Origin of the sequence: Streptosporangium longisporum (assembly GCF_039534895.1) — a bacterium.
In the GTDB taxonomy this organism is placed as follows: Bacteria; Actinomycetota; Actinomycetes; order Streptosporangiales; family Streptosporangiaceae; genus Streptosporangium; species Streptosporangium longisporum.
This window is the reverse complement of sequence record NZ_BAAAWD010000015.1, coordinates 858,704-908,341: the sequence shown is the minus strand read 5'-3', so window position 1 is coordinate 908,341 and position 49,638 is coordinate 858,704. Positions and strand designations below refer to the sequence as shown.

General features: G+C 72.2%; 28 protein-coding genes and 1 pseudogene (1 of these 29 running past the window's edge). 13 read left to right on the top strand and 16 right to left on the bottom strand.

Annotated features, from left to right (window positions below; genetic code table 11):
* Positions 1–8,504 precede the first annotated feature (8,504 nt).
* Positions 8,505–8,630, top strand: coding sequence for a hypothetical protein (locus tag ABD832_RS30230; protein ID WP_344901741.1), 126 nt, complete (start codon positions 8,505–8,507; stop codon positions 8,628–8,630).
* Between the two features lie 1,533 nt (positions 8,631–10,163).
* Here ABD832_RS30230 and ABD832_RS30225 read toward each other — a convergent pair.
* Entirely contained in the window at positions 10,164–10,322 is a 159-nt protein-coding gene (locus ABD832_RS30225; protein ID WP_344901738.1) for a hypothetical protein, read from the bottom strand.
* 1,791 nt (positions 10,323–12,113) lie between these two features.
* Here ABD832_RS30225 and ABD832_RS30220 point away from each other — a divergent pair.
* Both ABD832_RS30220 and ABD832_RS42355 read left to right on the top strand, forming a co-directional pair.
* The gene (locus ABD832_RS30220; protein ID WP_344901735.1) at positions 12,114–12,362 is read left to right on the top strand and encodes a hypothetical protein; all 249 of its coding nucleotides are present in this window, start codon (positions 12,114–12,116) and stop codon (positions 12,360–12,362) included.
* Positions 12,310–12,465 (top strand): annotated as a pseudogene (locus ABD832_RS42355) (BBE domain-containing protein); the annotation flags it as partial. The gene ABD832_RS30220 and the pseudogene ABD832_RS42355, both read left to right, overlap by 53 nt.
* 224 nt (positions 12,466–12,689) lie before the next feature.
* On the opposite strand, the gene ABD832_RS30215 reads toward ABD832_RS42355, so the two are convergent.
* Positions 12,690–13,184: a nitroreductase/quinone reductase family protein gene (locus ABD832_RS30215; RefSeq protein WP_344901732.1), complete on the bottom strand. Its 495-nt coding sequence runs from the start codon at positions 13,182–13,184 to the stop codon at positions 12,690–12,692.
* A 156-nt stretch (positions 13,185–13,340) separates the two neighbouring features.
* A complete protein-coding gene (locus ABD832_RS30210; RefSeq protein ID WP_344897857.1) occupies positions 13,341–14,486 on the bottom strand; it encodes an amidohydrolase family protein in 1,146 nt (381 codons plus the stop codon).
* Positions 14,487–14,651: 165 nt separating this feature from the next.
* Between ABD832_RS30210 and ABD832_RS30205 the strand changes: the two genes are divergently transcribed.
* A complete protein-coding gene (locus tag ABD832_RS30205) occupies positions 14,652–16,742 on the top strand; it encodes a M6 family metalloprotease domain-containing protein (protein ID WP_344897854.1) in 2,091 nt (696 codons plus the stop codon).
* Positions 16,743–16,897: 155 nt separating this feature from the next.
* Positions 16,898–19,462 carry a tetratricopeptide repeat protein gene (locus ABD832_RS30200; RefSeq protein ID WP_344901729.1) on the top strand — a complete coding sequence of 855 codons (2,565 nt, stop codon included), beginning with the start codon at positions 16,898–16,900 and terminating at the stop codon, positions 19,460–19,462.
* 131 nt (positions 19,463–19,593) lie between these two features.
* Here the strand turns inward: ABD832_RS30200 and ABD832_RS30195 are convergent, their stop codons facing one another.
* On the bottom strand, positions 19,594–20,466 hold the full coding sequence (locus ABD832_RS30195; RefSeq protein ID WP_344901726.1) for a hypothetical protein: 873 nt from the start codon (positions 20,464–20,466) through the stop codon (positions 19,594–19,596).
* Between the two features lie 156 nt (positions 20,467–20,622).
* Here ABD832_RS30195 and ABD832_RS30190 point away from each other — a divergent pair, with 156 nt between their 5' ends.
* Entirely contained in the window at positions 20,623–21,420 is a 798-nt protein-coding gene (locus ABD832_RS30190; RefSeq protein ID WP_344901723.1) for a tyrosine-protein phosphatase, read from the top strand.
* Between the two features lie 135 nt (positions 21,421–21,555).
* Here ABD832_RS30190 and ABD832_RS30185 read toward each other — a convergent pair whose 3' ends face one another.
* Positions 21,556–22,638, bottom strand: a complete 1,083-nt coding sequence (locus ABD832_RS30185) for a Gfo/Idh/MocA family oxidoreductase (RefSeq protein ID WP_344901720.1) — start codon at positions 22,636–22,638, stop codon at positions 21,556–21,558.
* A complete protein-coding gene (locus ABD832_RS30180) occupies positions 22,631–23,539 on the bottom strand; it encodes a proteasome assembly chaperone family protein (RefSeq protein WP_344901717.1) in 909 nt (302 codons plus the stop codon). Before ABD832_RS30180 ends, ABD832_RS30185 begins: the two co-directional genes overlap by 8 nt.
* Before the next feature lie 441 nt (positions 23,540–23,980).
* Here ABD832_RS30180 and ABD832_RS30175 point away from each other — a divergent pair, with 441 nt between their 5' ends.
* Positions 23,981–24,910 carry a 4-epi-cubebol synthase gene (locus ABD832_RS30175; RefSeq protein WP_344901715.1) on the top strand — a complete coding sequence of 310 codons (930 nt, stop codon included), beginning with the start codon at positions 23,981–23,983 and terminating at the stop codon, positions 24,908–24,910.
* 92 nt (positions 24,911–25,002) lie between these two features.
* On the opposite strand, the gene ABD832_RS30170 is transcribed toward ABD832_RS30175, so the two are convergent.
* Positions 25,003–27,111 (bottom strand): ATP-binding protein, encoded by a 2,109-nt coding sequence (locus ABD832_RS30170; protein ID WP_344901712.1) that lies wholly within the window; start codon positions 27,109–27,111, stop codon positions 25,003–25,005.
* A 240-nt stretch (positions 27,112–27,351) separates the two neighbouring features.
* On the opposite strand from ABD832_RS30170, the gene ABD832_RS30165 reads away from it, so the two are divergent.
* Complete coding sequence (locus ABD832_RS30165; RefSeq protein WP_344901816.1) at positions 27,352–27,516, top strand: hypothetical protein; 165 nt, start codon at positions 27,352–27,354, stop codon at positions 27,514–27,516.
* Positions 27,517–27,638: 122 nt separating this feature from the next.
* Here the strand turns inward: ABD832_RS30165 and ABD832_RS30160 are convergent, their stop codons facing one another.
* From ABD832_RS30160 to ABD832_RS30145, 4 genes are all read right to left on the bottom strand, one after another.
* Positions 27,639–29,711, bottom strand: coding sequence for a glycosyl hydrolase family 28-related protein (locus ABD832_RS30160; RefSeq protein WP_344901709.1), 2,073 nt, complete (start codon positions 29,709–29,711; stop codon positions 27,639–27,641).
* Between the two features lie 342 nt (positions 29,712–30,053).
* Positions 30,054–31,064, bottom strand: coding sequence for a hypothetical protein (locus tag ABD832_RS30155; RefSeq protein WP_344901706.1), 1,011 nt, complete (start codon positions 31,062–31,064; stop codon positions 30,054–30,056).
* Between the two features lie 306 nt (positions 31,065–31,370).
* The gene (locus ABD832_RS30150) at positions 31,371–32,303 is read right to left on the bottom strand and encodes an ABC transporter permease (protein WP_344901703.1); all 933 of its coding nucleotides are present in this window, start codon (positions 32,301–32,303) and stop codon (positions 31,371–31,373) included.
* Positions 32,300–35,065: an alpha/beta fold hydrolase gene (locus tag ABD832_RS30145; protein ID WP_344901700.1), complete on the bottom strand. Its 2,766-nt coding sequence runs from the start codon at positions 35,063–35,065 to the stop codon at positions 32,300–32,302. Before ABD832_RS30145 ends, ABD832_RS30150 begins: the two co-directional genes overlap by 4 nt.
* A 205-nt stretch (positions 35,066–35,270) precedes the next feature.
* Between ABD832_RS30145 and ABD832_RS30140 the strand changes: the two genes are divergently transcribed.
* Positions 35,271–36,431: a hypothetical protein gene (locus tag ABD832_RS30140; protein ID WP_344901697.1), complete on the top strand. Its 1,161-nt coding sequence runs from the start codon at positions 35,271–35,273 to the stop codon at positions 36,429–36,431.
* Here the strand turns inward: ABD832_RS30140 and ABD832_RS30135 are convergent.
* From ABD832_RS30135 to ABD832_RS30115, 5 genes are all read right to left on the bottom strand, one after another.
* Positions 36,389–37,423 (bottom strand): CopD family protein, encoded by a 1,035-nt coding sequence (locus ABD832_RS30135; protein WP_344901694.1) that lies wholly within the window; start codon positions 37,421–37,423, stop codon positions 36,389–36,391. The genes ABD832_RS30140 and ABD832_RS30135 overlap by 43 nt on opposite strands.
* Entirely contained in the window at positions 37,420–37,995 is a 576-nt protein-coding gene (locus ABD832_RS30130) for a copper resistance CopC family protein (protein ID WP_344901691.1), read from the bottom strand. The genes ABD832_RS30135 and ABD832_RS30130 overlap by 4 nt, the downstream gene beginning before the upstream one ends.
* Before the next feature lie 80 nt (positions 37,996–38,075).
* Complete coding sequence (locus ABD832_RS30125) at positions 38,076–39,491, bottom strand: 2-oxo acid dehydrogenase subunit E2 (RefSeq protein ID WP_344901688.1); 1,416 nt, start codon at positions 39,489–39,491, stop codon at positions 38,076–38,078.
* On the bottom strand, positions 39,488–40,474 hold the full coding sequence (locus tag ABD832_RS30120; protein WP_344901685.1) for an alpha-ketoacid dehydrogenase subunit beta: 987 nt from the start codon (positions 40,472–40,474) through the stop codon (positions 39,488–39,490). Before ABD832_RS30120 ends, ABD832_RS30125 begins: the two co-directional genes overlap by 4 nt.
* On the bottom strand, positions 40,471–41,400 hold the full coding sequence (locus ABD832_RS30115) for a thiamine pyrophosphate-dependent dehydrogenase E1 component subunit alpha (RefSeq protein WP_344901682.1): 930 nt from the start codon (positions 41,398–41,400) through the stop codon (positions 40,471–40,473). The genes ABD832_RS30120 and ABD832_RS30115 overlap by 4 nt, the downstream gene beginning before the upstream one ends.
* 505 nt (positions 41,401–41,905) lie before the next feature.
* Here ABD832_RS30115 and ABD832_RS30110 point away from each other — a divergent pair.
* The 4 genes in view from ABD832_RS30110 to ABD832_RS30095 are tightly spaced (at most 1 nt apart) and all read left to right on the top strand, a layout consistent with a single transcriptional unit that may run on beyond the window.
* A complete protein-coding gene (locus ABD832_RS30110) occupies positions 41,906–47,614 on the top strand; it encodes a non-ribosomal peptide synthetase/MFS transporter (RefSeq protein ID WP_344901679.1) in 5,709 nt (1,902 codons plus the stop codon).
* Complete coding sequence (locus ABD832_RS30105; RefSeq protein ID WP_344901676.1) at positions 47,611–47,859, top strand: acyl carrier protein; 249 nt, start codon at positions 47,611–47,613, stop codon at positions 47,857–47,859. The genes ABD832_RS30110 and ABD832_RS30105 overlap by 4 nt, the downstream gene beginning before the upstream one ends.
* A complete protein-coding gene (locus ABD832_RS30100; protein ID WP_344901673.1) occupies positions 47,856–49,517 on the top strand; it encodes a class I adenylate-forming enzyme family protein in 1,662 nt (553 codons plus the stop codon). The genes ABD832_RS30105 and ABD832_RS30100 overlap by 4 nt, the downstream gene beginning before the upstream one ends.
* Before the next feature lies 1 nt (position 49,518).
* Positions 49,519–49,638: the start of a condensation domain-containing protein gene (locus ABD832_RS30095; protein ID WP_344901671.1), read on the top strand. Its footprint extends 1,491 nt past the window's final position; the window shows 120 of its 1,611 coding nt (coding positions 1–120); the start codon lies at positions 49,519–49,521; the stop codon falls past the right edge of the window.

The window sequence follows — 49,638 nt, the reverse complement described above, 5'->3', positions numbered from 1 at the left end:
GCGGAAGAGTCCGGCGAGTGCCGTCAGGTGTGGACCCGGGGTCCCGCAGGGCACGTCCAGCAGGGACGGGGGAGGGGGGGGGGGTGGGACGGTGAAGGGAAGGGGTGGGGGGTGGGACGAGGGGAGTCGGTAGGGGGGGGGGGGGAGGGGGGGCTGAGTGGTAAATGAGAGGGAGGAGGGGAGGGAGGAAGGAGTAGGGGGCGTTGATGGGGGGCGGCTTGGGGGAGGGGGGGGGGCGGGTAGGAAGTTACTTAAGTGGGTTGGAAGTGGGGGGGGGAGGGAGGGGTGGTGGGGCGAGAGTGGTGGGTGGCGGGGGGGGGGGGCGGGAGAGGGGTGGGAGGGGGGGGGGGTGGGGGGCGGGGGGATGGGGGGGGGGCGGGGTAGTGGGCGGCGTGGGCTGGGGTGGGGAATAAAGGTGGGGGGAGGTGCGCGGGGGGAAGTGGGGGGTGGGGGAGGGGGGCGGGGGGGGGGGGGGGGGGGCGGGGGGGAGTGGGGGGGGGGATGGGGGGAAAGGTAGGGGCGAGAGGCGAGAGGCGGTGGGGGTGGGGGGAAGGGGAGGGTTTAGCGGGGGAGATGGGAGGGGGGGGGAAAAAGAACGCCCCGGAGAGCCGCGCGCGGACAACGCGGAAAGAACCGGACGGGTCGCGCTCGGCCTCTACTCTCCATACTCGCGCGCGCCCGGCGATAATCGCGTCGTATGACGTCCGCCAACTCGGCCTCGGGTACATGGTCCTTCCTCTCGCGGTCCGCGCCGGAGACGGCGCGGGCGCGTAGTGGTCACGAGGCCAGGCGATGCTCGCGGCCAGCAAAGACCTCTGCGGGGCGGGTCATGGCGTTCATCTCGGTGCACGGAATCCTGCGTGCACCTCCCGAGGAAGGACGGCTCCGCCGCAGCACCAGCAGGGCCTGCTGAACCAGGGCCCCTGGGCCCTCGCTGCTGTGCATCTCCAGGCCGCGCGCCACATGGCTGCGGTGAGGTAGCGCGCCCGCAGCTGCTCGTCGAACAGGTTGGGCAGGGACGAGCGTGGGGCGCGCCGCCGTGGCCAGGCGGTGAAGACTGACCGCTCCCGCCGTGGGTCGATCACCGCCGTGCAGGTCGGCATCAGCGCGTGCGCGGCACGAAGCTGACGCAGGACCCTGACGTTGTCCGGCCGCGCATCCAGCTGTCGCCTGGTGCTTGTTCGGGCAGGGTGGGGGGGCGACGATTCTCCACGTCCAGGTCAGATGTGGGGGCCACCCGTCGAGATGCCTGTGACCGGCACCAGGTAGGGGCCGTCCGGTTCCTCCGCCGAGGTGCAGATGAACAATCCAAACAGACCTGTCGGCTGAGAGGGCTGCTGGGACGGCTACCTGTGTGCCGGCCAGAACGTGCGGCTTCGACGGGCTGGCCGACCTGGACGTGGAGATCTTCGCCACACTGCCCGACCAGGCACCAGGCGCAGGCTTGGACGCGTGCCGGCAACGTCAGGCTGGTCAGCTTACGTGCCGCTGCAGCGCTGCTGGCGAACCTGCACGGCGGTGATCCGACTCCACGGCGGGGAGTCGGCACGGTTCCCACTTCACGCCCGTGTCCGGCCGGCTCGCCCCACTCGGTCCTGCCCAACCTGTTCGACTGGGTCGCCCGGCTGTGCGGGCGCGCTAGCCCTAGTCCGAGCAGGGCCGCCGGGCCTGACGATGCACATTCCCCCCCGCAGCGAGCCACCGGGGCCGGGTCAGGCAGAAATGCGCCTGCTGCCGGATGCTGGCGAGCCGGTCCTTGTCACCCGGAGGCACGCGGGAGGATCCTGACGAGATGAACGCCATGCCCGCCCCCGCAGAGGTGCCGTCGAGCATCGCCGGCCTCGGTCGACACCTACCGCGCCCGCGCCGCCGTCCCGGCCGCGCCCGCTGAGAGGCAGGACCATGTACGAGGCCGAGCTGGCGGAACGTCTACGACGCGATCTACGCGGGCGCGGCAAGGACTAACGATGCCGAGCGGCGAACCGTCGGCCGGCGTCCGCGCGCGGCTGCCCGGGTGCTTCGTCCTGCTGGACGTGGCCTGCGGAGGAGGGCCGGGTCCCACCTGGGCACCTCGCCGCTCTTCGGCCACGTCGAGGGGCTGAGCTGTCGGCGACATGCTGGCCGTGTGGCCAGGACGCGATCCCGGGGTGCCCGCCCACGAGGGCGATACATGCGCGACTTCCCCTCGGTTGCACCTTCGACGCGGTCACCCTGCATGTTCAGCTCCATAGCCTAACAGCGGGCGAACGAAGCGGGAGGGGAAGAGACGTGCGCGGCAGTCGGACGATGGCCGGCCCACGTTTGTCCCCGGGGGGCGTCCTGGTGCATGCGGAACCGTGTGGGGTTGTCCCGAGTCGTTTCCTGCCGGCTACGTGGGCCGGGGGACGTGTAGCACCGTGACGGCTCCGCACCCTGGCCCGGTCTCGCGCACGGGTCCAGGGAGGCGGGCGCGGCGTCATGGAGGTCCACTACGTGGTGGCACGACGCACCGCCTATGGCCCGTGCGTGTGGACTTCACCGTCCCACCCACGTGACACGCCTGTCACCCGGACAGTTCGAGACAGGCGTTCTAACACCGGCCTCACACCTGTACAGGGTGGACTTACTAGTGCGTGATGGGCGGTCCCCCCTCGGGGCGGGGTGCTGTCGCCGGGGACGCTCGGTCTTAGACCCTCCGGCCTGCCGCGCAGAGAAGCTCGGAATGTGGTACGGACAGTATCGCTCCCTGACCGGGCAACACGCCGTACGCGCCTCTGCCTGGCGCACGGCCGGGGGGGGGCCTCAGTTTGGGCAACTCCCTCTCGAAACCAGGTCCTGGCCTCTCGGCCTGGGGGACGGGGAAAGCGCAGAGTCGCCCCCGCGTCGTTGTTGCCAGCGGGTGGGCCGGCGGGAGGGGGGGTAACGTCGCCGGTGTACAGGCTAGGCCGGAGTCGCGGGCGCCGCGGTGCGCAGGGTAGTGGGTGACCATCCGGGAGACGGCCGCCCGCCGCGTCTCCGTAGGACATCTCGGCCATTGGTGCGGTCTTTGCGTACGCGGCTCGGAAAAGGCGGGCATGTCGTTCGTGGAACCTTAGGCCGCGTGCCGGCGGTGATCAGGCTGCAGCAGTGCCCGCTCAGCAGAAGTCGACCGTCCGCCGCCGGTCGTGGTCCACGTCCGTCCATGATCGCGGCCGTCCCATGGTCGAACGTCGAGCCAGCCGTGCAGGGCCCATTCAGGCGTGAATCGTGTGGCTCCACTCGACGCCTTGGCGGCATGCAGGGCCGGTTTAAGGGGAGGAGATACACCAGACCAGCATCGACCTGCGTGCTCGTCGCCGACTCGGTGATCGCGCTCCCAGCGCCTTCTCCCAGCCTCCGGGAGCGTCCGGGTGGCGACGGCGACCCGCCGTGGAACCGGCTGGTGCTCCGCTCCGCCCGTTCGATACCGCAGCGCGAGCGGGGTGTTGGAGTCCGCCCACTGGTCTGGCAGGCCGGCGACCAGGGTGAAACGTCTCGTCTCCTCCCCGCTGGCCTGACCATGAACCGTTCTCTCACCACGTGACCGAGCGTCATGCCATGGGGCATCAGGTCCTCAGGTGTCCGCGCCAATGCCGCCGTCGCGGGTGGTCAGCCCCGGTACAGCGCCGTTACCTGGCTCGTGACGATCACCAGGCAAGCGACGGGGTCGCCGGGCAGCACGGGCCCGCACCTGCTCGGCAACCCTGTTCGTTTTGTTCCAGCACGGGATTCATATTAATTCACGCCGGCAGCCGTCACAGGTCCGGTATCGTACGAGAAGTGGCCCGTATGCAGTTCCTCCTACGGGTGCGGGGACTGCTGCCGGATGACCCGGCGGAGCAGGTTTTGCGCATACGCCTCGGCCGGTTCCATCGGCTCGGCCTCGATCTGGAGAAGGCCCCGCGGTAGGTATAGCTGCACGCCCTGGACCGGTCGGTGAGCCGCGAGGCGAAGACGCACGGCAGTGCACGACTTGCCCACAGGCGGCCGGGGGCGCCGGCGGTGTCGCGAGGATGACCCCGGCCCTCGCCGAGGATGCCGCTCGGCCTCCGAGACGACACTTCTCCAGCCGTCGGCTGCTCCCTCGCGCCGCCGGTGAACCTCGGAGAGTCACGGGTAGCTGGGTCGGGCACCACGAACACCGTAAGCCGCCTGGCTGCGCCGGTGGCGGTGGTCAGCGTCGGGACACAGCCGCCGGCTGAGCCCTGGGAGTGTCAGACGTACGCCGCAGTCGGCGGGGCACGTCCAACACGCTCAGGGTGTCCGGTTTTCAAGGTATCTGGGTCCGTACACACCTGCGCAGTGTCCTCGCCCCGGCTCTCGAGGCCCAGCTCCCTGATAGCTCAGGCAGCCGCACGCTTGTGAACTGCTTCAAGCGGGCGTCGGCGCCCGCCGCCCGCACGGTAGTGGGGCCACCATGAGCAGGTAGTGCAGGCCGTTCCCGCAGCGGAGGTGGGTGCGGACCAGGCCGGACATGGTATCAGCCGATGATACTCGCCCGCGCGTCAGGCCTCTCCAGGCAGGAGCTGCGGCGCGGTCCTCGATGGCCGTGAAGCGCCGCTTCCTCGCCCGGTCCGCTCGGCGTCCCCGATACGGTCCTACCACGCGCGCCCAGCCCGGTCCGCGCCACAGCGGACACAGCGGTGTCCAGCCTCTCACCACCTTGGGCAGTGACCAGAAGCGCCGTCGGGTGCTCATGACTGCGTCCATTTGCTGTTCGAGGAGTATCTGGCGTCGATGCTGCGCGGATTCGAGCGGCGAGCTTACCCGTGCCGCGCCCCCATTCATCTCGAGACGCCCTCGGCGGCCTCAGTGGTTCAAAATGCGCCTAGACTGCTATGGTATTTATAAATGCTGCTCTTTCAACAGTGTTGTGGGGCATGTTCCTCCCCAGACGGCGTTGATCATTGCCTGCGGCTCACCGCGAGGTTTCCCGGGCGATGTCCGCCAGCCCACGGAAGAGGCTATCGCTGCGTAGATCGGTCCCGCGGGGGTCGAGCTCATAATTCGCCACTCTCATCGCGCGCACGGGCCCGAGAGACGTACGGTGCACCTGGTTCGTTCAACAGTGACGCTCTCCCCAATCGTCAGCCCGAGCAGAGATGGCGGTGGAAGGACACCTGAGCGCGCGCTGCAGGATCAAATGCTCGGACCTACCATATAGCATACCCATGGCAACGCCAGGAGCAAGTTCAGGTTCTTTTTGTTGTCGGTTTGGGTGACGTTATTAGTTCTCGGGGGGGTTCCTGTCACGGGAACCACCCGTCCCCCCGGTTCCCGGTGTATGTGTGTTGGTCCTCTGCTGGGGCGGGACCAACCCCGTGCCGGCGACGGCAGACACCCGTGTACCTTGCCGAGCCCCGGGCTGGGGTTGCCGGACGGCCGGAGCGCGGTGTGCCCCGCGGGCCGCTCCGGGCACCCCATGAAGTAGTCCCGCAGGCCGGTACGCGGACGGCCCGCGGGGGCCGTCCGGGGTCCCGCGCCGGGACCGGCCCCGGCCGGTCGCGGCGTCGGGACGCCCGTCCCCGGACCCTGCCCCGGGCTCCGTCCCGAACGGTGGCGCGGACGTGCGCTCGGCTCGTGCCGGCCGACGGCCACCGCCGCAAGCGCGGTGAAAACACGGGATCAACGGGAAGCCACCGGCATGTGGGCACGGTGACGAGGCCGGAGCACCGGGGAAGACCGGCGCGACCCTTGTGACCGGTGACCGCATGTAATAGAAAGATCTGTTCCCGGCTCGTTGGAAAGGTATCCGAGGCCGTTGACGAACCCCCTGTCCTCGAGTTACCGGGGGACCGAGCCCGGCAATGGGATTCCCGAACTTCCCTGTGAGGCGCTGGTGCCGTCGACGACCATTGTGGATTCTCGCGCGAGGTGCTCCGCCCAGGAGGGTGGTCGTCACCGCTATGGGGGTCCGTTCTCGCCTTATTCGGGGTGGGCTGGGAAACCACGTGGTCCAATCTGATTCGGGCACCAGCGCATTCGCGAGGATTTCCGGAATGGACGTCTCCGTCTTCCCGTCAGAATCGGCGCGCCAGGATCGTGGATTTCGACCCCGAGTAGTGGCTGCCGGCCCTCCCTGGTGGCGGCGCACTGAAAGACCAGCGGCTCGGCCTGGCCCTGGTGCCGCGGTGCTCGCGCTCACAAGGACCCGGCCTGTAGTGTGTCGACGCCGCCCTCGTCGCCGCGTGTGGGGGTGGGCGGTGGGCAGCGCCTCGCGCGAAGCAGCGTGCATACGTCGACGCGGGGGCCCGTCCCGCAACGCAGGGCTGTCTATGGCGCTGAGACGCCCTACACCTTCACTCGAAGGGTGTGGTCACGGTCGCCTCCGAGGTCGCGCCAGCACGTCGGCGCCCAGGGGCCCCTCCGCCTGCATGCACGAAACCGCCTGCGCCCCGGGGCGAGCGTGGGGCCTCGCGAGGCACATGGGACTGATCCGGAGGGCGTGGCTGACGTCGTCCTGGCCGGTGCGGGGCCGACGACGCCCTGACCCCCTTCGACCTCTGGGGCCTGCCCGCGCCCAGGCAGGCGCTCTCCCGGCGCAACGACGACCCGGCGCCGCCAGCAGGCCCTTCGACCCCGGCCGCGAAAAAAAAACGGGTTCGGGGTGATGACGCGGCTCCGGGTCACTGGGTGCTGGAGGCGAAGGCACGCCGTTCGGGGCGCGCGGGCCCGGGTTGTAGCGGGGAGGTGGCCGGGTACGGAGCCGCCACACCGACAGCCTACAACCGACGGCATCCCGCATCCGTAGGGGAGCCGCCGTGGGACGGCGGGCCTGCGCGTGGGGCCCCTGCCCTGAAGGACGCCGGCGTCGACCCGGCCTATGTACGGATACGTCAACGCGCACGGCACCGTCGCGCCCGGATGAACGAACCGCCGAGATCAAGGTGATCCGCCGGTGATTCGGCAGCGGGCCACGTCGATGCCGGTGAGCTCGACCAAGAGCATGACTGGCACATGCTTCGGGGGCGGCGGCGCCGTCCGAGCGTGGTGCCCCTTGAGGCCGTCCGCACCGGGAATCGCGCCGCCACGGTCGGTCTGGGCGACGAACCCCGAGGACCGCGGAATGAACTTCGTGCGCACCGAGCCAGGACACACGGCGGACGTTCCGGTCAGCAATTCCTTCGATTCGGCGGCAACAACGCGGTCCTGTGCTGCGCCGCCCCGCGGATGTGTCACCCTGACCGCCGGAACTGTGTGCGGGAAAGCAGTCAATGTGATCGTGAAGGATATCGGAAAATGTCGCAGAGCAACAGAATGTGCTTTCCAGCCTTTGCCGAGATCGGTGGGAGGGGGGGGGGTGTGGGGGGGGGCGGGGCGTGCCACGCAGAGGGGGTATTGGCCGAGAAATCATTCACCGACGACCTGGCCCATCGATCCGCTGGCCGTGCGGGGGGAGTGCGCCCTTCTCCGCAGGAGCACACCGGCATTGAACATTCCGGAAAGGACCTGGCACGTTAAGAACGGTCGCGGGGGGGGGCCCCTCGCCTCGTCGAGCACTCCGCGAGGCGGAATTGACCTCCCAGTGCGTTTCCCGAACACGGCGGGTGGCCTCTCCCACGCCGCCGACGTCTACACGATGTTTTCGCCGCAGAAGCTGCTCGGCTCGGTTCGCGGCACCGCGGGATACAACGACGACCCCTGGCTGTCCGCGGACCTGCTCGGCCCCGCACGGACGTCGACGCGTTTTCGTCGCTTGCCGCCTGGCCGCGACCGTGTACCTGTGAGACTCGGCAGCAGCCGGCCCCGAAGCCTGAAGAAGTGTCCTGTGACGGGGCGTGTGTACGGCTGCGAGCAAGATGGTGGGCCGAGGACCGGGCGCTGGCCGCGCTGGTCGAGCGGACCGGCCGCCGGCGCTGCTGTCCTTCGCGCCGGGGCGGGCGCGAGCACGTGTACGTCGCGCTCGGGGGCAGACGTGCTTCGTGCCCCTGCGCCAGCCTGGCGCGCTTGCCGCTCCTGCGGTACTCCGGCCCCCGCTACTTCGTCGCCGATGCCGGCCCCCGAAGGACCTAGCCTGGCGATCGTGGAGGGTTGCCCTGGACCTTCATGCCATCCTGCGCTCAAGGGGCCACGCATATCCTGGGGAGCGGCGGGACCCGAGCACCTGAGTCGTTGCTGCAGCGGCCGCGGGGTGAGACCCTCCCGCTGGCGTCCGAGTCCCTTTGTCGAGGAGACCGGGCGCGAGCGGTTATACGCGTAGTGTGGAGGTCTTCGTGGGCATACGTACCGGAGCGCTGGTGGGCATCGGGTCCTCCCGCACCTGGGCCCGCGACCAGCCGCCGTGGGAGCTGGTTTCGCGGACAGTCGAGTTCGACCCCACCGCTGCCGAGACCGCCCCGAGACCGGTGGTGGGGGGGGCGAAGAAATAGGGGGGCCCGCCGAGACCCACGCCCGCTTCCGAGACGCGTCCGCCGCCACGCCGTGCGACGTGACCACGGCGCCCACGACGGCGACATCGGACGGCCCGACGGCGACGTCGACGGCGCTCACGCGAGGAGACGCCGCTGGTGGTGCGCAGCCCCCGCTGGGTTCCGGCCGGGCAGCCCCCGGCCGACGTCTGGCGGACCGACGACTACGTACGGCGGCTCGACGGCGCCGGTTCCGTTTCGACGGAGGCGCGTGCCGGCTCGTGAAGATGCAACGGCCCGGCCGGGTCTACTCGCCGGCTGGAGGAGTCTTCTAGAATCGGTGCTGCCTGGCGCGGACCTGGCTTCCTCCCGGCACCGACGCCTTCCGCGCGGTAACCATTCGACCGCTCGTGTCCCGAGGGGAGGGAGCCCCTGTCCGTCCACGGATGTGCGCGCGGCCTGGGACGAGTGTTCGACGCCCCCCCCGGCAGGTGCGCCTGGTCGATCGGGGATTCGACCGTTTCCGCACCGCAAGCTCCTGGCGACTACAGCGACCTTCCCTTTCACTGGAGCAGGTAGCTGGACACGTTACAGCCTGTGACATCTGAGCGGAGCGGTCCACCGACAGAGCCATGGCCTCGATCGGGGGATCCCAGGCTAAGCACGCGCTGGGACGCGCCTGATGGAGCTCCTGCTGACCACGAGGATGTCCTCCGCATCGGGCCAGCGTGGACCTGCTGGCCGAGCGGCTTCTCCGTGTTTACAGGCGACAGGCCGGCACGAGTCGGTGTACGGGGATGCACCCACGGGCGTTCGGCCCCCTGGTGGCGGTTCACCCGCGCCCGACTCCCCGATGGAGCAGGGCCCGTGGCTGATCGCCCACCTGGGCTCCGGCCCAGGCAGGGTCCCCACTGATCCCGAGGTGTGGCCGCCTGATCTGTCTGGCTCCGTCCAGCACGAATGCACGTGTGGGGGGCACTCGCCGTGTCGAGCCGGCATTCTGCACAGACCGCTGGACCGACCTAAGTGGAACGACGGCTGTCACGAGCGCACGTCGATCCCGCGGCGACGGCACGGTGAAGTGCCAGCGGGGACGCGACAGCCCGCTGCGCCAACGCGGCGCTGGCCCACGGCATGGCAAATGTGGGGGCATGGGTGCGCGTGTGACCGACGGCCTGTCGGTGGTGCCCTCCTCAGCGGGCCCGTGCCAGTGGTTAATAATTACCATTGGACCCAAACCCGATCGAGTGATCTGCCGAGGTGCCTGGCCCTTCGTCAAGTCGTGGGACCAGCGGTCAAGGCCCCCGGCGGTGTGCATCTCTGAACTCCGCAGTGGCGGTGCATCAGGCTTAGGTACGGGCCGTCGGCTCCTCAGAGCGGCTGAGATCGCCGACATCCTGGCTCCACACGGGAGGCCATACCACGCGGGATAGGCCGGGTCCGGGGACCAACAGGGGCAGCTGCAACCGTGTCCCTGGTGGATCCGCGAGGAACCTTCCGTGCCGACATGGACTGCAAACACCCCTGCGCCGCTGCAGGAGGACCCTGACAGCCTCCGGGGCGCCCCGCAGTTCCTTCGGCGCGGTGCTCGACCAGCTCTACGGGGCCATGAGATCCTCGTTCCGCTAGGTACCATGGCTGCAACGGACTACCCGTCATTCTAGCTCGGTCGAGCTGCGGCACGGCGGGTCAACTTCCCGCATGGCTGGTCGGCCTGTGCTCCGACCAGATCGGCCTGTGCCTGCAGAGGTGGCCGTCCTCGCCGACCGCAGCTCGCCCTGCTGTGCGATCCGTCCTACACGGCGCGCGCCGCGATGCTCACCCCCGTCCCGGGGCGGGAGCGGCCGTGGCCGTGTTGCGCTCACAGCGCCACCTCGGTTCGGCCTCCAAGCTCAGTGCCAGCTTGCTGAACCGGCGCCCCTTACCGCGCTGCCCGACGAACCGGCGGCACCAGACCACGTGCCGATGGCCGCTCACGGGCCAACTCCTTGCCGGAGGCCGTGGAGCTGGCGTGGCTTGGTCGTCGGCCTCCCTCGCGCTTGTGCGTGGCCCAGCGGGGAGCGCTCGCGGGCGGAACGAGACTGCCACCGCCCTGTGGGCCGCCTGGCCCGCGTGTCGGCCTCCGGATCAGGCCGGACCGGCCGCTCGGCGAGCCGAGGTGCGTCGCGCCAGCCGCCTGCTGACAAGAGGCCGGCGGAGGAACCTGCTCCCCGCGAGGAATGACATCCTCGCGAGGACCGGTCCTTTCCGGGGCCGGAATTCCGGGAAATCCCGCTCCCGCGCGGGACGCGATTCCCACCGGGACCTGGCTCCCGCGTGAAAGAAGGAAGCCGGGCTCGCCCCGGCGGCGGAAAGTGCTTTCCTCCCCCGGGTTAACGCTTCATGATAACGTGAAGTTTCGAGAGGTCTGGGTATACTGTGGCCAAAGCAACACGCCGTGGATTCCTGGGAAGGTGTGTGGCCGCGCGGGAGGGGCGGCCGTCGGTCTGACCGCCGGTGCTCGAGCGAAGCGCCACCGCGGGGAGGACCCTCCGCCGGCCTGCCCGCCGGCGCCTGGGGGCGCCGGAGAACGATATGTGGGGCCCGGAAGACCCGCGCTACGCCTAGCTCGTCACGAGGGGCTACACGCCCGCTTCCGTGGCGCGCCTGAGTCGAGTGCTCGCGTCGTCACTCCCGCCCAGCGAGATCGTGGCAGGTGTCAACGAGGCGGGTAACGCGCGAACAAGAAGATCGTCGTGGGGGCGCAGACGTACGGCCACTGCTTCGAGATACTTCGTGGACTACGCCCTCGGTGTCGATCATCATCGACATCTCGGAGATGAACGACGTCTACTGGATCACCGGCCCACCACAGGCGTGCGCAGTCGAGGCCGGGGCAACGCTCGGCTAAGGCGTAATTCGCTCGCTCTACGCTCGATGGGGCGTCACGGGTCCCGGGAGGCCGGCGGCTGCCGCGAGCCTGCGGGGCGCGTAGGCGCACATCGCCGGCGCGGGTACGGCCCCCCGCGCGCGGCACGGGTGGTTATCGACCACCTCTACGGCGTGGAGGTCTTCTGGTTCGACCGCGTGGTGGTGGGGGGCCGGGGGGGCCCGGATCTCGTCTCCACCCCTAGGGCCCGCGACCCCAACCGGGACCTAGGTTGGTGGAAAAGCGCCAACTCCGGAGGCGGCGGCGGGGAACTTCGCGGATCGTCACCCGCTACCTGAGGTGGCGCCTCCGGGCGGAATGTCAGGGCAACGACCCTCGACCCTGCTGCTCCCAAGCCGCTCCCGCGGCGAGTACGTGGTCGTCGGCCAGCTGGAGCTGGGAGACATGACCGAGGGAGGGTCGGCTCTCGCCTTCTGCCCGACAACACGCCCGCTGGCGAGCAGCAGAAACCACGCCGGCCGCACCGTGTCGAGAGTGGGGCGGGGGGGGTGGACAGCCTCCTGACCATGCTACCACCGCTCCAGCGGGAAGATCGAGGCGTGGTGGTCGGCGCGCGGGTGTGGACCGGCGACGTGGCGCCGCGCGCGGAGGGGCATCCTGTGGACTCTTGGGGTGCAGACCGTCGCGAGGGCGTCGCATCGATCGTACCTTCGGATACTTCCGTGGCGCCTGGATGAAGGTGACCCTGTCCTACGATTCCGGGCCGCGCTACGCGGTCATGTTCAGTCGAAGGCCCTACCTGAAGAAGCGGCCTGGGTGGTGGACCCCCGGCGCAGCTGAAGGTCATCTACAGGTTCCTGACCGAGGGCGAGGGCGACGTCGGCGCGTCGGTCTACCTGATGTCGCTCGGCGGGAAGATCAACGCCGTGGATCCCGCGGCCACGGCCAACCCGCACCGGGTCGCACCGCTCATCGGCTTCTTCGACATCGGCTGGTGGGACCCGGCCGAGGAGGAGAAGTGGCTGACGTCGATCCGCGAGGTCTACCGGGAGGTGCACGCGGACACCGGAGGCGTCCCCGTGCCCGGCGACGCCTATGACGGCGCGTACATCAACTACCCCGACAACGACCTCGCCGACCGGCGCTGAACACCTCCGGGTGCCCTGGCACACGCTGTACTACAAGGACAACTACCCGAAGCTGCAGCAGGTCAAGGCCAAGTGGGACCCCAAGAACGTGTTCAACCACGCGTTGTCGGTCCGGCTCCCGGGAGCCTCGCACTCCCTGCCCCCGCAGCCCCGCCCGGACGCCTCCCGCAGGTCGGCGAGGACCGAGCCCCAAGAAGTACCCGGCCAGGGTGTCGCCGAGGCACGCGAACAACCTGCGCTCGCTCGGCGAGCCGGGCTGATCGAAGGGGCCGCCCGCCGTGCCCTCCGGCCCGGCGGGCGGCCCGTGCGCGGGTCCCTAGCGCGGCGTCAGGTAGATGACCCCGAGGTTGCGCCGCCGGATCGCCTCGGCCAGCTCCTCGCGGGTCGGCATGCGGTCGACGTGGACGACGATGCCGAGCCGCTGGTTCGCCTCCTGAGCCCGATCTTCCTGACCAGGCCCTCCATCTCGGTGGCCATGGCGTCGGGGTCGTCCATCAGCTCGGCGCGCATGGGGGTGCGCCTGCCCATGTCCGTCACCTCGACGTCGGCGCCGCCGCGCAGGTTCACCTTCCACCGGGCCTCGGTGTAGACGCACAGCCTGCCGTCCTCGTCCTGCTTCATGACGGGAACCTCGTACCGCTTTCCGGTCTTTCTCCCGGTGAAATGAAGAAGGATCACGCCGCCGACGGAGCGTGCTTTCCCCTTGCGCACCTGCACGCGCATCAGGGGATTGAAGAGGCGCATCATGAATTTCATCATGATGGGCGTTTCCTTGATGGTCACCGCATGAGCCGTGTTTTCCGCCATGACCCATTGTTTCATCTTCGCGATGATTTAAAAAAGGGCGGCGCCCGATCCGGCCGGGGGACGGTTCACCGGCGGCGAAACATGGGATGATCGGATGTATGTTCGGACAGAGGAGGGCGGACGGCGCCGGCCGGTGGGCGGCGCGGAGCACGGAGCGGGTTCAGAGCGGGTTCAGGCGAGGCGTCTGCTCCTCGCGTCGGCGTCCCCGGCGTCCCCGGCGTCACGGGCGCCCCCGCCCCCGCGGGTGCCTCCGGTACTTCCGGTGCTTCCGGTCGCCCCGGAATGACCGGTGTCGCGGGCGGTCTCGCCGGGGCGCCGGCTCGCCCTGCCGCCCACGAACGTGGCCACGCACCGGCCCGGCCCCTCGTGCAGCAGGACCGTGTACGGGTCCCGCTCGCCGGCCTCCACCGCGAAGACCGCGAAGTCGGCGCGCCCGCCCCGGTCCAGGCAGCCCAGGCGGCCGGGGCCCTCGTCCATGCCCAGCGCCCGCGCGCCGCCCCGCGTCACGGCCTCGACCAGGAGCCGGTCGTGCTCGGGCGCGCGGGAGAGGGCACGGGCGACGGCCAGCGGGTCGCCGCCGGTACGGGTGCCGATCGCGATCGCGCTCTCGCCGTCGAGCAGCCCGTCGGCGGCGAACGGCGACGAGATGGCGACGACCGTGCCGCGGGCCCGCAGGAGCTTGCGGTCGGCCTCGTCCAGCGGGCGGGAGATCGCGATGTGACAGCCGGCGTCGAGCGCGCCGACCTCGTCGAGGAAGGCGACGGTGTGGCGTCCGGGCTCGACGTGCAGCCGCAGGCCGAACGTCCTGGACAGGACGGTCAGGTCCTCCATCACGACCGGATCGGAGGAGTGGGCGGCGATGCCGATGACGCCCGGATGGTCGACCTCGCGGATCGCGGTGATCAGCCGGTCGCGTGCCTCGTCCTCCCAGCGGTCCTCGTCCTCGCAGCGGGTCTCCAGGTAGGTGACGCCGCCCAGCCCGGCCTCGCCGAGGGTGGAGGCCGCGTCGAGGTCGGCGGCGATGCCCCCGGCGGCGGTGACGCCGTACGCCGAGACCGGGGCCGCGGCGCGGTCGAGCCGCAGATGCGCGTCGATCAGGCCCGGCACGATCATTCCCGGCCAGTGGACCGGGGTGAGCAGGGGATGGGCGGCCACGATCTCGGCGCGCGGGCCGACCCGGGCGATCCGGTCGTTCCGCACGACGATCGCGCCGTCCCTGACCGGCGGGCCGCAGACGGGGAGCACGATGGGGGCGCAGTGGACGGAGACGGTGGCCCTGGCGCGCGTGCCGATGGTCCGACCGGCACGGGTGGGCATAGGCGCTCCTGTGTGTTCGTCCCCTTCGGAGAGGTTAAGGGGAGTGGCCCCCGATCTCAAATGGGTCTCCGGCGGGTCTCGCCTCCATGCTTCCTGACAGCGGGTTGTTGATCCCGCTGTAAGCGATCTATAGCGTCATTTATCGTGACTCGTCCCCCTAGGCTGATGAAAGCATCGATCGCCACGGTCATGCTGATTCTCGCCGGTCTCGCCACCTCCCTCCCCGCCGCCGCCGACCCCGCACCGGACCCCGAGCACCCCTGGCGCCTGGAGCAGTGGCCCAGGACCCAGCCCTGGCAGCAGGACGCCCCCGCCACCCCCGACGCCGACACCGCGCGCCGCGCCGAACCGGGCGCCCCCGCCCCGATCGACCCGCAGAACTGGAAGAACCCGGACCACATGACGTGGGCCGACTACCGCAAGCCCCCCGGCACGAACTGGGCCGACCCCGCGGTCAAGGGCTCCAAGCGGACCTTCCGCGGCGCGCTCGTCCTGGCCGACTACCCCGGCCGGCCGTTCGTGGTCACCCAGCCCAAGGGGTCCACGGTCTTCGGAAACCCCAGCGCCGAGGCCCACGACATCCCCCGCGACCAGGTCGCCGGCTTCTACCGGGACTTCCTCAACACCCCCGGCGCCCTCAACCGGGGCCACACCATCCACGAGTACTGGATGGAGGACTCCGGGGGCCGCTACGGCGTGGAGCTGACCGCGTTCGGGCCGTACGAGATGCCCGGCAAGTCGCACGAGTACGCCATGGAGTTCCAGGGCGGCACGGCCTGCCCGGCCGGTGACACCTGCAACCGCAACCTGCGCACCGACGCGCGGGCCGCCTGGACCGGCGCGGCGGGCCCCGAGGTGCCCGCGGGCTTCGACTTCGTCTTCTACCTGAGCGCGGGCCAGGACGAGTCGGCCACCTGGCAGGAGTTCGGCCCGATCAAGTTCCCGACCAAGGAGGCGGTGACCGACGCCTTCGGCCCGCCCGACGAGAGCCTGCCCAACTGGGCCAGGACCCGCTACGTGGAGTGGACCTCCTGGGCCTCGGCCTCCTCGATCTGGCCCAACGCCGGGGGCGGCTCCTCCACCCAGGCCGAGAGCTCCGGGCAGGGCGTCTACGCCCACGAGCTCAGCCACATCCTCGGCATCGGCGACAACTACAACAACCCGTTCGGGGTGCCGCCGCGCCGGGCCTACACCGGCATCTGGGAGATGCTCAGCCGGGGCAGCTTCAACGGCCCCGGCGGCCCGCACAGCCGCTGGCTGATCCCGCCCACCGCGGGCGCCTCGATGGGCGCCCAGCACATGCTCCGCAACAAGATCAAGCTGGAGATGGTGGACGAGGCCAACGTGCTGCGCCTGTCCAGGGACGCGCTGGCCGAGTCCGGTCTCGTCGTGGCCAAGGTGACCGCCCGGGTCGTCAAGCCGGGGGCCGAGGACCTGTCCGGCGTCAACATCGCCTTCACCGGCGGCGACCGCGCCCCGGCCTGCGACGTGAGCACCGACCCGTTCTGCGACGGCGGCGGCTACGACAACTACACGATCGAGGTCGTGGACCGGATGGGCGCCGACTCCTTCACGCCCGACTCCGGCGTGCTGCTGGCCAAGACCAAGAACGTCGACCAGGCCCCCTTCGAGTGGGTGGTCGACGCCAACCCGCAGGACATCGGCATGACCGACTACGTCCTGCCGGACGGCACCGCCGTGCCCATCACGATCGGCGACTACCGCCAGCTCTCGGACGCGCTGTTCCACGCCGGCACCGGCTCGGGATCGGAGTTCGAGTACGTGGACCGGGCCAACCGGCTGCACTTCTACGTGCTGGACCTCAAGCGCGACCGCAAGGGCGTGCTCTCCTACACCGTGGCGGTCCGCTCCCTGGACGGCGCCGGGCCGAGCAGGCGCGGGGTGAAGGTGCTGCCCACCCTGGGCCTGCCGTCCCGGGACGGCCGCTCGACGTGCCGCTTCCCGCTGTTCAACACCGGTAGGACCGCCCCGGCCCAGGGGACGCACCCCGAGGACGTGAGCGCCCACCTCTCCGGTGACGTCTACCGGCTCTCGGCGACGGTCACGGGACGGGGCTGGACGGTCTCGCTGCCCAACGAGCTCGCCACCGCCGACGCCGGCCGGAGCACCCGGGTCACGGTCGACGCCCGCAGGGCCTCCACGGGCGCCCGCCTCGGCACGGTGACCCTGACCGCGGTCTCCGAGAGCGACCCGTCCAGGACGGCCACGGCGACCTGCCACGTGCTGGGCCGCTGAGGGCCCGCGTCACCCGGGCCGGATGCCCGGGTGACGCGGCGCCGCGGGTGGACGTCTGATTCAATCTCCAGGAATCGAAGGACATGCCGGTCGGCGGGGGCCGCGGGCGTGCCGTGGTCCTCGTGCGAGGGGTGTGGATGACCGGGGCGCCGAACGTGCCTGATCAGCCCGACCTGCGGTCGCCCGCCCGGCGGCCGGGACGCCGGATCCGGCTCGCCGCGCCCGCGGCGGCCGGGCTGGCCGCCGCCATGGCCAGCGTCCTGGCCACCTCGCTGGACGTGTGGGAGCTTCCCCTGCAGGCCAAGGTCGGCGTCACCGCGCTCGCCGGCCTGCTGGTCGGCCTGCTCACCTGGGCGACGGCCGGCAGCCGCGGTCCCGAGGAGCGGGGCGCCTCGGCCGGGACGGTGTGGCGCCCGCCCGACCAGTGGCCGCCGGTCACCGCGCACTTCACCGGCCGCACCGGGTCGCTGGCCGAGCTGCGCGAGGTCTTCGCCGCGCGCCGCCGCTCCCGCGACCACGCCGACGCCGCCCCCCTGGTCGTCTCGGTGTACGGCAGGGGCGGGGTCGGCAAGTCCGCGCTCATCGCCCGGTTCGGCAACGAGATCGCCGACGACTTCCCCGACGGCCGCCTGTACGCCGACCTGCGCGGCCAGGTGGAGGCCCCGGTCGACCCCGCCGAGGTGCTGATCGGGTTCCTGCGCGCGCTCGGCGTGCGGCTCACCACCGACCCCGGCGGGCTGGCCGAGCTGCGCACCCTCTGGCTGACCTGGACCAAGGGCAGGCGCATCCTGATCTTCCTGGACAACGCCCGCGACGGCGACCAGGTCAAGTCCCTGATCCCGGCCGAGCCCGGCTGCGCGGTCATGGTTACCTCCCGGCAGCCGCTCTTCCTGCTCAACACCTACGACAAGCAGCTGTCGGTGTTCGACGAGGCGCAGGGCGTGGAACTGCTGGCCAGGCTGGCCGGGAACGACCGGGTCTCCGCCGACCCGGAGGCGGCCCGGGAGATCGTACGGATGTGCGACCACCTGCCGCTGGCCATCGGCATCTGCGGCGGACGCCTGGCCACCAGGGAGAACTGGACCCTGCGCCGGCTCGCCGACCGGCTGCTGGACGAGCGCAGGCGGCTGGACCAGCTGGAGATCGCCCGCAGCCTCGACAAGAGCGTGCGCGCCTCCCTGCAGCTCAGCTACGACGACTGCACCGGCCTGCAACGCCGCCTGCTGCGCCTGCTCAGCCTGGTCGCCGCCCCGGACGTGCCCGGCTGGGTGGCCGGTGAGCTGCTGGCCACCTCCGAGGTGGAGGGGGCCGACCAGCTGGAGGCGCTCATCGACGCCCAGCTCGCCGAGTGCTCGGGGACCGACCTGTCGGGGGTGATGCGCTACCGGCTGCACGACCTGGTGAAGATCTTCGCCCGCGAGCCGGCGCTCACCGACGACGAGGCCCGCCGCCGGGCCGCCATCGAGCGGGTCCTGTCCGGCTACCGCCGCCGGGCCGAGGCCGCGGCCGTGGCGCGCTGGCCCCAGGACTGGGGACGCGTCAGGCCCGCCGGGCAGGACCCGGGGCCGGAGCCGGTGACGCGGGCCGAGGTCTCGGCGGCCGACTGGCTCAACGCCGAGCGCCTGACCCTGGTCGCGGTCATCGGCCAGGCCAGGAGCATGGAGATGTGGGAGCTGGCCTGGGGCCTGGGCAGGGCCTTCTGCTCGCTGTGCCACTCGCTGCGGGCCTACTGGTCGGACTGGCGGGCGGTCGCCGAGATCCTGTGCGAGGCCGCGGAGCGGACGGGCGACCCGCGGGCCCTGGCCATCGCGCTGCTGGACCGGGCGGCGGTGGCGGGCGGGCAGGGCGATCACCGCGCCGCCCTGCGGGACGCCGAGCGGGCGCTGGAGGTCTTCGACGGGCTCGGCGAGTCCTGGTGGGCGGCGCGGGCGATGCGCGCGGTCGGCATGACGCTGTTCAACGACGGCAACCTCGACCGGGGGCAGGGCCACCTGATCGACGCGATCACCGTCTTCACCGACGAGGACGACCGGTGGTGGGCGGCCAGGACCCGGCGCAACCTCGCCGAGCTCCGGCTGGCCCAGCGCAGGCCCGCCGAGGCGCGGGAGCTGCTGGAGGACGCGCTGCGGGTGTTCGAGCGCGACCGCAACCGCTACTCCGAGGCGCAGACGCTGCGCGCCTACGGCGAGGTGCTCGGCGCGACGGCCAGGGCGCTGCGCGCCGCGGGTGACGACCGCGCCGCCGGGGACGACTTCGCCAGGGCCGGTTTCAGTCTCGACCGGGCCGCGGAGATGTTCCGGCTCCGCGGCGAGCTGTGGGAGGAGGCCCGGTGCCTGCGCGCGGCCGGCGAGGTCGGCGACCCGGCCAACGCGCTGCGCGAGCTCACCTACGTGCGCCGGGCCGACGAGATCCTGGTCGCGCTCGGCGACACGTGGGGGGTCGCCAGGACCGAGCTGTCGGCCGGACGCGCCCTGGGCAGGCTGGGCCGTACGCGCGAGGCGCGCGCCAGTCTGGGACGGGCCGTGCGCGCCTTCGAGGAGCTGGGCGACCGCTGGTGGATGGCCAGGAGCCTGCGCTACCTGGGGGAGGCGCACCTGGAGGCGGGGGACGACCGGGCCGCGGTGGACGTCCTGCGGCGAGCGCAGGACATCTACCGCAGCCTGGGCAACCGGTCCGGCATGAACCGCACCCTGGAACTGCTGCGCCGCGCGGGAGGCTGAGCCCCGCCCGCCGTACCGGGCCGGGGCGTGCCGGTCCGGAGGCCGCGCCGGGGTGCCTGGCCGGGGTCCGGGTGGGGGTGCCGCGCCGGGGCCGCGCGGGGTCGCGCGGAGTCGGGGACCGGTGGCCGGGGTCAGGGGCCGGCGGCCGGCAGCAGGTGGCGGGCGGTCAGGCGGGCCTCGTCGATGCTCTCCTGGAAGAGCCGCTCCACCTGCCGGGCCTGCTCGGTCAGCTGGCCGAGCCCGGGGGCGGCGAGCGCGTCCTCGGTGGTCTCGGCGACCAGCGCCTCGTAGCGCGGGGCCTGCTCGGCGAGCTCCTGGAGCCGCCGGTGGGCGCGGTAGACGTCGTCGGCCCTGCGGACCTGCCCGGCGTACTCCTCCAGCGTGCGGATCCGCGCGTCCAGCGAGCGCTCGGCGGTCTCCAGGGCCGCGGTGTAGGGGGCGAAGGCGTCGGCGATCCCGGGCGGGAGCGGGTCGGGCATCAGCCGCCGGTGGTCGGCCCTCAGCTCCGAGAGCCGCTTCAGCTTCGAGGCGATCTGCCAGGTCTGGTCGGGCAGCGTCACCGCGTTGTCGATCGTGTCGAGCAGGTTCGCTTTGTTGACCTCGGAGTCGAGCACCGTCTCGGTGGCCTCCTGCGTGCGGCGGAGCAGGTCGCCGCAGTCGGGGTCGAGATCCTCGGGCAGGATGTACCGGTCGCGGTGGCGCATGGCCGTGCGGAAGCGGCGCCATGCCCGGTGGCCCTTGACGTCGCCGCTCAACCGGGACATCGAGGACAGGAAGATCGCGATGCTGATGACGATGAGGCCCGCGGTGAGACTCAGCCCCATCAGGAACAGCAGGAACAGCAGGGTCGCGCACACCCTGGGGGTGCTGGGCAGCTTGGGCGGGGGAGCATGCCCCCTCCGGGCCGCGCGCAGCGCCGTCGCGTCGGCGCGCAGCGCCGACGCCACGGTGGGCGGCAGGGAGGGATCGATCAGAAGGTGAGGGGGACGTCTCCTCGGACTCACGCGACCTCCTCGCGGCGAAGCACGGCCGGCCCCTTCCACGGGCCTCATATGAGTTAAGACGAATTTGTCGGCAACGTTCAAATATGACGGTAATTACGGAAGCAACCGCCTCCCGTTAACGGCCTGTACGTAAAGCGGCGTATAAACTCGGGAGCGATGAGAGACTTCACGCGTTGGATCGAACTCGAAGGTGCCGTCAACGTCCGTGACCTGGGCGGGCTCGCCACCGTGGACGGTGGCACCACACGCTTCGGCCGGATCTACCGGGCCGACAACCTCCAGGGACTGACCGAGCGGGACGTGCGCGTGCTCGTCGGCGAGCGCGAACTCCGCCACGTCGTCGACCTGCGCTCCGGGCCGGAGGTGCGCCTGGAGGGCCCGGGGCCGCTCACCGCCGTGCCCGAGGTGAGCATCCACCACCTCACGCTCTTCGCCGAGGGCGGCCGGTACACCGACGTCGAGGCCGACACCATCGAGGCCGACAAGGTGCTGCCCTGGACCGGGCGGGACGACGAGCGCACGGCCGAGCTGCGGGTGACCGGCTACTACTACGGCTACGTCCGCGACCGTCCCGACTCGGTGCTGGCGGCGCTGCGGGCCATGGCCCGCGACGACGGCGCCGTGATCGTGCACTGCGCCGCGGGCAAGGACCGCACCGGCGTGCTCAGCGCCCTGGCGCTGGAGGTCGCCGGGGCCACCCGGGAGGCGATCGTCGACGACTACGTCGCCACGGGCGACCGCCTGGAGGACATCCTCGTCCGGCTGCGCGCCAGCGAGACCTACCGCGCCGACCTCGACACCCGGCCGGCCGACGACCACCGGCCCAGGGCCGAGTACATGGAGCAGTTCCTGCGCGTCATGGACGAGCGCTTCGGGGGGCCGTTGAGCTGGCTCACCTCGCAGGGCTGGACCGAGTCCGACTCCCGGCTGCTGCGCGCCCGCCTGCGCGACTGACCCAGCTGACCCGGCCGATCCGGCCGATCCGGGTTTCTCCGGGAGGGCGGGCGCCGTCAGGGAGCGGCCGGCTCCGGGAGGGCCCGCAGACCCCGGAGGCCCGGGTCTCCGGCCGCCGCGGGAGGGCGGCCGGTCTCACAGGGTGACGACCCGGCGTTCGGCGGCCGAGAGCCGGGCGGCCTCCAGGACGACCAGCGCCCGGACGACCTCCTCCGGCTCGACCGGCGGCGGGGCGCCGTCGCGCAGGCAGGCCAGCACGGCCGGGTAGAAACCGGCGTAGCCGCCCGGCTCGGTGGGCACGGCACGGCCGTCGTCACCGGCGCCCAGGGTGCCCCAGCGCTCCTCGGGCTCCTCGCCGAAGCCCGGCGAGGCCGGGGTCAGCCCGGCCCGCAGCTGCTCCTCCTGCACGTCCAGGCCGTACTTCAGGTACCCCGCCCGGGTGCCCAGCACCCGGAAGCGGGGGCCGAGCCGCGGCACCAGCGCTCCGGCCCACAGGTGGGAGCGGGCCCCGCCCGCGTGGGACAGGGCGACGAACACGTCGTCGTCGGCGCTCACGCCGTCACGCCGGACGTCGCACTCGGCGTAGACGTCGACGACCGGGCCGAGCAGGCGCAGGGCCTGGTCGACCAGGTGGCTGCCGAGATCGTAGAGCAGCCCGGGGATCTCCTCGGCGCCGCCGGTCTCGCGCCAGCCGCCCTTGGGCACGGGTCGCCACCGCTCGAAGCGCGACTCCAGCCGGGTCACCTCACCCAGCTCGCCCGCCTCGATCAGCCGTCCGAGGGTCAGGAAGTCACCGTCCCAGCGCCGGTTCTGGAAGACCGTCAGCATCAGGCCGCGTTCTTGCGCCAGCGCCACCAGGTCGCGGGCCTGTCCGGCGGTCGCGGCCAGCGGCTTGTCCACCACGACCGGCAGGCCCGCGCCGAGCGCGGCCCGTGCCAGCGGGACGTGCGTGCGGTTGGGGGAGGCGATCACGACCAGGTCGACGGCGGCGTCGGCATCGACGGCATCGGTGGCATCGGCGGCGCCGGACGTGTCCCAGAGCGCGCCGGCGTCCGGGACCACCCGGGCGCCGTACCTCGCGGTCACCTCGGCGGCCCGCTCGGGGTCACGGGTGACCACCGCGGACAGCCGCAGGCCGGGGGTGGCGGAGATCAGCGGGGCGTGGAAGAACGCCCCGGCCACCCCGTACCCGATTAGAGCGACCCGAAGGTCAGTCACCGCGCTGCTCGTCGCGTTCGGCCAGGAACGCCTCGAACTGGGCGGCGAGCTCCTCCCCGGTGGGCATCTCCGAGCTCTCGGCCATCAGGCTCTCCCGCTCGGCACCGGCGGCGAACGCGTCGTACTGCTGTTCGAGGCCGGTGATCGCGGTGGACAGCTCCTGGGAGGCCTGGATCTGCTCGGCGATCTCGGCGTCGGTCTTCTCCGCGGCCTCGCGCAGCCCGTCCAGCGGGAACGCCAGGCCGGTTCCCCTGGTCACCGCGTCCAGGGCGGCCAGCGCGGCCGTGGGGTACTCGGCCTGGGCCAGGTAGTGCGGGACGTGCACGGCGTACCCGAGGGCGTCGTAGCCCTTGGCGCCGAGCCTGAACTCCACCAGCGCGGCCGCGCTGCCCGGCACCTGGACCCTGCCGAAGGCGCTGGTCTGGCCGGCGACGAGCTCGGGACGGCTGGCGTGTCCGGTGACGCCCAGCGGGCGGGTGTGCGGCACGGCCATCGGGATGCCGTGGGTGGTCACCAGCCTGCCGACGCCCAGCCGGGCGGCCAGCGTCTCCATCGCGGCGGCGAACAGCTCCCACTCGCGGTCCGGCTCGGGGCCGGTGAGCACCAGGAACGGCGTGCTCGTGGTGTCGTGGAGCAGGTGCACCACGAGCTCGGGGCTCTCCACGGCCACCCAGCGGTCGGTGTCGAAGGTCATCACGGGACGCCGGGAGCGGTAGTCCAGCAGGCGGTCCACGTCGAACGTCGCCACGACCCGGTGCTCCAGCTCGTCGAGCAGGTGGGCGATGGCGAGCCGTCCGGCACCACCAGCGTCCACGAACCCGTCGAAGTGGTAGAGCAGCACCGGATCGGTCAGCTCAGGGACATCACCGCTGAGCCGGTAGAGATCCGTCGGGTCGGACACCGTTTCCAGCCTTTCGTCGGTCTTCTCTTCAGCTCAACCCGCCGGGGGTCCGCCGAATTCCGCGAGCCTTCGTCGATCACTGGGAACCCTACCGGGGCACAATGGATCGCACGCAGCCTGACCCGGGCGTAAGGGGTCCGCGACCGTCCGTCCGCCCCTCCGGGAACCGGACCGGCCGGGACGCGTTCCGGCCCGCACCGCCTCCGACCTCCCGCGGCCGTCCCGGTTCACCTCCGCGACGGGTGCGACCCGGACGTCCGGTCAGCACGTATCCCCAAAATGGGACGGTCACTATATGGGTGAATCGGATATCCACCTGATCAGTGACCTATAGGAAATCAGCCCCGGTTCGGCCATTCTGGGGGAGTGGGAACTACTACTGCGCGTAGGTCCGGCCTACCTCTTCGCATTCCTCCCCTTCCCTGCCCCTTCCCCAGCGAGGTGAATCCGCACGTCGAGAGGGTCAACACCGAGACCCTCGACTGGCTCGTGGAGACGGGCCTGGTGCGTGACAGCGAGACCGTCGAGCGCTACCGGCAGGCGAAATACGGCTGGCTCGGAGCGCGTACGTATCCCTACGCCGAACACCACACGCTCCGGCTGGTGACCGACTGGTGCGTGTGGCTGTTCGCCTTCGACGACGCCTTCTGCGAGGAGAACCGCGGCGCGGCCGAGATGAGCCGCCTCCTTCCCCGCTTCCTCGCCGTCCTCGACGACCTGGACGAGGACGCCGAGGTCGAGGACGCCTTCGCCCGGGCGCTGCTGGAGATCAAGACCAGGATCGCCAGGTACGGTGACCCCGACCAGCTCGACCGCTGGAGGGCCGTCACCAAGGACTACCTCTTCGCCCAGGTGTGGGAGGCCGCCAACCGCGAGGCCGACGTGGTGCCCCCGCCCGGCGACTACCTGTTCATGCGGCGGCGCACCGGCGCCATGCTCACCGTCTTCGCCCTCATCGACGTCGCCAGCGGCCGCCGCCTCTCCCCGGACGAGTGGCGCCACCCCGCGGTCAAGGCCATCACCGACAACGCCAACGACGTCGTCGTCTGGGACAACGACCTCATCTCGTACGCCAAGGAGAGCGACGGCGCCAACGCCCGCAACAACCTGGTGAACGTGCTGGCCACGCACCGGGGCCACTCCCGGCAGCACGCCATGGAGGCGATCGGCGCCATGCGCAACCGGGCCATCGCCGAGATGGTGGAGCTGCGCCCCTCCCTGGAGGCGCTCGGTTCCGAGGCGGTGCTCGCGTACGTGCGCGGCCTGGAGTTCTGGGTCAGCGGCAGCGTCGACTACTCGCTCACCAGCTCCCGCTACACGACCGCCTGGGAACGCGCGGAGACCCCCGCCGACCGGCCCGGGGCCGGCTGACCCGCCGCCGGTGGACCCGCTCCGGGACACCGGCGGCCGGGGACACCGGCGGCCGGGCTCTGCAGCCGGCCGGGCCCTACGGCGGCCGGGTTCTACAGCGGCCGGTCGTCCTCGTGGTCGCCGAGGGCGAGGATGATCAGCTCCTCCAGGTTCAGTCGCTTGCCCCGGGCGAAGGCCTCCTCCTGGACCTCGTCGCCGAGGAGGCGCTTGCACTCCTTGACGCAGCGCTCGTGCTCGACGTTGAAGAACGGCGAGCTCATCTGCGGCATCCCGAAGGTCCGCCAGTTGGCCTGGCCGCCGCCCATCAGCCGGGAGGCGAGCTCGGGCTGGCCCTCCTCCAGCGCCTGCTTGGCCACCACCTCGATCGCCAGGCCGATGCCGAGCACGTCGTGGAAGTAGCGCTTGAGGCGGAGCGCCTCGCGGGCGTTCGACATGGCCTCGGCCGACCGGCCCATCGCCTGGTACACGCTGGCGAGCGCGTAGATCGCGTACGAGCGCAGCCACAGCTCGCCGCGCTGGGTGCAGACCGCGATGCAGTCGCGCAGCAGCACCTCGGCCTCGGCGGGCTCGTTCTGGATGAGCAGCACCATGGACAGCTCGACGATCGAGGGCAGCAGGCCCGGGTTGAGCTCGCGCCCGCTCTTGTGGAACTCGATCGCCACCCCCAGCAGCGCGCTCGCCTTCTGCAGGTCGTTCTGCAGGAACGCGGCCGTGCCGAGCATCTTGGTGGCCAGGATGACCGCGCCGGAGTCGCCCACCCTGACCGCGTCGGAACTGCACTGCTCCGCCGCCTCGATGGCGCCGCCGATGTTGCCCTGCGCGCTGTGGATGTAGGACAGCACCCACAGGGCCTTGCACCGGTCGGGGGTCGGCTCGGTCGCCAGCTCCAGGGTCTTCTCCAGGTACAGCCGTCCCTCGCGGGCCAGGCCGCAGGCCACCCACATGAACCACAGCGAGGACAGCAGCTTGAGCCCCGACTGCACCTCGCCGGGGGTGCGCAGGCAGTGGTCGAGCGCGACGCGGATGTTGTCGTGCTCGTGGCGCATCCTGACGTACCAGTAGACCTGGCGGGCGCCCGACCACGCCTCCTCGCTCCGCTTGGCCAGCTGCAGGTAGTAGTCGCGGTGCCTGGTCCTGATCGTGGCGCTCTCGCCGAGCTTGTCCAGCCACTCCTCGCCGTACTGGCGCAGGGTGTCGATCAGCCGGTAGCGGTGCCCGGACGGCGTGCCGTCGCTGAGCAGGATCGACTTCTCCACCAGGCTGGAGATGAGATCCATGATGTCCTCGGAGGGGAGGTTGTCCCCGGAGCAGACGTAGCGGGCGGCGTCGAGCTCGAAGTCCCCGGCGAAGACCGACAGCCGCGCCCACAGCAGCCGCTCGGCGGGCTCGCACAGCTCGTGGCTCCACCCGATCGCGGCCCGCAGCGTCTGGTGCCTGGGCAGCGCCGTGCGGCTGGCGCCCGCGAGCAGGCTGAACCGGTCGGCCAGCAGGCCGAGGATCTGCTCCACCGACAGCGCGCGCATCCGGACCGCGGCCAGCTCGATGGCGAGCGGGATGCCGTCGAGACGGCGGCAGAGCTCGGCCACCGGCCCGACGTTGTTCTCGTCCAGCATGAAGGTGGGCACCACCGCGCTCGCCCGCGCGACGAACAGCTGCACCGCCTCGTTGGTGAAGACGTCCTCGCCGGGGGAGTCGCCCGGGACGGCCAGTGGCGGGATGGAGACCGTGTGCTCGCCCCTGGCGTTGAGCGACTGGCGGCTGGTCGCCAGGATGGTCAGCCCCGGGGCGCCGGCGAGCAGGTCCTCGAAGAGCGCCGCGCACGCGTCGACCAGATGCTCGCAGGTGTCGATGATCAGCAGGAGCTCGCGGTCGCCCAGCCACTCGATCAGCGTCTCGTCGGCCGAGCGGGCGGACTGGTCGGCGATGCCGAGGGCCGAGGTGATCGTGTGGCGGACCATGCCGGAGTCCTGCAGGCGGGCCAGGTCGGCGAACCAGACGCCGTCCTTGAAGCGGGTCCGCATCTCGTGCGCGATCCGCAGGGCGGTGCGGGACTTGCCGACGCCCCCGATGCCGGTCACGGTGACCAGGCGGTGCTCGCCCAGCCGCTGCCGGAGCGTGGTGAGCAACCTGGTACGCCCCACGAAGCTGGTCAGCTCGTTGGGGAGATTGCCGTCTCGCCGCCATCCTGCTGGCGTTGTCATGGCGCCTCACGGGGGTAGCTGACACCTGCTCCCGCATCGTACCGCCTGGTTTGCCGCCTGTCCCCGGCGTCACCGGGCCCGAAGGGGCGTTCAGGAGCGTTCGGGGGCGTTCCGGGCCGTCCCGCCGCGAAGGGGGGCCGAGACGGCGGATCGGGCGGCGGATCGGGCGGCCGGGCGGAGGTCGCGGGGTTTCGCCCGGCGGAGGGAACGGCGCCCGCCCGGGTGGCTAGCATGGGGCCTGTGACAGTGCCTGAACCCGATGACCTGCGGCCCGTCGACCTCGCCGACGACGGCCTGCCGATCCTGCCCGACCAGACCGTCGACGACACCGACCTCGGCTGGAGCGAGTGGCGCGAGGCCGACGACGACGCCCGTCTGATCGAGGACCGCCCGCCCCACTGGTGACGAGCCCGTCCGGGCCGGTGCCCGCGCGGGGTCTGTTCCCGCGCGGGCACCGGCCGGAGACGGATCAGGGGACGGATCAGGTCCGTTGACGGATCAGGTCCGGGGCGACCCGGGACGGCCGATCACCACGGGGACGGCGCCGGCGGCGCCACCACCGGCGGGCGGTCGTCGCAGGTGATGGTGTTCGGCAGCAGCCAGGGGGCGAGCCAGGGCCCGGTCGTGCCACCCCCGTCGTTGCCGCCGAGGTCGGTCAGCGAGAACTCCGAGCCGGTGGACGGGAAGCCGAACGCCCCGCAGTTGTTGACGCCGACCGCTCCGACGTTGCGCGCGTCCACGTTCTCGAAGGTCGCCGACCCCTTCACCCGGGCGCTGACCACCGAGGTGCCCGTACCGTCCACCCTGGTGTCCTTGAAGTGGACGTTCGTGATCGAGTACAGGTCCTTCACGCCCCAGTCGCTGACCAGCATGATCGCGTTGTAGGTGTTGTCCAGGAAGTGGTTCCCGGTCACCCGGACGTCCGCGTCGATGCTCCTGTCGAGGGCGTAGAACCAGATGGCACCCAGGCCGATCTTCCAGTTCAGCTCGAACGTGCCGGACCGGACCGTGGTGTTGTCCCTGATCGACAGCTTCCCGGCGAACGCCTCGGCGCCGAAGCGGGACCCGACGTGCAGCGCGCTGCCCTCGCGGACCGGGTCGGCCACCAGGTTGTTCGAGACGGTGTTGTCGGTGCCGCCGTAGACGGCGATGCCGTTGGCGAGGGTCGGCGTCTGCACGGTGTTGCGGTCGAACGTGTTGCCGGTGTTGGCGATCTTCTCGGACCACATGGCCAGGCCGTCGTCACCGGTGTTGCGGATGACGTTGTTCGACACGACCGAGTTCGTGACGCCGCCGTGGAAGTTGAGGGCGTCGGCGATCTGGTCGACGATCACGTTGTTCGTGATCCTCAGGTTCGTCATCGGCCCGTCGAACCACATGCCGACCTTGGTGTGCCGGATGTACAGGCCGTCGACGGTCGAGTCGCTCAGTGCCCCGCCGATCCCGTTCACCTGGTCGGTGTCGATGCGCTCGCGGACGTCGCCCTCGATCGCGAAGCCGGACAGGTGGACGTTCCTGCTGCCGCCGTCGGCGGCGTCCCTGCCGTAGAAGCCGACGCCGGTGTGCACCGAGCCGTCGGGGGCCGGGGAGGGGAGCGTGACCTGCTCGCCCTTGATGATCGTGTACCAGCTTCCGGCGCCCTCGATCGTCACGTCGTCGACGATGATGTGGCGGTTCACCCGGTAGACACCCGGGGGGACGTACACCTTGAGGTGCTTGCGCTTGGCGAAGGCGATCGCCTTGTCGAACGCGCCTGCGGAGTCGCGCCGTCCGAACGGGTCGGCCCCGAACGCCAGCACGTTCGCCGCGACGAGCCGGACGCGCGGCGCGCCGACGAGCTCGGAGTCGAGCAGGTCCACGACCGTCCACGCGGCCCTGCTCCCGGCCGGGACGGTCAGCCGCACCCGGTCGCCCGCGCGGTAAGTGCGGCCGAGCAGCAGGCGCTGCTCGTCGTAGAAGTGGGTCGGGCGGAACGGCTTGGTGATGACCGGGGCCGGTGTCGTGGCCGACGGCACGCAGCCGCACTCGGTGATCCACCAGTCGGGGTGGAGCAGGTCGGCGTCCGGGTCGTTGGTGAACGGGTACTGGTTGTACAGCCAGGCGTACTCGGAGGTGAGGGTCATCGCCCTCCTGCCGCCGCCGTTGACCGTGACGTCGAGCGGCGCGGTGATGCCGCCGCCGCCCGGCGCGTCCGGGATGCTGTAGCGCACGGTGATCGCGTTGGCCGCGGCCGGCAGCGTGAACTCCACGTGCTGTCCCGGCGTCAGCCTGACCGCCCTGCGCCCGGACGCCTCCGAGGGCAGGGTGTACGCGGTCCGGTCCGGGCCGATGACGGTGCCGTTCGTGACGGCGTTCTCGGCCTCCTGCTCGGCGAAGCGCACGTCGGCGCCCCGGCCCGCGACGAGCGCCGGGTCCAGGGCGGCGCGCGTGACGACGGGGGCGGCGGCGCGGGTCGTGCCGACCGTGCCGACCGTGCCGTTCGCGGCCCGGTCGGCGAGGGCGGGGCCCGCGGGCGCGACGCCGAGCCCGGCGACGGTGACGGTCAGTGTCGTGACCGCCACCGCCGCTCTGAGCGCCGACCTGCCGGACCACCTCGCCATGGCTCCTGTGATGCTGCGCGACATCGGACGCTCGTTTCTCTCGGGGGGCGGTACACCTGAGGGCGCTCGGGGGCGGACGCCATGAGGGTGAGGTGACAGTAGAACCCGCCTCGACCGTTCCACAAGAGATCTGTGAAATAATTTCGTAACGTTGCCACATCTCTGCGTTGCTTCTCCATCTTCTTGCGGAGAGCCTGTCAGGGGGCCGGCCTGCGGGAGCGCGGCCGTGACACCGGGGTGACGCCCCGGTGACGCCCGAGTGATGCACGGCCGCCCGCGAGGACGTGGGGGCGGCGGGGGCCGGCCCGCGCACCCCGGCCGATCCCGCCGCCCCGCGTGGCCTCACCGCCGGCCGGGTGTGATCGCCCCCGTTGAACGGTCGTGGACGAAGGGCAGAAAGGCCCCGAGGAACGCACCGTCCTCCAGCGGTTCTCCGGGGCGTCCCGGCTCGAACTCCTCCGCGACGAGCGGGTCCTCGCGCCTCAGGGGACGAGGGCCGACGAGCACGAGGATCCTGTCGCGGGCGCCCGTCGCCGACAGTGCCTCGGCCCATGCCGCGGGAATGCCGAGCACTCCCAGGTAGAGGTGGCCGGGCGGCTCGTCCTCCCTGACCGGTTCTTTGACCCGTACGGCCACCCAGTCCGGAGCGAGGCCGTCGTGATCCCCCTGTACGAGCCGCACCGACCAGCCGGGTCTGACGGTCGCCTCGGTGAAGCGTTCACCGAACCCCGCGGGGAGCCAGAGAATCCGCTCCGGCCTCGACAGCCACGCCGGCGCGCCGTGACCGTGATCCTCGGTCACCTCGACAGTGATCAGCAGGGCCGGTTCGGGGGTGCCTCGCGGATCGAGACGGACATCGGGCGGCACCATGACCGGCCGGGGAGCGATGGCGAACCTGCCCTGTACCCCGGACTCGTCACCCAGGCACATCGTCGTGTGAGCGGGCGCGCGCGAGACGTCCCTCTCGTTCACCCACCTCACCTTGGACGGCGCGCAGCGAGCATGGTTGAAGCGGAGTTCGAGCAGCGTGGTCGCGGGGCTGAGATCGGGATCGTAGCGGGTGACGACGAGCTGGACGGTGATGTCCTCGACGCCGGCGTCACCGGGGTCCCCGCACGTGGAGCACTCGTACACCGTCCGGTCGCGCATGCCGGAGAGCACGAGCTCCTTGTCCACGACGTCGTCGCGCGGGACGCCCCGCAGTCCCTCCCCGGCGAGGAACCGCTCCACGTCCTCGGCGAGGACGAAGCGGCGGCCACTGCGGATGACGGCGAGGGCCTCCCGGTACTTCTCGCCCGTCCGCCTGACGCGGTCGCGGACCTCACGGCCAAGGTCGCGGTTGTCGTGCGGCACGTCTCGTCCCGGTCCGGCGGTCGGCCGTCCACGCCCGGCCCCGCCTGGTCGAGGGACGCGCGTCGGCGCCGAGCTCACGGAACGGGGGTGATCGCTCGTCGTCATCGCCACTACCCCGGGATGTGTGTCGTCCCCGCGTGGTGGGACGACCCAGGGTCCCCGCGTACGGGGGCCGGAGCGCCAGCACCTGAAACCTACACCAGCGGCGAGCGCTCATACATGCCGAAGACGGTGGCCGCCCGATCCTTGAACTCCAGGCGGTGGCCGAGGTCGCCCTGCGCAACTGGCCGGCCTGACGGGGAACCGCTAGGAGACCACGTCCTTGGCGCGGAAGCGGCGGAAGGCGAAGGCGATCAGGATCACCGAGTAGGTGACCGAGACGGCGGCCCCCTTGAGCATGCCGTCGTACTGGGGCTGCGGGGCCAGGGCGTCCAGCCACGCGGTGTTCCAGAACGTCGGCAGGAACTCCCGCAGCGCGCCGAGCTCCTCGACCGCCTGCAGGATGTTGCTGACGATCACCAGGCCGACCGCCCCGCCGACCGCGCCCAGCGGGGCGTCGGTGCCGACCGAGAGCAGAAAGGCCAGGGAGGCGACCACGAGCTGGCTGACCATGGCGTAGGCGACCACCACCCCGAACCGGGGGAGCATGTCCAGGGCGGCGATCGTCTCGCCGGTCCCGGGCACCCGGACGTCGTTCCAGCCGAAGGCCAGGGTCCCGGCCAGCAGCGCCATGGCCGGCACGCAGATCACCGCCGCCGCCGAGTAGCCCAGCGCGACGATCAGCTTCTGGCGCAGCAGCCGGTCACGCGGGATCGGGGCGGCCAGCAGGTAGCGCAGCGACGACCAGCTCGCCTCGACGGCCACGGTGTCACCGCAGAACAGCGCCACCGCGACCACCAGCAGGAAGGTCGCCGACACCGACAGGGCGAACGCCGCGAAGTTGAGCCCGCCCTCGGTGGCCAGGTCGGAGATCCGCAGCGTGGCGCTGGGCTGGCCGGACCCGGCGCCGAACGTGAACGCGATCACCAGGATCCACGGCAGCGCGAGCAGCAGGCCGAACATCACCAGCGTGCGGCGCCGCTTGAACTGACGGACGATCTCCACCCCGAGCGGCAGCGTCCGCCCCGGCGCGTACCCGCGCGCCGCGCCGGTCGAGGCGGAAGCCGGTACGGCGGCGGTGCCTGAAGGGGTGCCGGACGGGGTGCCGGGCGGGGCGGGTGCGGGGGAGACGTCGCTCATGCCTTCTCTCCGATCAGATCCAGGAAGACGTCCTCCAGGCGGGTGCCCGAACCGTTGACCGGCGCGCGGCTGCTCAGCAGCTCGCTCACCGTCCCGGCCGTGACGAGCCGCCCGCGGTGCATGACCACCACGTGGCTGCACGTCTGCTCCACCTCGGCGAGCAGGTGGCTGGAGACGATGACGGTACGGCCCTGCGCGGCGTAGCGGATCAGCACCTCGCGCATCTCCCGGATCTGGGGCGGGTCCAGGCCGTTGGTGGGCTCGTCCAGGACGAGCAGGTCGGGCAGGCCCAGCATGGCCTGGGCGATGGCCAGGCGCTGGCGCATGCCCTGGGAGTAGGTGCGGACCGCGCGGTCCAGCGCCTTGCCGAGCCCGGCGATCTCCAGCGCCTCGGCGAGACGGGCCTCCTCGGCGGCCCGGCCGGTGGCCTTCCAGTACAGCTCCAGGTTGTCGCGGCCGGACAGGTGCGGCAGGAACCCCGGCCCCTCGACGAACGAGCCGAGCCGCGACAGCACCGGCGCGCCGGGCACCACCCGGTGGCCGAAGATCCGCACCTCGCCGCCGTCCGGCCTGATCAGGCCCATCAGCATGCGCAGGGTGGTGGTCTTGCCCGCGCCGTTGGGACCGAGCAGGCCGAGCACCTGGCCCTGCTCGACGGTGAACGACAGGTCGTTCACCGCGAGCTCGCCGTTGCGGTACGCCTTGGTCAGGCCGCTGATCCGCAGCGGCACCGAGGCCAGCTCCGGGTCGTGCTCGTCGACGGCGCGGCGGCGCCCGGCCAGCAGCAGGAGCGTCGCGGCGACCAGGGCGACCAGCGGCAGCGCCCAGATCCACCAGGCGGGCCCGGTGGAGGGGGTGCGCAGGGCGGCGTGGGTGGGCACGGTCACCGCCGGGGAGGCCAGGCCCACCGTGTGGACGGCCGGGACCGCGGAGGTGCTGTACCCCAGGTCGGTGGTGGTGAACGCGACCCGCAGCCGGTGCCCGACGTCGAACCCGTGGTCGATGGCGGGCAGCGCCACCGTGGCCTCGCCGGAGCCGTCCGCGCCGAGCGTGATCCGCACCGGTGCGGCCAGCCCCTCGGGCAGGATCGGCGCCTGGGCGGCGCCCGCGACGTCGTACAGCTTGGCGAACAGCGTCACCTCGGACCCGGCCCCGCCGGTCGTGTCCCCGGTGTCCCGGGTGTCTCCGGCGTCCCCGGTGTTTCCGGTGTCCCCGGTGTTCTCCGTCCGCTCGGTGGATCCGGCCGCCCCGGTCCCGGGGGAGCCGGACGGGGAGGTCACCCGGACCCGTACCGTCGAGCTGCCGGTGACCTGGAGCGGGGCGGTCAGCGGGGCGGAGTCGAAGACCGCGCTCTGCCCGGCCATGTCGGCCGAGAGGTTCACCGCGCCGCCGAGACCGCCGGCACCGCCGAGCCCCCCGAGACCGGGGACCGCGGAGATCGAGGCCGGGGAACCGCCCGGCGGGTTGGCCACCGGCTGGTCGGGGCCGCTGAGCGGCACCGAGACCCGGCCGCTGCCCGACAGTCCCGGATAGGTGGCGGCGACGGCGTGCAGCTGGACCGGACGGCGGGTGCCGGGGTCCCGCCCGCCGTCGCGGGTCACGGTGAAGGCCTCGCCCGCCCGGTCCCCGCCGGTCTTCTTCAGGTGGCGGTCGAACCAGCCGAGCGTCCTGTCGTGCAGCCAGTCGGCCTCGCCGTTCCCGCCGTCGTGCCCGCCGTCGAACCAGGCGACCTCCACCGGGGCGCCGGTGGCGGCGACGGCCCTGGCGTTGGCGTCGGCCTGACCCAGGGTGAACAGCGAGTCGCGCCGCCCCTGGAGCAGCAGCGTCGGGATCCTGATCCTCCCGGTCACCGAGACCGGGCTGGACCTGCGGAGCGTCTGCACCGCCTCGGTCGTGGCCCGGCCGCTCTCGGCGATCCGCTGGTACATCTCACAGATCTCCGGCAGGAAACGGCCGCACCGGACCTCCTGCGGGGTGGGCGGGCGGACCGCTCCGGGACGCGCGGCGTCACCGGCGCCGGCCCGCTCGCCCGCGTCGTCGGCGCCGTCGGCGTCGTCGTCCGTGTCGGCGCCCGCGCCCGTGTTCGCGCCGCCGAGGGCGGCCAGGCCGCCCGGACCCGCGGCGGAACCGCCCCGGCTGAAGAACAGCCCGGCCCACATGCGCTTGAACACCCCGCTCTCGGGCCCCTGGCCGGTGGCGTTGGGGAAGAACGCGTCGGCCAGGTCGTACCAGGTGATCTGCGGGACGATCGCGTCGATCCTCGGGTCGTGGGCGGCGGCCATCAGCGCGATGGCACCGCCGTAGGAGCCGCCCGCGATGCCCACGCGGGGGTCGCCCGCCGCGTCCAGCCGCACCTCGGGACGCCTGGCGACCCAGTCGACGAGCTGGCGCACGTCCTTGACCTCGTAGTCGGGGGAGTTCAGCGCGATCTGCCCGGACGAGCGCCCGAATCCCCGGGCCGACCAGGTCAGCACCGCGTACCCGTCCTGCGCCAGCCGCACGGCGGACTGCCTGGTGCTCTGCTTGCTGCCGCCGAAGCCGTGCGCGAGCAGCACCACCGGAGCCCGGCCGCCCCCGGCCGGGGGGAAGAAGCTCGTGTCCAGCGTGACACGCTGATCGTCGCGCGGCCCGTCCACCACGGTGATCATCTGGTTCAGCGCCCGCACCTGCGGCGCGGACGGCCACACCAGCCAGGCCGCGACGCCGATCACCAGCACCGTGACCGCCGCGACCCAGACGGCCCGCCTTCCCCCACGTTTCATGACGTGAGCCTACTGACCCCCGCCGACTTCTCCTGAGACGGTTCTCAGGAGGAAGTCCGCCGGTCAGCGCCACGGCGTGGCACCGGACGCCCTCGCCGGCCGTCCGCCGTGGGCGTCGACGTGGGCGAAGACGCGCCGGTCGCCCCGATGTCTCAGGGTTGTCCCCGATTGCGGAGCGAGGCGAAGGGGCGGCATCATTTCGCGCGTGAAGCCAGTAGAGAGCCTACGAAGAAGAGCGACCCCCGTCATCGAATGGGCCCTGCCGTACTGGACACGGGGGAGGGCGGGCAGACAGACCCCGGAGGACCTGTTCCGGCTCCTCTACCTCGGATGGCTGGTGGCCTTCTCGTTCAAGGTCCTCGGCGCCTCCTGGGACGTCTCCTGGCACTTCAAGTGGCTCCGCGACGACCTGGCCCCGCCGCACCTGCTCAACAGCGTCGGAACCGCCATCGCGCTCGCGCTCACGATCATCCACATCTACACCGGCTACGGCGTCGACCGGCTCGCGCAGCGCCTGATCGCCTGGGGCACCGGGATCTTCCTGCTGGCCGTGCCGCTGGACCTGATCAACCACCGGGTCAACGGGCTCGACATCACCTCGTGGAGCCCGTCCCACCTGATGCTCTACATCGGCACGCTCTTCATGATCTGCGGCGTCATCCGGGGCTGGTTCGTCCGGGCCGTCCCGGGACGGATGCGCACGCTCGTCCTCGGCGGGCTCTTCGTGTTCCTCTTCGAGAACGTCTGGTTCCCCGAACAGCACCAGGAGTACGGCGTGTACGGCCTGGCCGCGTGGGACCGGGGCGAGCCGGACGCGGAACCGATCCTGATCAAGTTCGCCGCCGACCAGATCGGCCTCCCCGTGGACGACAGGGCGGTGGCGCTGCACTTCACGCTGCCCGTGCCCGACGCGCTCTACCCGCTCTACGCCGCGATGGCCGCGGTGCTGGTGGCCGTCTACGCCCGCGCGATGATCGGACGGATGTTCTCGGCCACCGCCGTCGTCGGCGTCTACGTCGCCTTCCGCACGCTGATCTGGCCCCTGCTGGCCGTCGCCGACTTCCCGCGCTCGGCCGTGCCGGTCTTCCTGATCGCCGCGGCGCTCGCCGTCGACCTGGCCTTCCTGATCAGGATGCCCGTGGTCAGGGCACTGGCCGGCTCCGCGGGCGCGGTCCTCCTCCTCGACCAGGCACTGCGCTTCCAGAACGCGATGTTCATGTCACCGCCGCTGGTGCCACCCACGACCATGCTGATCGGCGGGGCCGGCCTCGCGGTGCTCTGGCTGGCGGCCGAATGGTCGTTCGACCGCCACGTCCTGCACGCTCAGGCCAGGGAGGCCGTGGTCAGCGCCACCGCGACCCCGTAGGCCACGCCCATCACGGCCAGCTCGGCCGCGGCCCACCCGACGACCGCCGTCGCCCGCCCCCGGGCGACGTGCGGCATCAGGCGGAAACGGATGCGGGCGGCGAGCGGGATCAGCAGCGCCACGCAGACGGCCTTGGCCACCAGCAGCGGCCCGTACTCGCCGCTCAGCAGCGCCCCGGGCAGCTCCACCCCCGGGGTGAGGGCCATCGTGGCCAGGCCGTTGACCACCCCGGACAGGCTCACCACCACCAGCGCCAGGGTCGCCAGCCGGGAGAACGCCGGCAGCACCCGCGCCAGCAGCCCGCGGTCCGAGGCGACCAGGGCGACGACCGTGACCAGCCCGCCGGTCCACGCCGCCGAGCCCATCACGTGCAGCTCCATCGAGATCATGATGGGGTCGTGCCAGACCGAGTCGACCGCGTGGCCGGTCACCGGGATCGGCAGCAGGCCGAAGAAGGCGACCACGATCCGCAGCTCGGCCGGGACCTTCTCGCCGTAGCGGACGGCCAGCAGCCCGACCGCGGCCGCCGCCAGGGCGCAGGCGGCGCTGAAGAGCATGCCCTGACCGGCGCCGACACCGTCGACGTACGTGGCGATCATGCCCGGGGTGGGCAGCGTCCCGGGGTTGAGCTCGGCCGTCTGGAACACGATGACGGTCAGCGCCAGCAGCGCCCACGCCCAGGCGAAGGTCACGGCCAGCGGCCGTGCCCGGCGCATCACCGGCTCGGTCCGCTCCGGGTCGTCGAACCCGAGCAGTCTCGGCAGCAGGCTCAGCCCGACCACCGCCACCGCGGCCAGGTCCAGCAGCACCCGCAGCACCGGCAGGCCGTACTCCACCAGCGGCCCGGGGATGGCGATGCCCGGCACCGCCTCCTGGGCGGTGAACGCCGTCGCGGCCAGCACGGCCACCACGGCGCCCGACACCAGCCCACCGGCCAGCAGCCTCCTGGTCGCGGCGGTCTCCGGCGGGACCCGCTCGGCGGTCACGGTCATCGGGCCCCCTCCTGCTCCCTGGTACGGCGCATCGCCACCACCGTGGCCCCGCCCAGCAGCACGATGGAACCGGCGATCCACAGCACGGCCATCCCCGCCCCGCCGTTCTGCGCGGCCTCGGCGGCCTGGGCGCCCAGGCCGGGTTCCTGCGGCGCGACGGCGGAGGCCGCGGGGGTGGCGGAGGTGGCGGGGCCCGCGGCGCCCGGTCCCGGAGCGGTCAGGGTGAAGGAGATCGCGCTGGAGACGGGGTGGCCGTCGGCGGAGAGGATGCGGTAACCGACCACGTACCTCCCGGCCGGGCCGAGGGGTCTCACGCCGATGCCGACCCGCGAGCCGTCGACGGCGGTCGTGCCGTCCTCCCACCGGGTGCCGTCCGGGCCGGTCACGCTGATCCGCGCGTACCCCTGCCGGACGGGCTGGTCGAAGGTGAGCGTGATCTTCGCGGGGCCCCGCGCCAGCTCGGCCCCGTCCTCGGGGTCGCTGCCGATCAGCACGTTGTGGGCCTGCGCCGGGGTGACCGCGCCGAGGGACGCGGTGACCGCGAGGAGCAGGACCGTGAGTAGCCGCCTCACCGGTCGTGGCCTTCCGTTGAGTTCGTCATGACCATGACATGGTCCCATCCCCGGCCACCGGGAGGAGCGCGCCCGGGATCCTACGCGGTCGTGGGACCCGGCTTCTCCAGGGACGTCCTGAGCGCGCCGAGGAACTCGGCGGCGTCGCGGCCGTTGACGTAGCGGTGGTCGTAGGAGAGGCCGAGGGAGATCACCCGGCGGGTGACGAAGGAGCCGTCGCGGGCCTGCACCGTCTCCGGACGCGGCGCGGTGAGCGAGAGCGCGCAGATCTGGCCGGGGAAGACGATCGGGACGGCCGTCGTCACCGAGGCGTCGGTGTGCAGGGTCACCATGATGTTGCCGCCGACCAGGTCCCGCTCCCTGAAGGCCCCGTTCAGCGCGGTGGCGCGGAACCGGGTCAGGTCGCGGGCGATCTCGTCGAGCGGGCGCCGTCCGGCGTCGCGCACCACCGGCACGTACATGCCGTTGCCGACGTCGACGGTCACGCCCACCTCCGCCGTCGTGGCGCGCCGGGCGCGGTAGCCGTCGAGGGGGGTGGCGAAGAAGACCGGAAAGTCCTCCAGCAGCCGCCCGGTCGCCTGGACGAGCAGTTCCGGCATGCCGATCAGGGCACGCAGCCGCTTGGTCTCGGCGCGGGTGAACGGCAGCGCGTCGGTCACGTCCACCCGCATCTCGGTGAACGAGGCCGGGATCTCCCGGTGCGACCGCTCGACCACCTCGGCCGTCCGGCGCTGGGCCCTGGACGGCTCGATCAGGCCGGCCTCCCCGGCCTGCCCTATCTCCTCGGCCTCCCCTGACTTCCCGGCCTCCGCGGTCTGCCGGACCTCGGTGCCTCCGGTACGGGTGCCGTCGACGTCCGCGCCGCCCCCGCGTGCGCGGTCGCCGTACGGTCCCGTTCCCGCGGGAGGGGTGACGCCCGCCGCGGCCCCCGGCGTGTGCGGGGCGTCCGGGGCGTCCGGGGTGGTCCGGGTGCCGGGCCCGGAGGGGGACGGGACGAGCGGTTCCAGGTCGGCCCGGCGGATCACCTTCCTGCCGAGGGCGCGCACCCGCTCCATGGAGATGCCGGACTCGTCCATGAACCGCCGGGCGGGCTCGGTGATGACGAGCCCGCCCTGATCGGCGACCGGAGCCGCATGCCCGTTCTGTTCACTCGACGGGCCCGAGGGGGGCCGCCCGGCCGTCACGCCCGCCCCGGGATCCGCCCTGGGAGTCGCCTCCGGACCTGCACCGAGGCCCGTCCCGAGGTCCGCGTCCGGGCCGGTCCCGTCGGCCGGAAGGAGGGCGATCACCTGGCCCGGCGCGCACTCGGCGCCCGCGGCCAGCAGGTGCCGCAGCGTCCCGTCCTGCTCGGCGGTCAGCTCCTCGACCGCCTTGGAGGTCTCCAGCTCGGCCAGCACCTCTCCGGTCCGTACCTCCTGGCCGTCCTTGGCCACCCACTCCACCAGCACGTACGTGGCGTCGTTGTTGTTGAGCTTGGGCACCCGGATCTCGGTCACGACAGGGCCTCCACGATGGCGTTCCGGATGTCGCCGGCCTGGACGAGGACCTCGCGCTCCAGGTGGGGCGCGGCCGGGATGACGCTGTCGGCCGCGTTGACCAGGCCGATGGGGCGGCGCAGGGCCGGCCAGAGCCGGGGGTAGAGCACCCGCGCGACCTCCGCGCCCCAGGTGCCGCCCGCCGAGCCGTCCTCGACCACGCACACGTGCCGGGCCCGCTCCAGCCCGGCGAGCTCGGGCAGCGGGTAGAGCCGGGCGGGGATCAGCAGCTCGCAGGCCAGGTCGTCCTCCAGGAGCAGGGTGCGCATCGCCTCCAGCGCCCGGTGCGTCATGCCGCCGTGGGCGACGAGCACGCAGTCGGGCTCGGTCACCCCGTCCACGAAGACCCGGGCGACGCCGTCGCGCACCTCGTACCCGAACAGGTCGTCCACGGTCCCGCCGGTGTACATCCGCCGGGTGTAGAGGACCTTGTCCTCGAAGAACAGGCAGGGCCGCTCCTGCGCGAACATCTCGGCGAACAGCTCACCGGCGTCGTGGAACGGCGTCATCTCGAACAGCGACAGCCCGGGAACGCCGATGAAGTGCTTCTGCGGGCTCTGGCTGTGGGTGGGGCCGTACCCCCGGTTGCCGCCCGACGGGCAGCGCACCACCAGCGGGATCGGGACGGGCCTGCCGTACATGGAGGTGGACTTGGCGGCGAAGTTCACCAGCTGGTCGAAGGCGAGCGCGGCGAAGTCGGCGAACATGATCTCGACGATCGCCCGGTCCCCGGCCAGCGCCAGGCCCGCGCCGACACCGGTGATCGCACCCTCGCTGAGCGGGGTGGACCGCACCCGCCGGCCGAAGCGGGCCGACAGCCCCCGGGTGACCTTGAAGGCCCCGCCGTAGGGGTCGGAGACGTCCTCGCCGAGCAGGTGCACCCGGGGGTCGGCCTCCATCAGGTCGTGCAGGGCGCGGTTGAGGTGCTCGGAGACCCTGCTCATCCGCGCTCCCACACCGACGGGGGGCGGGCCGTGACCTCGGCGGCGATCCGGTCGACCCGCTCGCGGGCGCGGGCGTCCAGCCGGGCGAAGGCGTCGGGGAAGGCGCGGGCGTAGCGGGTGTACCAGTCGTGGCCTGCGGCCAGGGCGATCTCCTCGGGGGTCCTGGTGTCGTCGCCCTTGCTGTGCGGGCCGATCCGGTGGGTGACGAACTCGACGACCAGCGGTCCCGGCCGCGAGCGGACCGCCTCGACCGGCGCGGCCAGCCCGGCGCGGATCTCCTCCACCTCGGTGGAGGTCACCCGGTGGTACGGGACGTCGAACGCGGCGGCGCGGTCCGCGATGTTCCCGGCCATCTGCGTCGACGTCGGCGTGGACTGGGCGATGCCGTTGTTCTCCACGACGACCAGCAGCGGGACCCGCCAGAGCCTGGCCATGTTGAGCGCCTCGTAGACCGACCCCTCGCCCCAGGTGCCGTCGCCGACGTACACGCAGGCCAGCGCGCCCGTGCCGGCGAGCTTCAGCGCCACGCCCACCGCGACCGGCAGGCTCTCGCCCTGGACGCCGGTGGACAGGAAGCGCCGGTGGTAGACGTGCTGGCTGCCGCCCACCCCGGCGCAGAGCGCACCCCGGCGGCCCATGATCTCGGCGAGCAGCCCGTCCGGTTCGTCGTACCTGGCCAGGAAGTGACCGTGGCCGCGGTGGTTGCTCAGCACGAAGTCCTCCTCGCGCAGCAGCGGCGCGAGGGCGACCGGGATGTACTCCTGCCCCAGGCACGTGTGGGTGGTGCCGCTCAGCTCGCCCGTCTCGAAGAGCCTGAGCAGGGTCAGCTCGAAGTGCCGGATCAGCAGCAGGCGCTCCAGGTCCTCCGGGGGCGGTGCGAGCGGCGATCGCCGCAGGTCATGACGGGGTGAAACGGTGGAGACCACGTGTGCTCCTGGCATCGGGTGACAGGGACCACGCTCGGCCGGGCGCTAGAGGACGGCATGGGAGCGCTCCCACCGGGGAGCGTAGGAGGCCGGAGGCGGAGTGTCAATGACTGAGGAGATGACAGAAAATCAGGAAAGCGAAAAAGTCGGATTTATCTGCGTAAAGGGTCTAACAGGGGGTTTATTCAGCTTTATTAGACTCGAAAACGATGCTGAAACCTTGACGAATTTGGCGTGTCATCCCTAGCCTCCTTCGTGGGAGCGTTCCCACGTCGCCGTGCCCGCACGGCGGACGACGCGCTCGGACGGGTGGACTCATCCCGGCCGCACCAGCGTCACCCGGCGGCGGAGAACATCCGCGCCGATCATCACGCCATCGAACCGGTTCGTCCCGTCTGGGACGCGCCGATCCGCTCGGCCGCCATGGGACCGCCCACTCGGGCGGCCCTGTTCTCAACCACCGCGAGGGGGCTCGGGTGGTTCTCCTCGCCAGCACGGAGGTGTCGTGACGCGAACCGGCCTCTCACCGGCCAAGAAAGCACTGCTCGCCCAGCGTCTGGGCGGTCGCGTCGTCGCGACGTCGATCCCGCCGCGTCCGGCGGACACGGCGCCGCCGCTCTCGGCGGCACAGGAGCGCCTGTGGTTCCTGGAGCAGTACGCCCCGGGCACCGCCGCGTACACCGTGGCCTTCGCCGCCACTCTGGAGGGGGAGATCGACGAGGCGGCCCTCGGCCGCGCCCTGACCGAGGTGACGCTGCGGCACGAGAGCCTGCGCACCCGGGTGGTCACCACCGAGGACGGCGGGCCCGCGGTCGTCGTGGACGACGCGCCCGCGGCCGAGCTGCGGATCACCGACGACCCCGCCGAGATCGACGCCGAGACGGCCAGGCCCTTCGACCTGGCCACCGGACCGCTGCTGCGGGCGCTCCTGGTGCGGCGCGGCCCGGCCGAGCACGTGCTGCTGCTCACCATGCACCACGCGGTGACCGACGGCTGGTCGTGCGACATCGTCATGGAGGAACTCCTCACCCTGCACGCCGCCTACCGCGATGACCGCGAGGCGGGGCTGCCGGCGGTGCGGGTGCGCTACGGCGACTACGCGCACTGGCAGCGCGGGCGCGAGCACGCCGAGGACGTCGTGTACTGGCGGCGGCGCCTGGACGGGCTGGCCCCGCTGGAGCTGCCCACCGACCACCCCCGGCCGGCCGAGCAGGGCTGGCGGGGCGCCGCCTGCGGCGTGAGCCTGGACCCCGCCCTCACCGAGGCGATCACCGCGCTCGGCCGCTCCTGCGGCGCCACCCCGTACATGACGCTGCTGGCCGCGTTCGAGGTGCTGCTCTGGCGTTACTCGGGACAGCGCGACTTCGCCGTCGGCTCGCCCGTCTCCGGCCGGGACCTGCCCGAGCTGGAGCGCGTGGTCGGGGTGTTCGTCAACTCGCTGCCGATGCGCGCCGACCTGTCCGGCGACCCCACGTTCGCCGGGCTGCTGGAGCGGGTCAGGGAGACGGCGCTGGACGCCTACGCCCACCAGGAGCTCCCCTTCGACCGGCTGGTCGGGGAGCTGGGGGTGGAGCGGGACGTCGGCCGTTCGCCGGTGTTCCAGGTGATGTTCGCCCTGCAGAACTACCGGTCCCGGCCGCTGGACACCCCGGGGCTGACCATGACCCCGCTCCCGGTCACGGTCACGGCCAGCCGGTTCGACCTCGCCCTCTACCTGTTCGACACCCCCGAGGGCCTGCTCGGCCACTTCACCTACGCCACCGCGCTGTTCCGCCCCGGCACGGTCGAGCGGATGGCGGCCTGCTTCGAGCAGCTGCTGAGGTCCGTCGTCGCCGACCCGGCCGCGCGGATCTCCGAGCTGGAGTTCCTGCCGCCGGACGAGCGCCGCCGGGTGCTGGCGCTCGGCGAGTCCGGCCCGGTGACGCCGCTGGGCCCGGGCCTGCTGCACGAGGCCGTGACCGAACGCGCCCGGCTCGTCCCGGACGCCGTCGCGGTCGTCGCCGGTGAGGTCTCGCTGACCTACGCGGAGCTGGAGCGGCGGGCCGGCAGGCTCGCCCGCCTGCTGCGGAGCCGGGGCGTGGGCGTCGGCGACCGGGTGGCCGTCCTGCTGGAACAGTCGGCCGAGACGGCCGTCGCGGTGCTCGGCGTGCTCAAGGCCGGTGCCGCCTACCTGCCGCTGGACCCCGAGCACCCGGCCGAGCGGCTCGCGTACGTGCTCTCCGACGCCGGCGCGAGGGCGGTCGTGACCACCCCGGAACTGCGCGACCGCGCGCCGGGCGACCTGCCCGTGGTCCTGGCCGCGGGCCCGGACGGACGCGGGGCGGAGTACGAGGACGGGCCGGACGGGAACGACGGGGAGCCCGTGCCCGGCGTCACCCCCGACGACCTGGCCTACGTCATCTACACCTCCGGGACCACCGGCCGGCCCAAGGGCGTGGCCGTGCAGCACCGGCAGGTGATGGTCTACCTGGCCGGGGTGCGCGAGCGGCTGGAGATCGAACCCGGCGGGGTGTACGGGCTGCTGCAGTCCCTCGCGTTCGACTTCGGGGTCACGATCTTCTACCTCTGCCTGATGAGCGGGGGAGCGCTGCACCTGATCCCCTCCCGCACGGCCGGGCCCGAGCTGGCCGCGTACTTCCGCCGGAACGGCCTCGACTACCTCAAGATCACGCCGTCCCACCTGGCGGCGCTGCTGGCCGACGCCACCCCCGAGGAACTGCTCCCCCGCAGGCTGCTGATCCTCGGCGGCGAGGCCGCCCCCCGGGCCTGGGCGGCCGGGCTCGCGGCGACCGGGCGGTGCCGGGTGGTCAACCACTACGGCCCCACCGAGGCCACCGTCGGCGTCACCACCTACCCGGTCGTCCCGGGAAGCGTCGTCCCCGACGGTCCCGACGGTGTCTCAAGCGACGCGGTCGCGGGCGGGGGCACGGTGGCGGCCGGGACGGTCCTGCCCATCGGCTCTCCCATGCCCGGCGCCCTGGTACGGGTGCTCGACGACGACCTGCGGCCGGTCCCGGCCGGTGTGCCCGGTGAGATCTTCCTCGGCGGTGACCGGCTCGCCCGCGGGTACCTCAACCGCCCCGCTCTCACCGCCGACCGCTTCCTGCCCGACCCGTACGGCGCCCCCGGGACCCGGATGTACCGGACCGGGGACCTCGGCCGCTGGCTTCCCGGCGGGGAACTGGAGTTCCTCGGCCGCCGCGACCTGCAGCTGAAGGTCCGCGGCTACCGGGTGGAGCCGGGCGAGATCGAGGCGGTGCTCGCCGAGCACCCCGGGGTGGCGCACGCGGTCGTGGAACTGCGCGGCGGGCGCCTGGTCGCCTACCTGGTCGCCCCGGCCGCGGGTGGCCGTGCGTCGAACGGCGCGACCCCGAACGGCGCCGTCGCCGACGGCGCGGTCCTCGGCGGCGCGACTCTGAACGGCGACGCGGCCGCGGACGGCGCGGTTCTCAGCGGTGCGGAGCTGCGGTCGTGGCTGGCGCAGCGGCTCCCCGACTACATGGTCCCGGCCCGCTACCTCTGGCTGGACGAGCTGCCGCTGAAGTCGCACGGCAAGGTCGACAGGTCCAGGCTGCCCGACCCGGGCGCCGAGGCGCCGTCCGCCGGGTCCGTACCGCCCGAGACCCCGCTGGAGGAGACGGTCGCCGCGATTTGGGCGGACGTCCTGGAGGTGGAACGGGTCGGCGCGCTCGACGACTTCTTCGACCTGGGCGGCCACTCGCTGCTCGCCATGCGGGTGATCGCCCGGTTGCGCAAGGAGGTTCCCGGCCGGGTGCCGACCGTGCTGGAGCTGTTCAAGAACCGTACGGTCAGGGACCTGGCGCGGTTGCTGGAGAGCGGCGACGAGGGTGCGGCAGGGCTGCTGCACCGGCTCACCCCGGCCAGGACGGCCTCGGCCACCATGGTCTGCGTCCCGTTCGGCGGCGGCAGCGCCGTCGTCTACCAGCCGCTGGCCGACGAGCTGCCCGCGGACTGGGCGCTGTACTCGGTCGCGGTCCCCGGGCACGAGCTCGGCGAGCGGTCCCGTCCCTTCGACGAGGTCGCCCGCGAGTGCGCCGACGAGATCCTCGCCGGGATCAAGGGATCGCTGATCCTGTACGGGCACTGCGGGCTCGGCGTCATGCTGGTCACCGAGATCGCCCGCCACCTGGAGGAGGCCGGCCGCCCGGTCGACGCGATCTACCTCGGCGGTGTGTTCCCCTTCGCCCGTCCCGGCCGCGGCCTGGGCCGGCTCGGCACCCTGATGGACCGGCTGACCAGCGACCAGGGCAGGATCAACGCCCTGGCCGCGGCCGGTCTGGACGTCGAGGAGTTCGAGCGCGACCAGCTCAAGCTGATCATCGAGAACCGCCGCAACGGCACCCGGACGGCCGAGCGCTACTTCACCCGGCTGTTCGAGGAGGATACCCGCCCGTTCCAGGCGCCGATCATCTCGGTGGTGGGAGAGCGGGACCCGGCGACCGAGTTCTACCAGGAGCGCTACCGCGAGTGGCGGCACCTGTCCGGCACCGCCGCCTGCGTGGTGCTCGACGAGGCCGGGCACTTCTTCGTGAAGTACCGCGCCCGCGAGCTGGCCGACATCCTCACCGGCACCCACCTGGCCCTCGCCTCCGGGCGGACGGCGCCGCTGGAGCGCACCGAGGACTCCACCTGGTGGCTCCAGGGCGTCTCCGGGCCGCCGCCCGTCCCCGCGCCGTCCCCGGTCCCGGGATCGTCCCCGGGCCGCGCGCTGTCGCTGGTCCCCGACCCGTCCCCGGACTCCGGGGGCGCCGGGGGCGCCGGGGGCGCCGGGGGCTCTGGGGCGTCCGTGACCGGGCCGGACCGGCCCGCCGCGACGACGGGACCCCCGCCCGGGATGCGGCGGTTCCTGCTGGTCTCGATCGGACAGCTCGTGTCGATCACCGGATCGGCGCTGACCGAGTTCGCCATCCCGATCTGGATCTACCTGACCACCGGCTCGCTGGTGAGGTTCGCGCTCTTCGCGGTGCTCGGCCTGGTGCCGGGCATGCTCGTGGCGCCGCTCGCCGGGGCGATCGTGGACCGCTACGACCGGCGCAAGGTCATGCTCTGCGGGGACGTCGCCGCGGGGAGCACACAGCTCGTGCTCGGCGTGCTGCTCTGGACCGGGAACCTGCAGATCTGGCACATCTACCCGCTGCTGGTCTGCCTGTCGGTCGCGCTCACCTTCCAGCGGTTCGCGTACGGCTCGGCGATCCCTCAGCTGGTCCCCAAACGGTTCCTCGGGCACGCCAACGGGGTGGTGCAGATGGCCACCGGCACCGCCCAGCTCATCGTGCCGCTGATCGCGACGGGCCTGATGGCCACCATCGGGCTGGGGGGCATCCTCATCATCGACGTGGTCAGCTACGCGGTCGCCACGCTGGTCCTGCTCTTCGTCCGCTTCCCGTCGGCCATGCCGTGGCGCCGCAGGGAGAGCGTCCTGGCCGAGATGGCCAACGGCATCCGCTACTCCTGGGGCAACACCGGCTTCCGCGGCATGCTCGTGTTCTTCGCGGTGCTGAACGTCTTCCTGTCACCGCTCTTCCTGATGGTCTCGCCGCTGGTGCTGTCGTTCGCCACGCTCGACGACGTCGGCGCGATCGCGTTCGCCGGAGGGCTCGGCGTCTTCCTCGGCGGCCTGACCATGACCGTCTGGGGCGGACCCCGCAGGCGCCGCCTGTACGGGGTGCTGCTGGCCACGCTCACCCTCGCGGTGTTCTGCGTGCTCACCGGCCTGCAGCAGAACCTCGTCGTGATCGGGGCCGGGGCCTTCGGCATGTCGTTCTGCCTGACGATGCTCAACGGCGTCTACGCCACGATCATCCAGGTCAAGGTGCCGCAGCGCTTCCACGGCCGGGTCATCGCGCTCAACACGCTCGTCGCCTGGTCCACCCTGCCGATCGGCTTCGGCCTGGTGGCCCCGTACGGCAGCGCCGTGTTCGAACCGCTGATGGCGCCCGGCGGGCCGCTGGCCGGCACGGTCGGCCTGGTGCTCGGCACCGGCGAGGGACGCGGCATCGGCTTCATGTACGTGTGCTTCGGGCTGGCCATCGCGCTCATCGCGCTGGTCGCCATGCGGGTGCGGGTGCTGGCCCGTTTCGACGTCGACGTCCCCGACGCGCTCCCCGACGACCTGGTCGGTTTCGAGACCCTGCAGAGCCGTGCCCGCAACAGAAACCGTACGGAAAAAGAAACGGAAGAGGTCAGAGCATGACCGGCCCGCTGGCCCCTAGGATCGCCGCCATGATCTCCACCGCCTGCGACGGGCGGCCGACCGCTCAGGAGATCCTCGGTTCGGACGGTTCGCTGTCCGCGCTCGGTGTCACCTCGCTTGGGCTGCTCCGGCTCATCGACGCGGTGGAGGAGGAGTTCGACGTCACCCTCGACCTGGACGGCGAGGCCGCCTACCTGGACAGCTTCCCGCTGCTGGTCGGATACGTGAACGAGAGGACGCCGTGACCTCCCCGGCGACCCCGCCGACGCCCGCGACCGTGACGGCGCCGACGGTCTCGCCGACCCCGGCGACCCCGGCGACCCCGGCGAGACCGGCGAGGCCGGCCCCCGTCCCGGCCCCGGCGACCGTTCCCGGGATGCTCCGGCTGCGCGCCGCGCAGGAGCCGGACCGGGCGGCGGTCGTCGTCGAGGGCGGCCCGGAGCTGACCTTCGGCGAGTGGGAGCGCCGCTCGGACGCGGTCGCGCACGGCCTGCTGGAGCGGGGCGTGCGGCACGGCGACCGGATCGGGCTGCTGTTCGGCAGCCGGGACTGGGCCGACTTCTCGGTCGCCTACTGCGCGGTCCTCAAGGCCGGGGCGGTCGCCGTACCCGTCTCCGACCGGCTCGCCCCCGCCGAGGTCCGGCACATGCTGGAGCACTGCTCGGCATCGGCGGTGCTGTGCGGGACCGGCCTGGTCCCTCCCGGCGGGAGCGACCGGTGGAGCGCGGCCGTCGCCGACCTGGAGGACGGCACGGACACCCCGCCCGACGTCCGGGTCTCACCCGGCGACCTGGCCCAGATCCTCTACACCTCCGGCACCACCGGCCTGCCCAAGGGGGTGGGCGCCAGCCACGCGAACCTGGCGTACGGCTGCGAGACCCGGCCGAACCGGCGCAGGTTCGGCCACTCGCGCCACCTGCTGCACGCCTTCCCGATCGGCACCAACGCCGGCCAGACGATGCTGATCAACGCGCTGGACGCCCGCCCGGCCATGCTCACCCTGGCGCGCTTCACCCCCGCCCGCTTCGCCAGGCTGATCGAGTCGCGGGGCGTGGGGACCGTGTTCGTGGTCCCGGCCATGGCGATCGAGTTCCTCAACGCGGGCCTGCACGAGCGGCACGACATGTCGAGCGTCCTGCTGCTCGGCTCGGCGGCCTCGGCCCTCCCGCCGGCGGTGGCCGTACGGCTGGCCGCCGCCTTCCCCAAGGCGACGATCACCAACTACTACACCTCCACCGAGGCGGCCCCCGCCCAGACGATCATGATCTTCGATCCGTCCCGGCCGGGGGCGCTGGGCAGACCGGCGGCCGGAGCCGCGCTGCGCGTCGCCGACCCCCAGGGCCGCGCGCTGCCCAGGGGCGAGACCGGTGAGGTCTGGCTGCGCTCGCCCACCGCGCCGCGTTCCTACTACCGGGACGAGCGCTCCGGCACCGAGACGTTCCGCGACGGCTGGGTGCGGATGGGGGACCTCGGCTACCTGGACGACGGCGGTTACCTCCACCTCGTCGACCGGGAGGGCGACGTGGTCAAGTCGGGAGCGTTCAAGGTCTCGACGATCCAGGTGGAGGCGGCGCTGCACGAGCACGAGGACGTCGCCGAGGCCGCGGTGGTCGGCGTCCCGCACCCGGTGCTCGGCACCGTCGTCGCCGCCGCGGTGGTGCTGCGTTCCACCCGGTCCGACCGGCCGGACGGGGACGGGGAGCCGTCGGGTCCCGGGGGTCCCGGCGGGGGGTTCGCCGGGGAGCTGCGCGCCTTCCTGATGGAGCGCCTGGCCGGGCACGAGCTTCCCGACCGGGTGCTCGTGGTCGACGCCCTGCCCAGGAACCAGTCGGGAAAAGTCATCAAAAGGGAGCTGCGGGGCCTGTTCGAGGCCGCCGCGGCAGGCCGGACGGAGGGCACCTGAAATGTCGCTGCCGCTGATAGACGGATGGGAAAGGGCGTCCTTCGCCCAGCAGGGAATGTGGATCACCGAGCGGACGGGTGCCGGCGGCCGGGCCTACGCGATGCCGCTGACCGTGCGGTTC

Excerpts from the sequence above, each read along its gene's own strand:
- ABD832_RS30210 (WP_344897857.1), bottom strand. The coding sequence starts at position 14,486 with ATGCCCACCCGTGCCGGTCGGACCATCGGCACGCGCGCCAGGGCCACC.
- ABD832_RS30205 (WP_344897854.1), top strand. The coding sequence starts at position 14,652 with ATGAAAGCATCGATCGCCACGGTCATGCTGATTCTCGCCGGTCTCGCC.
- ABD832_RS30160 (WP_344901709.1), bottom strand. The coding sequence starts at position 29,711 with ATGGCGAGGTGGTCCGGCAGGTCGGCGCTCAGAGCGGCGGTGGCGGTC.
- ABD832_RS30105 (WP_344901676.1), top strand. The coding sequence starts at position 47,611 with ATGACCGGCCCGCTGGCCCCTAGGATCGCCGCCATGATCTCCACCGCC.
- ABD832_RS30135 (WP_344901694.1), bottom strand. The coding sequence starts at position 37,423 with ATGACCGTGACCGCCGAGCGGGTCCCGCCGGAGACCGCCGCGACCAGG.
- ABD832_RS30170 (WP_344901712.1), bottom strand. The coding sequence starts at position 27,111 with ATGACAACGCCAGCAGGATGGCGGCGAGACGGCAATCTCCCCAACGAG.
- ABD832_RS30145 (WP_344901700.1), bottom strand. The coding sequence starts at position 35,065 with ATGAAACGTGGGGGAAGGCGGGCCGTCTGGGTCGCGGCGGTCACGGTG.
- ABD832_RS30215 (WP_344901732.1), bottom strand. The coding sequence starts at position 13,184 with ATGAAACAATGGGTCATGGCGGAAAACACGGCTCATGCGGTGACCATC.
- ABD832_RS30220 (WP_344901735.1), top strand. The coding sequence starts at position 12,114 with ATGTCGCTCGGCGGGAAGATCAACGCCGTGGATCCCGCGGCCACGGCC.
- ABD832_RS30120 (WP_344901685.1), bottom strand. The coding sequence starts at position 40,474 with ATGAGCAGGGTCTCCGAGCACCTCAACCGCGCCCTGCACGACCTGATG.
- ABD832_RS30150 (WP_344901703.1), bottom strand. The coding sequence starts at position 32,303 with ATGAGCGACGTCTCCCCCGCACCCGCCCCGCCCGGCACCCCGTCCGGC.
- ABD832_RS30190 (WP_344901723.1), top strand. The coding sequence starts at position 20,623 with ATGAGAGACTTCACGCGTTGGATCGAACTCGAAGGTGCCGTCAACGTC.